This is a genomic window from Acidocella facilis ATCC 35904, from assembly GCF_000687875.1.
GTDB lineage: Bacteria > Pseudomonadota > Alphaproteobacteria > Acetobacterales > Acetobacteraceae > Acidocella > Acidocella facilis.
The window spans coordinates 1-56,667 of record NZ_JHYG01000001.1; the positions used below are offsets into that span (position 1 = coordinate 1).

The 56,667-nt window shown below is 62.0% G+C and carries 53 protein-coding genes and 5 pseudogenes (1 of these 58 only partly in view); 40 read left to right on the forward strand and 18 right to left on the reverse strand.

Going from position 1 to position 56,667, the window contains the following annotated elements; translation table 11 throughout:
* A pseudogene (locus T331_RS19320) lies at window positions 1-132 on the forward strand (IS5-like element IS711 family transposase); the annotation flags it as partial.
* A 129-nt stretch (window positions 133-261) separates the two neighbouring features.
* On the opposite strand, the gene glmS reads toward T331_RS19320, so the two are convergent.
* Complete coding sequence (gene glmS, locus T331_RS0100010) at window positions 262-2,079, reverse strand: glutamine--fructose-6-phosphate transaminase (isomerizing) (RefSeq protein WP_026438559.1); 1,818 nt, start codon at window positions 2,077-2,079, stop codon at window positions 262-264.
* 97 nt (window positions 2,080-2,176) lie between these two features.
* Here glmS and T331_RS0100015 point away from each other — a divergent pair, with 97 nt between their 5' ends.
* From T331_RS0100015 to T331_RS0100055, 9 genes are all read left to right on the forward strand, one after another.
* Window positions 2,177-2,803 carry an HAD family hydrolase gene (locus T331_RS0100015; protein WP_026438560.1) on the forward strand — a complete coding sequence of 209 codons (627 nt, stop codon included), beginning with the start codon at window positions 2,177-2,179 and terminating at the stop codon, window positions 2,801-2,803.
* Between the two features lie 111 nt (window positions 2,804-2,914).
* Window positions 2,915-3,367: an RrF2 family transcriptional regulator gene (locus T331_RS0100020; protein WP_026438561.1), complete on the forward strand. Its 453-nt coding sequence runs from the start codon at window positions 2,915-2,917 to the stop codon at window positions 3,365-3,367.
* Window positions 3,368-3,369: 2 nt separating this feature from the next.
* Window positions 3,370-4,815, forward strand: a complete 1,446-nt coding sequence (gene sufB, locus T331_RS0100025; RefSeq protein WP_051621927.1) for a Fe-S cluster assembly protein SufB — start codon at window positions 3,370-3,372, stop codon at window positions 4,813-4,815.
* Window positions 4,815-5,558 carry a Fe-S cluster assembly ATPase SufC gene (gene sufC / locus T331_RS0100030; RefSeq protein WP_008492756.1) on the forward strand — a complete coding sequence of 248 codons (744 nt, stop codon included), beginning with the start codon at window positions 4,815-4,817 and terminating at the stop codon, window positions 5,556-5,558. The genes sufB and sufC overlap by 1 nt, the downstream gene beginning before the upstream one ends.
* Window positions 5,559-5,560: 2 nt before the next feature.
* Entirely contained in the window at window positions 5,561-6,661 is a 1,101-nt protein-coding gene (gene sufD, locus T331_RS16765) for a Fe-S cluster assembly protein SufD (protein WP_051621929.1), read from the forward strand.
* Entirely contained in the window at window positions 6,658-7,896 is a 1,239-nt protein-coding gene (locus tag T331_RS0100040; protein ID WP_026438563.1) for a cysteine desulfurase, read from the forward strand. The genes sufD and T331_RS0100040 overlap by 4 nt, the downstream gene beginning before the upstream one ends.
* Complete coding sequence (locus tag T331_RS16770; RefSeq protein WP_035178653.1) at window positions 7,893-8,318, forward strand: iron-sulfur cluster assembly scaffold protein; 426 nt, start codon at window positions 7,893-7,895, stop codon at window positions 8,316-8,318. The genes T331_RS0100040 and T331_RS16770 overlap by 4 nt, the downstream gene beginning before the upstream one ends.
* The gene (locus T331_RS0100050; protein WP_026438564.1) at window positions 8,311-8,688 is read left to right on the forward strand and encodes an SUF system Fe-S cluster assembly protein; all 378 of its coding nucleotides are present in this window, start codon (window positions 8,311-8,313) and stop codon (window positions 8,686-8,688) included. Before T331_RS16770 ends, T331_RS0100050 begins: the two co-directional genes overlap by 8 nt.
* A 9-nt stretch (window positions 8,689-8,697) precedes the next feature.
* Window positions 8,698-9,066: a HesB/IscA family protein gene (locus tag T331_RS0100055; RefSeq protein ID WP_026438565.1), complete on the forward strand. Its 369-nt coding sequence runs from the start codon at window positions 8,698-8,700 to the stop codon at window positions 9,064-9,066.
* Between the two features lie 49 nt (window positions 9,067-9,115).
* On the opposite strand, the gene xth is transcribed toward T331_RS0100055, so the two are convergent.
* Both xth and erpA read right to left on the reverse strand, forming a co-directional pair.
* Window positions 9,116-9,892 (reverse strand): exodeoxyribonuclease III, encoded by a 777-nt coding sequence (xth, locus tag T331_RS0100060; protein WP_280512638.1) that lies wholly within the window; start codon window positions 9,890-9,892, stop codon window positions 9,116-9,118.
* A 9-nt stretch (window positions 9,893-9,901) separates the two neighbouring features.
* Entirely contained in the window at window positions 9,902-10,243 is a 342-nt protein-coding gene (erpA, locus tag T331_RS0100065) for an iron-sulfur cluster insertion protein ErpA (protein WP_026438567.1), read from the reverse strand.
* A gap of 61 nt (window positions 10,244-10,304) precedes the next feature.
* On the opposite strand from erpA, the gene T331_RS0100070 reads away from it, so the two are divergent.
* The 18 genes from T331_RS0100070 (at window position 10,305) to T331_RS16790 (ending at window position 31,808) form a co-directional block, all read left to right on the forward strand.
* Window positions 10,305-11,447: a deoxyguanosinetriphosphate triphosphohydrolase gene (locus T331_RS0100070; RefSeq protein WP_026438568.1), complete on the forward strand. Its 1,143-nt coding sequence runs from the start codon at window positions 10,305-10,307 to the stop codon at window positions 11,445-11,447.
* A gap of 8 nt (window positions 11,448-11,455) precedes the next feature.
* On the forward strand, window positions 11,456-13,189 hold the full coding sequence (argS, locus tag T331_RS0100075; protein ID WP_035178656.1) for an arginine--tRNA ligase: 1,734 nt from the start codon (window positions 11,456-11,458) through the stop codon (window positions 13,187-13,189).
* Window positions 13,190-13,193: 4 nt separating this feature from the next.
* Window positions 13,194-13,967, forward strand: coding sequence for an SPOR domain-containing protein (locus T331_RS0100080; protein WP_008492768.1), 774 nt, complete (start codon window positions 13,194-13,196; stop codon window positions 13,965-13,967).
* Complete coding sequence (gene nagZ, locus T331_RS16775) at window positions 13,964-14,815, forward strand: beta-N-acetylhexosaminidase (RefSeq protein WP_051621931.1); 852 nt, start codon at window positions 13,964-13,966, stop codon at window positions 14,813-14,815. Before T331_RS0100080 ends, nagZ begins: the two co-directional genes overlap by 4 nt.
* Window positions 14,816-15,520 (forward strand): site-2 protease family protein, encoded by a 705-nt coding sequence (locus T331_RS0100090; RefSeq protein WP_026438570.1) that lies wholly within the window; start codon window positions 14,816-14,818, stop codon window positions 15,518-15,520.
* Window positions 15,501-16,259, forward strand: coding sequence for a segregation and condensation protein A (locus T331_RS0100095; protein ID WP_008492771.1), 759 nt, complete (start codon window positions 15,501-15,503; stop codon window positions 16,257-16,259). Before T331_RS0100090 ends, T331_RS0100095 begins: the two co-directional genes overlap by 20 nt.
* On the forward strand, window positions 16,252-16,872 hold the full coding sequence (scpB, locus tag T331_RS16780; RefSeq protein WP_035178659.1) for an SMC-Scp complex subunit ScpB: 621 nt from the start codon (window positions 16,252-16,254) through the stop codon (window positions 16,870-16,872). The genes T331_RS0100095 and scpB overlap by 8 nt, the downstream gene beginning before the upstream one ends.
* Window positions 16,869-17,540, forward strand: a complete 672-nt coding sequence (locus T331_RS0100105; protein WP_008492773.1) for a gamma-glutamylcyclotransferase — start codon at window positions 16,869-16,871, stop codon at window positions 17,538-17,540. The genes scpB and T331_RS0100105 overlap by 4 nt, the downstream gene beginning before the upstream one ends.
* A gap of 23 nt (window positions 17,541-17,563) precedes the next feature.
* The gene (gene tatB / locus T331_RS0100110) at window positions 17,564-18,007 is read left to right on the forward strand and encodes a Sec-independent protein translocase protein TatB (RefSeq protein ID WP_008492774.1); all 444 of its coding nucleotides are present in this window, start codon (window positions 17,564-17,566) and stop codon (window positions 18,005-18,007) included.
* Window positions 18,008-18,826 carry a twin-arginine translocase subunit TatC gene (tatC, locus tag T331_RS0100115; RefSeq protein ID WP_008492776.1) on the forward strand — a complete coding sequence of 273 codons (819 nt, stop codon included), beginning with the start codon at window positions 18,008-18,010 and terminating at the stop codon, window positions 18,824-18,826. It abuts the gene before it with no gap.
* Complete coding sequence (gene serS, locus T331_RS0100120; RefSeq protein ID WP_026438571.1) at window positions 18,819-20,087, forward strand: serine--tRNA ligase; 1,269 nt, start codon at window positions 18,819-18,821, stop codon at window positions 20,085-20,087. Before tatC ends, serS begins: the two co-directional genes overlap by 8 nt.
* Window positions 20,088-20,158: 71 nt before the next feature.
* Window positions 20,159-20,983, forward strand: a complete 825-nt coding sequence (dapD, locus tag T331_RS0100125) for a 2,3,4,5-tetrahydropyridine-2,6-dicarboxylate N-succinyltransferase (protein WP_026438572.1) — start codon at window positions 20,159-20,161, stop codon at window positions 20,981-20,983.
* Window positions 20,980-22,077, forward strand: coding sequence for a succinyl-diaminopimelate desuccinylase (gene dapE, locus T331_RS0100130; RefSeq protein WP_026438573.1), 1,098 nt, complete (start codon window positions 20,980-20,982; stop codon window positions 22,075-22,077). Before dapD ends, dapE begins: the two co-directional genes overlap by 4 nt.
* Window positions 22,074-22,640, forward strand: coding sequence for a hypothetical protein (locus T331_RS16785; protein ID WP_008492780.1), 567 nt, complete (start codon window positions 22,074-22,076; stop codon window positions 22,638-22,640). The genes dapE and T331_RS16785 overlap by 4 nt, the downstream gene beginning before the upstream one ends.
* 102 nt (window positions 22,641-22,742) lie before the next feature.
* Window positions 22,743-23,999 (forward strand): efflux RND transporter periplasmic adaptor subunit, encoded by a 1,257-nt coding sequence (locus T331_RS0100140; RefSeq protein ID WP_244876859.1) that lies wholly within the window; start codon window positions 22,743-22,745, stop codon window positions 23,997-23,999.
* Window positions 23,996-27,079, forward strand: a complete 3,084-nt coding sequence (locus tag T331_RS0100145) for an efflux RND transporter permease subunit (RefSeq protein WP_026438575.1) — start codon at window positions 23,996-23,998, stop codon at window positions 27,077-27,079. The genes T331_RS0100140 and T331_RS0100145 overlap by 4 nt, the downstream gene beginning before the upstream one ends.
* The gene (locus T331_RS0100150) at window positions 27,076-30,369 is read left to right on the forward strand and encodes an efflux RND transporter permease subunit (RefSeq protein ID WP_026438576.1); all 3,294 of its coding nucleotides are present in this window, start codon (window positions 27,076-27,078) and stop codon (window positions 30,367-30,369) included. Before T331_RS0100145 ends, T331_RS0100150 begins: the two co-directional genes overlap by 4 nt.
* On the forward strand, window positions 30,366-31,808 hold the full coding sequence (locus T331_RS16790) for an efflux transporter outer membrane subunit (protein ID WP_035178663.1): 1,443 nt from the start codon (window positions 30,366-30,368) through the stop codon (window positions 31,806-31,808). Before T331_RS0100150 ends, T331_RS16790 begins: the two co-directional genes overlap by 4 nt.
* Before the next feature lie 166 nt (window positions 31,809-31,974).
* On the opposite strand, the gene T331_RS0100160 is transcribed toward T331_RS16790, so the two are convergent.
* From T331_RS0100160 to T331_RS19325, 6 genes are all read right to left on the reverse strand, one after another.
* Complete coding sequence (locus T331_RS0100160; RefSeq protein WP_026438577.1) at window positions 31,975-32,373, reverse strand: type II toxin-antitoxin system VapC family toxin; 399 nt, start codon at window positions 32,371-32,373, stop codon at window positions 31,975-31,977.
* Window positions 32,370-32,681, reverse strand: coding sequence for an AbrB/MazE/SpoVT family DNA-binding domain-containing protein (locus tag T331_RS0100165; RefSeq protein ID WP_244876878.1), 312 nt, complete (start codon window positions 32,679-32,681; stop codon window positions 32,370-32,372). Before T331_RS0100165 ends, T331_RS0100160 begins: the two co-directional genes overlap by 4 nt.
* A 290-nt stretch (window positions 32,682-32,971) precedes the next feature.
* Entirely contained in the window at window positions 32,972-33,763 is a 792-nt protein-coding gene (locus T331_RS0100170; protein ID WP_026438579.1) for a hypothetical protein, read from the reverse strand.
* Window positions 33,763-35,106: a restriction endonuclease subunit S gene (locus T331_RS16795; protein WP_211248650.1), complete on the reverse strand. Its 1,344-nt coding sequence runs from the start codon at window positions 35,104-35,106 to the stop codon at window positions 33,763-33,765. The genes T331_RS0100170 and T331_RS16795 overlap by 1 nt, the downstream gene beginning before the upstream one ends.
* Window positions 35,107-35,153: 47 nt before the next feature.
* Complete coding sequence (locus T331_RS0100180; protein ID WP_035178670.1) at window positions 35,154-37,181, reverse strand: N-6 DNA methylase; 2,028 nt, start codon at window positions 37,179-37,181, stop codon at window positions 35,154-35,156.
* A 144-nt stretch (window positions 37,182-37,325) separates the two neighbouring features.
* A complete protein-coding gene (locus T331_RS19325) occupies window positions 37,326-37,913 on the reverse strand; it encodes a recombinase family protein (protein ID WP_081822092.1) in 588 nt (195 codons plus the stop codon).
* 169 nt (window positions 37,914-38,082) lie between these two features.
* On the opposite strand from T331_RS19325, the gene T331_RS0100195 reads away from it, so the two are divergent.
* On the forward strand, window positions 38,083-38,322 hold the full coding sequence (locus T331_RS0100195) for a hypothetical protein (protein ID WP_026438584.1): 240 nt from the start codon (window positions 38,083-38,085) through the stop codon (window positions 38,320-38,322).
* Between the two features lie 36 nt (window positions 38,323-38,358).
* Window positions 38,359-38,598, forward strand: a complete 240-nt coding sequence (locus T331_RS0100200; RefSeq protein WP_035178673.1) for a hypothetical protein — start codon at window positions 38,359-38,361, stop codon at window positions 38,596-38,598.
* Window positions 38,599-38,922: 324 nt separating this feature from the next.
* Here the strand turns inward: T331_RS0100200 and traI are convergent, their stop codons facing one another.
* Window positions 38,923-40,965, reverse strand: coding sequence for a TraI/MobA(P) family conjugative relaxase (gene traI, locus T331_RS16800; RefSeq protein ID WP_051621933.1), 2,043 nt, complete (start codon window positions 40,963-40,965; stop codon window positions 38,923-38,925).
* Complete coding sequence (locus T331_RS0100210) at window positions 40,962-41,324, reverse strand: plasmid mobilization protein (protein WP_026438586.1); 363 nt, start codon at window positions 41,322-41,324, stop codon at window positions 40,962-40,964. The genes traI and T331_RS0100210 overlap by 4 nt, the downstream gene beginning before the upstream one ends.
* 415 nt (window positions 41,325-41,739) lie before the next feature.
* On the opposite strand from T331_RS0100210, the gene T331_RS19330 reads away from it, so the two are divergent.
* From T331_RS19330 to istA, 6 genes and pseudogenes are all read left to right on the forward strand, one after another.
* Window positions 41,740-41,955: a TraC family protein gene (locus T331_RS19330; protein ID WP_081822064.1), complete on the forward strand. Its 216-nt coding sequence runs from the start codon at window positions 41,740-41,742 to the stop codon at window positions 41,953-41,955.
* Between the two features lie 43 nt (window positions 41,956-41,998).
* A complete protein-coding gene (locus tag T331_RS19725) occupies window positions 41,999-42,181 on the forward strand; it encodes a hypothetical protein (RefSeq protein ID WP_155992538.1) in 183 nt (60 codons plus the stop codon).
* Complete coding sequence (gene trbJ, locus T331_RS16805; RefSeq protein ID WP_081822065.1) at window positions 42,178-42,936, forward strand: P-type conjugative transfer protein TrbJ; 759 nt, start codon at window positions 42,178-42,180, stop codon at window positions 42,934-42,936. The genes T331_RS19725 and trbJ overlap by 4 nt, the downstream gene beginning before the upstream one ends.
* Window positions 42,937-43,132: 196 nt before the next feature.
* Window positions 43,133-44,743 (forward strand): P-type conjugative transfer protein TrbL, encoded by a 1,611-nt coding sequence (gene trbL, locus T331_RS16810; RefSeq protein ID WP_051621938.1) that lies wholly within the window; start codon window positions 43,133-43,135, stop codon window positions 44,741-44,743.
* Complete coding sequence (locus T331_RS0100225) at window positions 44,740-44,994, forward strand: hypothetical protein (protein WP_026438587.1); 255 nt, start codon at window positions 44,740-44,742, stop codon at window positions 44,992-44,994. Before trbL ends, T331_RS0100225 begins: the two co-directional genes overlap by 4 nt.
* A gap of 180 nt (window positions 44,995-45,174) precedes the next feature.
* Window positions 45,175-46,257: pseudogene (istA, locus tag T331_RS16815) on the forward strand (IS21 family transposase); the annotation flags it as partial.
* A 9-nt stretch (window positions 46,258-46,266) separates the two neighbouring features.
* On the opposite strand, the pseudogene T331_RS19335 reads toward istA, so the two are convergent.
* Window positions 46,267-46,719 (reverse strand): annotated as a pseudogene (locus tag T331_RS19335) (ISAzo13 family transposase); the annotation flags it as partial.
* On the opposite strand from T331_RS19335, the gene T331_RS0100240 reads away from it, so the two are divergent.
* Complete coding sequence (locus T331_RS0100240; protein WP_026438589.1) at window positions 46,720-47,943, forward strand: IS256 family transposase; 1,224 nt, start codon at window positions 46,720-46,722, stop codon at window positions 47,941-47,943.
* Window positions 47,944-47,970: 27 nt separating this feature from the next.
* On the opposite strand, the pseudogene T331_RS16820 reads toward T331_RS0100240, so the two are convergent.
* Window positions 47,971-48,822 (reverse strand): annotated as a pseudogene (locus T331_RS16820) (ISAzo13 family transposase); the annotation flags it as partial.
* A 56-nt stretch (window positions 48,823-48,878) separates the two neighbouring features.
* On the opposite strand from T331_RS16820, the pseudogene T331_RS0100250 reads away from it, so the two are divergent.
* Both T331_RS0100250 and istB read left to right on the forward strand, forming a co-directional pair.
* Window positions 48,879-49,334 (forward strand): annotated as a pseudogene (locus T331_RS0100250) (IS21 family transposase); the annotation flags it as partial.
* Window positions 49,331-50,191: an IS21-like element helper ATPase IstB gene (gene istB / locus T331_RS0100255; RefSeq protein ID WP_026438591.1), complete on the forward strand. Its 861-nt coding sequence runs from the start codon at window positions 49,331-49,333 to the stop codon at window positions 50,189-50,191. The pseudogene T331_RS0100250 and the gene istB, both read left to right, overlap by 4 nt.
* A 458-nt stretch (window positions 50,192-50,649) precedes the next feature.
* On the opposite strand, the gene repC is transcribed toward istB, so the two are convergent.
* The 3 genes from repC to T331_RS0100275 are packed head-to-tail and all read right to left on the reverse strand — an operon-like array spanning window position 50,650 to window position 52,621.
* Window positions 50,650-51,540 carry a replication protein C, IncQ-type gene (repC, locus tag T331_RS0100265; RefSeq protein ID WP_035178675.1) on the reverse strand — a complete coding sequence of 297 codons (891 nt, stop codon included), beginning with the start codon at window positions 51,538-51,540 and terminating at the stop codon, window positions 50,650-50,652.
* Entirely contained in the window at window positions 51,527-52,393 is an 867-nt protein-coding gene (locus T331_RS0100270) for a helicase RepA family protein (protein ID WP_008492798.1), read from the reverse strand. The genes repC and T331_RS0100270 overlap by 14 nt, the downstream gene beginning before the upstream one ends.
* 3 nt (window positions 52,394-52,396) lie before the next feature.
* Window positions 52,397-52,621: a helix-turn-helix transcriptional regulator gene (locus T331_RS0100275; RefSeq protein ID WP_008492799.1), complete on the reverse strand. Its 225-nt coding sequence runs from the start codon at window positions 52,619-52,621 to the stop codon at window positions 52,397-52,399.
* A 92-nt stretch (window positions 52,622-52,713) separates the two neighbouring features.
* On the opposite strand from T331_RS0100275, the gene T331_RS20360 reads away from it, so the two are divergent.
* On the forward strand, window positions 52,714-53,718 hold the full coding sequence (locus tag T331_RS20360; RefSeq protein WP_244876860.1) for a LuxR family transcriptional regulator: 1,005 nt from the start codon (window positions 52,714-52,716) through the stop codon (window positions 53,716-53,718).
* Between the two features lie 5 nt (window positions 53,719-53,723).
* Here T331_RS20360 and T331_RS0100285 read toward each other — a convergent pair whose 3' ends face one another.
* Both T331_RS0100285 and guaA read right to left on the reverse strand, forming a co-directional pair.
* On the reverse strand, window positions 53,724-54,929 hold the full coding sequence (locus T331_RS0100285; protein ID WP_026438593.1) for a tyrosine-type recombinase/integrase: 1,206 nt from the start codon (window positions 54,927-54,929) through the stop codon (window positions 53,724-53,726).
* Between the two features lie 307 nt (window positions 54,930-55,236).
* Window positions 55,237-56,667, reverse strand: the 3' portion of a protein-coding gene (guaA, locus tag T331_RS0100290; RefSeq protein ID WP_026438594.1) for a glutamine-hydrolyzing GMP synthase. It continues 120 nt past the right edge of the window; 1,431 of the gene's 1,551 nt are visible here — the last part of the coding sequence; the start codon falls outside the window, past its right edge — the gene reads right to left on this strand; its stop codon occupies window positions 55,237-55,239.

Consider the following 56,667-nt stretch of genomic DNA (forward strand, 5'->3'; position numbering starts at 1 on the left):
GAGCGCCATCAGGTCGAGTGCTTCTTCAATAAACTCAAACGCTTCCGCAGAATCGCCCTCAGATGCGAAAAAACCATCAAAGCCTTCATGGGCTTCGTACATCTCGCTTGCGCCATGATTTGGCTACGATGAATGCAGACACGACCTAGAGCATCAAGCTTTTAGCTTGATGCTCTAAGTTTTGTTTTAGCGAGCAATTTCATGTGTTTGTCTTGACGCTGGCGCGTCAACCTCAACACATATTGCTCTAAATCCCGTCCGTCACTCCACCGTGACGGATTTCGCCAGGTTGCGCGGCTGGTCCACATCGGTGCCTTTCAGCACCGCGACATGATAGGCCAGCATCTGTACCGGAATCGCGTGCAGGATCGGCGCCGCGAACGGGTCGATGGGCGGGAGCAAAATCGTCTCCGCCGCGATTGGCGCCAGCTTGGAGGCGCCGTCGGCATCGGAGAACACCACGATCTGCCCGCCGCGCGCCGCTGCCTCCTGCAAATTCGAGGCGGTCTTCTCGAAGAGCGGCCCGGAGGGGCAGATGGCGATCACCGGCACGGATTTATCGATCAGCGCGATCGGCCCGTGCTTCATCTCGCCGGCGGCATAGCCCTCGGCATGGATATAGGAGATTTCCTTGAGCTTCAGCGCGCCTTCCAGGGCGATGGGGAAGCACCCGCCGCGGCCGAGATAGAGCACATCCCGCGCCTCGGCGATGCGCGCCGCCAGCTTCTGGATCGGCGCCTCATTGGCGAGGATTTCGGCGGCTTTCGCCGGCACTTCCAGCAAGGCGGCGGCCAGCCGGGCAATCTCGGCCTCGCCCCGCGTGCCCTTGGCCCGGGCCAGGGCCAGGGCGAACACCGCCAGCGTCGTCATCTGCGCGGTGAAAGCCTTGGTGCTGGCCACCCCGATCTCCGGCCCGGCGATGGTCTCTAAAATCGCGTCGCTCTCGCGCGCCATGGTGCTCTCGGGCACGTTCAGCACCGAGAGGATCTTTTGCCCCTCGGCCTTCATATAGCGCAACGCCGCCAGCGTATCGGCGGTCTCGCCGCTCTGGCTGACCAGCAGCCCCAGCCCGCCCGGCTCCATCGGCGGGGCGCGGTAGCGGAATTCGCTGGCCACATCCGCCTCCACCGGCACCCGGGCGAGGTTTTCCAGCCAGAATTTGGCGGTGAGCCCGGCATAGAAGGCAGAGCCGCAGGCGCTCATAGTGATGCGCTTGATGCCGGCGAGGTCGAAGGGCAAAGGCGGCAGGCGCGGGGCCTCGCCCTCCAGCATGCGGTGCAGCACATCGCCGATCACCACCGGATGCTCATGCAGCTCCTTTTCCATGAAGTGCCGGAAATTACCCTTGCCGATGGCCGCCCCGGTCAGCGCCGTCAGCTTCTTCTGGCGCAGCACGACATGGTTATGCTCGTCATGGAAGGTGGCGCCCTTGGCGGTCACCACCACCCAGTCGCCATCCTCCAGATAAGCGATCTCGCGGGTCAGCGGCGCCAGGGCCAGAGCGTCGGAGCCGAGATACATCTCCTCCGCCCCGAACCCCACCGCCAGCGGCGCGCCGCGCTGCGCGCCGATCACCAGATCCTGATGCCCGGCGAAAATCAGCGCCAGCGCATAGGCGCCCTCCAGCCGGGCGAAGGTCTGGGAGGCGGCCTCGATCGGGGAAAGCCCGGTCTGCAGCAGGTAATCCACCAGCTGCGCCACCACTTCGGTATCGGTCTCGGTGACGAAGCTCTGGCCCTTGCCCTCCAGCTCCGTGCGCAGCGCGGCATGGTTTTCGATGATGCCGTTATGCACCACGGCCACCCGGGCGGTGGCGTGCGGGTGCGCGTTGCCGACGGTGGGCGCACCATGGGTGGCCCAGCGCGTATGGCCGATGCCGGTGGTGCCCGCCAGCGGTTCCGCCTCCAGCACCCCGGCCAGGTTCTTCAGCTTGCCCTCGGCCCGGCGCCGGTCGATATGACCATTCACCAGCGTGGCGATGCCGGCGGAATCATAACCGCGATATTCCAGGCGCTGCAGCCCGCCCAGCAGCAGGGGGGCGGCTTCGGCATGACCCACAACACCAACGATTCCGCACATGCGCCTGTAACCTCTCTGTGATCTCGCATCTGCGGTAGCCCTGGCGGGCGGTTTATGTCAAAGGACAGGAGAATCAAATAATACGACGGAGTATTTCATGCGCGCGGTGATCTTCGATCTGGATGGCACCTTGATCGACGCGGCGCCGGACATCGCCGCCAAGCTGAACGTCGTCATCACCGAGGCCGGCCACCCGGCTCTGAGCCTGGAGACGGTGCATGGCATGATCGGTGACGGCGCCAAGGTGCTGGTCGAGCGCGCTTTTGCCTTTTATGGGCAACAGGCGCAGCCCGCCCAGCAGGAGCGCTTCATGGCGCTTTATGGCGTCGATCCGGTGAAGCATACCGTGATCTATGACGGCATCATCCCGGCCCTGGAGGCGCTGCAGGCGCAGGGCCGGCCGCTTGGCGTGTGCACCAACAAGCCGATGCATGCCACCCGCGAGGTTTTGGCCGCGCTCGACCTCAACCGCTTCTTCGGCGCCGTGCTGGGCGGGGATTCCACCCCCTACCGCAAGCCGGACCCGCGCCATCTCGCCGCCGTGCTCTCAGCCCTTGAAGTCACCGATGCGATCATGGTCGGCGACCACGCCAACGACATGAAAGCCGCTGCCGGGCTGGGCCTGCCGGCGATCTTCTGCCCCTGGGGTTATGGCGAGGGCCAGGGCGATGCCCGGGCCGAACACCCCTCCGACCTGCCGGGGATCATCGACCGGCTGGGCTGAACTGCGCGGCTTTACATGCAGCGCAACATTGCGTAACCGGCGCTTGACGCTGCGCCCGACTTGCCCCAATTGGGAAACAGGACTGGAATTGTCCTGTTTGACGGGGTTGCCATGCTGAAACTCTCACGCCTGACCGATTATGCGGTGGCCGCGCTGGTGCGCTTGGGCACGGCCGAGGGCGTGGAGACGTCTCCCGGCATCGCCGCCGGCACCGGCATACCGGAGCCCACCATCGCCAAGGTTTTGAAGGTTTTGGCGGGGCAGGGGCTGGTGATTTCCACCCGCGGCGCGCGTGGCGGCTACCGGCTTGGCCGGCCGCTGACGGAGATTTCGGTCTCCGAGGTGATTTTCGCCATCGACGGCCCCATCGCCCTCACCTCCTGCGTGGAGGGGGCCAGCGGCCAGTGCGACAGCCAGTCGCTCTGCCCGGTGGCTGGGCGCTGGGATCCGGTGAATGACGCCATTCGTGGCGCCCTGTCTCACATCTCCCTGGCCGACATGGCCGCGGCCTCCGTGCCGCGTGCCTTGCGTGTGCCAGGACCCGCGATCAATGAGGTTGTTTGAGCATGTCCAGCACGACCGATGCCGTCATCCAGGACCTGGCGGCGCAAAAATATAAATACGGGTTCACCACCGAGATCGAGATGGAGGAATTCCCGAAAGGGCTCTCTCCCGATATCGTAAGGATGATTTCCGCCAAGAAAGGCGAGCCCGCCTGGCTGCTGGAATGGCGGCTGAAGGCCTATGAGGCCTGGCTGAAGATGGAAGAGCCGACCTGGGCGCGCATCCATCACGCGCCGATCGCGTATCAGGATCTGTATTACTACGCTGCCCCGGCCAAGGCCGCGCCGAAATCCCTCGATGAGGTCGATCCGGAGCTGCTGCGCACCTATGAGAAGCTGGGCATCCCGCTGAATGAGCGCGCCGCCCTGGCGGGTGTGGCGGTGGATGCGGTGTTCGACAGCGTCTCCGTTGCCACAACCTTCCGTGACACGCTGGCCAAGGCCGGGGTGATCTTCTGCCCGATTTCCGAGGCGGTGCGCGAGCATCCCGAGCTGGTGCGCAAATATCTCGGCTCCGTGGTGCCGGCGGGTGATAATTACTTCGCCGCGCTGAACTCCGCCGTGTTCTCCGATGGCAGCTTCGTCTTCATCCCCAAGGGGGTGAAATGCCCGATGGAGCTTTCCACCTATTTCCGCATTAATGCCCGCAATACCGGGCAGTTTGAGCGTACGCTGATCATCGCCGAGGATGGTGCCTCCGTCTCCTACCTCGAAGGCTGCACCGCGCCGATGCGCGATGAAAACCAGCTGCACGCCGCCGTGGTTGAGCTGGTGGCGATGGATGACGCCAAGATCAAATATTCCACCGTGCAGAACTGGTATCCTGGCGATGCCGACGGCAAGGGCGGGATCTACAACTTCGTGACCAAGCGCGGCGCCTGCCGGGGTAGGAATTCGAAAATCTCCTGGACTCAGGTGGAAACCGGCTCGGCGATCACCTGGAAATATCCATCCTGCATCCTGCAGGGCGAGGGCTCGGTGGGTGAGTTCTATTCGGTTGCCGTCACCAACGGGCATCAGCAGGCCGATACCGGCACCAAGATGATCCATATCGGCAAGAACACCAGCAGCACGATCATCTCCAAGGGCATTTCCGCCGGGAAATCCAACAACACCTATCGCGGCCAGGTGAAAATTCTGCCCGGCGCCTCCGGTGCGCGCAACTTCACCCAGTGCGATAGCTTGCTGATCGGCGATCAGTGCGGCGCGCATACGGTGCCCTATATCGAAAACCGCAATGCCTCGGCCAAGGTGGAGCATGAAGCGACCACCTCCAAAATTGCCGAAGACCAGCTCTTTTATTGCCGCTCGCGCGGACTCTCGGAAGAGGATGCGGTGGGGCTGATCGTCAATGGCTTCTGCAAGGATGTGCTGAAGGAATTGCCGATGGAATTCGCCGTTGAGGCACAAAAACTACTGGCTGTTTCTCTGGAAGGTTCGGTGGGCTGATGCTCGAGATCAAGAATTTGCATGCGCGGATCGGCGATGCGGAAATCCTCAAGGGCGTGACGCTCACCATCCCCGATGGCGAGATCCATGCCATCATGGGCCCGAACGGTGCCGGCAAATCCACGCTCTCCTACGTGCTCTCCGGCCGCGATGGCTATGAGGTGACGGAAGGTGAGGCGATTTATAACGGCCAGAACATCCTGGAGATGGAGCCCGAAGAGCGCGCCGCTGCCGGGCTGTTCCTGGCGTTCCAATATCCGGTGGAGCTGCCGGGTGTGGGCAATGCCAACTTCCTGCGCACCGCGCTGAACGCCATCCGCCGCAGCCGCGGTGAGGAAGAGCTGGATGCGGTGGCCTTCCTGAAGCAGGCCCGCGCCGCGGTGAAGCAGTTGGCGATGAAAGAGGATTTCCTCAAGCGCAACGTCAATGTCGGCTTCTCCGGCGGTGAGAAGAAGCGCAATGAGATGCTGCAGATGGCGCTGTTGAAGCCGGGCCTGGCGATCCTCGATGAGACCGATTCCGGCCTTGATATCGATGCGCTGAAGATTGTCGCTGAAGGTGTCAACGCGCTGCGCAGCGAAAAATTCTCCGCCCTGGTCATCACCCATTATCAGCGCCTGCTCGACCATATCGTGCCGGATGTGGTGCATGTGCTGGCGAACGGGAAGATCGTGCGTTCGGGCAATGCTGATCTGGCGAAAGAGCTGGAAGCCAGCGGCTATGTCGGGCTGGAAGCCGCCTGAGCATGACCGCCCTCCCCACCCGTAAGCTGGAGGCTTGGCGTTTTACCGATCTGCGCCAGATTTCCAGCACTGAATTCGGTGCCCCGCCGGCCATGGCGGCCGCTCCGGACCTGCCGGACCTGCCGTTTCCGCGCTTCGTCTTCCTCAACGGCACGTTGAACGCGGCGCTCTCGACCGCCTTCGCCTACGCGAAACCGTTCGCGCCGGTGCGGGAACAGGGCGCGCAGCCGATGGCGCTGATCAACGCGGCCAACGCCAAGGACGGCATCAATATCGAGGTGCCGGACGGGGTTGATGCCGGCGAGGTGCTGCTGATCTCGCAGGCTTCGGGTGCCACCCCCTTCGCCTTCCACCCGCGCCACCGCGTGACGCTGGGGCAGGGGGCGAAGCTGACGATCATCGAGATCGACAAGGGCGAAGGCGTGTACTGGCAGAATGCGCTGTTCGACATCGATGTCGCGCAAGGGGCGACCTTGCAGCATTTCCGCCTGCAGCAGGAAAGTGTTGAGGCGTTCAACATCACCTCCATCCGCGCGCGCATCGCGCAAGCCGCCGCCTACGAGCATTTCACCTTGACGCTCGGCGCAAAATTGTCGCGCACCGAGATCGAGGCGGATCTGGTTGGCGAGACGGCGCTGGCGCATCTCAACGCGGCCCAGCTGCTGGGCGGCGCCCAGCATGGCGATTTCACCACCATCATCCGCCACAAGGCGCCCAACTGCCCCTCCCGCCAGACGGTGAAATCCGTGCTGGCCGGCAAGGCCCGCGGCGTGTTTCAGGGCAAGATCGAGGTGGACCAGATCGCCCAGAAGACCGATGGCTACCAGATGAGCCAGGCGCTTTTGCTCTCCCCGGATGCGGAGATGGACATCAAGCCCGAGCTGCAGATTTTCGCGGATGACGTGAAATGCTCGCACGGTGCCACCATCGGCGCGCTGGATGAGGAGCAGGTCTTCTATCTGCGTTCGCGCGGTATCCCTGAGGCGGATGCACGGCAGATCCTGATCCGCGCCTTCCTGGAAGAAGCGCTGGAGCCGGTGACGCATGATGCCTCCAAGGCGATCTTCGAGGATGCGCTGGAAAGCTGGTGGGGCAAGCAATGAGCCAGGCCACCCAGCCCTTGGATGTGCACAAGCTGCGTGAGGATTTCCCCATCCTCTCGCAGAAAGTGCATGGCAAGCCTTTCGTGTTTCTGGATTCCGGCGCCTCCGCGCAGAAGCCGAAACAGGTGATCGAGGCGATGCGCTTCGTGATGGAAGCGCAATATGCCAATGTCCATCGCGGCCTGCATTACATGTCCGAGAAAGCCTCGGATGCGTATGAGGCGGTGCGCGACAAGGTGGCGGAGCTGATCAATGCCGGCTCGCGCGACGAGATCGTCTTTACCCGCAACGCCACCGAGAGCGTGAACCTCGTCGCCTACACCTGGGGGCGCAGCGCGCTGAAGCCCGGCGATGCGGTGGCGGTCTCCGAGATGGAGCATCACGCCAATCTCGTTCCCTGGCAGATGCTGCGCGATGCCCACGGCACCGCGCTGCGCATCGTCAAAATCACCGAGTCCGGTGAGCTGGACTGGGACTCGCTGGAGGAGGTCTTCGCGGACGGCAAGGTGAAGCTGCTCTCGCTCACCCATATGTCCAACGTGCTGGGCACCTACACGCCGGTCGAGCGTCTGGCGAAATTCGCGCATGAGCGCGGGGCAAAGCTGATGCTGGACGGGGCGCAGGCGATCGTGCATCGCGCCGTGGATGTCCGCGCCATCGATGCGGATTTCTACGTGTTTTCCGGCCATAAGCTCTACGGCCCCACCGGCATTGGCGTGCTCTACGCTAAGGCGGAGATTCTGGAGCAGATGCCGCCTTTCATGGGTGGCGGCGACATGATCGCCAGCGTCGGCTACCAGAACTCCACCTGGGCGAAGCCGCCGCACCGCTTCGAGGCCGGCACGCCGGCGATCATCGAGACCATCGGGCTTGGGGCCGCCATTGATTATGTTCGCGCTGTCGGGTTCGATGCGATTGCCGAGCATGAGCGTCACCTCACCGAACATGCGCTCGGCGTCCTAAGCCAGATCGAGGGTCTGCGTATCCTGGGCAGCGCGCAGGATCGCGGCGGGGTGATCTCCTTCGTGATGAAGGATGCGCATGCGCATGACATCGCCACGCTGCTGGACCGCCAGGGCATTGCCGTGCGCGCCGGGCATCATTGCGCAGAGCCGCTGATGGGCCGGCTGGGTGTCACCAGCACCGCGCGCGCCAGCTTCGGGCTCTACACGCTGCCCGAGGAGATCGACGCGCTGGCAACAGGGCTTGAGCGGGTGCGCAAGATTTTCGCATGAACGAGGCGCTCTACGACTCCATCGTGCTCGACCGCGCCCGCCACCCGCGCCATGCGGGCCGGCCGGCTGCGTTCGATGCGATGGGGGCGGGAGAGAACCGCATGTGCGGAGACCAGGTCAGCATCTTCCGCGTTGGCTCCACCTACCGGCATGAGGCGGTCGGCTGCGCCATCCTTGCCGCCAGCGCGGAGCTGATGTGCGATGCGGCCACCGGCAAAAATGCCGGCGAGATCGCCATATTGGCAAAGAGTTTCGAGCAACTCGTTAAGACCGGGCAGGCAAGCCCGGAATTGGGAGATCTGAATGCGCTTGCAGGCATTGCGCAATATCCTTCCCGGCTTCGGTGCGCGACCCTCCCCTGGAGCGCCCTCAAAGCCAGCCTCGCCGGAGATCCCGGCGCAGGAGATAGAGACCATGACTGAAGACAAGCACGAACCCGAACAGATGCAGCCGGTGACCAGCTGGACGCCCGACGGCGAAAGCCCGCCGCGCGTTTCCGAGGAAGCGGTGATCGGCGCGATCTGTACCGTGTATGATCCGGAAATCCCGGTGAATATCTACGAGCTGGGGCTGATTTACGCCATCGAGATTGCCGATAATGGCAATGTGAAAATCGAGATGACGCTGACCGCCCCTGGCTGCCCCTCCGCCCAGGAGCTGCCGGAGATGGTGCGCGATGCCATCGCGCAGATCGACGGGGTTGGCGATATCACGGTCGACACCGTCTGGGACCCGGCCTGGGACCAGAGCCGCATGAGCGAGGAAGCCCGGCTCATGCTGAACATGTTTTGAGGTGAAGCCATGGATGTAACCCACACCACCGCGCCGAAAAAACGCGAGCTGCCGCCTTTGATGTCACTGAGCGACGCCGCCGCTTCCCGGCTGCGCAAGCTCTATGATGGCGCCGAGAAGGGCAAGCTTTTGCGCATCTCCGTCGGCACCAAGGGCTGCTCGGGCATGTCCTACGAGATGGACTGGGTGGAAGCACCCGCCGCCACCGATGAGGTGGTGAAGAGCCAGGATCTGACCGTGCTGGTGGACCGCAAGGCCACCTTGTTCCTGATCGGCACCGTGATGGACTATAAGGAAGACAAGCTGACGCGTGGCTTCACCTTTGAGAACCCGAACGAGAAAGGCCGCTGCGGCTGCGGCGAGAGCTTTCACGTTTAAGGAAGAAATGGGGCGTTTTTGAAAAAACGCCCCACACCCCCAAAAGCTTTTATGACTCCAGGATCACTGACACTGGGACATGGTCGCTGGGCTGGGTTTTTCCACGCTCATCCTTGTGAATAATCACATGCTGTAACCGCTCCGCCAGCCTGGGCGAGAGCAAAGCATGGTCGATCCGCAGCCCGATATTCCGGTCCCACGCCCCGCCCTGATAATCCCAAAACGTATAAAGCGTGTCCTTGGGATGCAGGGCCCGCACCGCCTCGGTCAGCCCGGTATGCAGCAGCGCATGGAAGGCGGCCCGGGTTTCCGGGCGGATCAGCGCATCATTCGCCGGCAAGGCGCGGGGCGCGAAATCCGCGTCGGTCGGGCAGACATTATAATCCCCGGCCAGGATGAAATCCTCATCTGCCGCCATCAGCGCCGTTGCATGTTCGCGCAGCGCCGCCATCCAGTGCAGCTTATACTGGTAGCCGGCCTCGCCGCCGGAATTGCCATTGGGCAGATACAGCCCGCCAATGCGCATGCCCGCCGCCTTCACTTCGACAAAGCGTGAATGCGCATCCGCCTCGCCCATGCCGGGCAGGCGGCGATGCGTCACCTCCACCCCCCCCTTATGCAGGATGGCGACACCATTATAGGATTTCTGGCCGACAATCTCCGCCTCATAGCCAAGGGCAGAGAAGGCCATGCCGGGGAACTGGTGCGCCTCGCATTTGATCTCCTGCAGCAGCAGGAAATCCGGCTGTTCGCGTTCCAGGAACGAGGCGACATGCGTTTCGCGCATGCGCACGGAATTCACATTCCAGGTGGTGATTTTCAGCACGGGGAGGGGTCAGTCGACCGAGAAGGAGGTGCCGCAGCCGCAGGAGGCGGTGGCATTCGGGTTCTTCACCAGGAAATGCGCGCCCATCAGGCTGTCCTTGAAATCCAGCTCGGCCCCGGCCAGGAAATCCAGGCTCACCGGGTCCACCAACACTTTCGCGCCGTCGCGCTCCAGCACCAGATCATCCGGCGCGCTGGCGGCGGTGAGGTCGAATTTATATTGCAGGCCGGAGCAGCCGCCGGCCAGAACCTCAACCCGCAGCGCCTGGGCGCTGGGGTCGTCAGCCAGGATTTCCGCCACCCGGGCGGCGGCGGAGGCGGAAATGGCGAAAGGGGCAATCACGTCGCTCATGGCGCTTATATAGCGTGTCGCCCCCTTGGAGGTAAGGCCACGCTGTTCTAAAGCCCTGCCTATGGAGAAAGCCCCCTATGCCGTGCAGGAAGGCGAAAGCCGCGGCCGCGTGCATGACCAGGCACGCTCGGACGAGCGCAGCCCCTTCCAGCGCGACCGCGACCGCGTGGTGCACAGCTCGGCCTTTCGCAAGCTGCAATATAAAACCCAGGTCTTCATCAACCGCGAGGGGGATTTCTACCGCACGCGGCTGACCCACAGCCTGGAAGTGGCGCAGATCGCCCGCGCCATCGCCCGCGCCTTGCGCTTCGATGAAGACCTCACCGAATGCCTGGCTTTGGCGCATGATCTCGGCCATCCGCCCTTCGGCCATGCCGGCGAGACCGGGCTGGACGAGGCGCTGAAGGAGTTCGGCGGCTTCGACCATAATGACCAGAGCTTTCGCGTCGTCACCCAGCTCGAATATCGCTACGCGGCATTCGATGGGCTGAACCTGACCTGGGAGAGCCTGGAGGGGCTGGCCAAACATAATGGCCCGCTGAAAAACCCGCCGCCCACTATTGCGGCCTTCAACGAAGCGCATGATCTCGACCTCGCCCGGCAGACCTCCGGCGAGGCGCAGATCGCCGCCTTCTCCGACGATATCGCCTATAACACCCACGACCTGGATGATGGGCTGCGCGCCGGGCTGTTCGCCTTCGAGGATATTCTGGAGCTGCCGGTGATCGGCGATTTGCTGCGCGATGCCCGCAAGCTCACCGACCAGCCCCAGCGCATCCGCGCCGAGCTGAGCCGCCGGGTGATCAATTGCCTGGTGCATGACACGCTGGCCGAAAGCGGGCGCCGCTTGGCCGCGCTGGCCCCCACTTCCTGCGCGGATATCCGCGCCCATGCGGGGGCGGTGATCGGCTTCTCCGAGGAAATCCGCCAGGCGAATATCGCGCTGAAGCGCTTCCTGATGGCCCGCATGTACCGGCATTGGAAGCTGAACCGGATGAATTATAAATGCAGCCATGTCACCCGCACTTTGGGCAGCCTGCTGCTGAAGCGCCCGGAGCTGCTGCCCGATGATTGGCGCGCCCGCGCCGGCAAGCCCGAAACCCCGCAAGCCGCCGCCGCGGTGCGCGATTATGTGGCCGGCATGACCGACCGCTACGCCCAGGACGAATTTTCCCGTTTGACCGATCCCTCGGTTCCCGCTTGAGAGACAAGATGCAAGACGAAAATCTGTTTGCCGTGCTGCGCGGCAAGGTGCTGGCCGCCCTTGAAACACTGGCCCCGGGCCTCGCCCCGGAAATCCTGGCACGGGTGGAGGTCACCCCCACCAAGGATGCCGCGCATGGCGATATGGCGACCAACGCCGCGATGATCGCCGCCAAGCCGGCCGGCAAGAACCCGCGTGAGCTGGCGGCCGGGCTGGTGGCGGCCCTCTCCGGCCAGCACGGCATCGAAAAGGCTGAGGCGGCGGGGCCGGGCTTCGTCAACCTCACCCTCTCGCCCGCCTTGCTGCTGGCCCAGCTGCCGGTGATCCTCGCCGCCCAGGAGGCCTACGGGCAGGGCGCGGCGCGGCCGGGCAAGATCAATGTGGAATATGTCTCCGCCAACCCCACCGGGCCGCTGCATGTCGGCCATTGCCGGGGGGCGGTGGTGGGCGATGCGCTGGCCAATCTGCTGCGCAAGGCCGGGCATGACGTGGTCAAGGAATATTACGTCAACGATGCCGGGGCCCAGGTGCAGGCTTTGGCCCGCTCCAGCTATGTCCGGTATCTCGAGGCGCTCGGCCGGTCGACTGACGCCTATATCGAGAGCGTGCCCGGCGGCATGCAATATGGCGGCGCCTATCTCATCCCCATCGGCCAGGCGCTGGCGGAAAAATATGGCGGCACCTACGCCGAGGCGCCGGAAGCCGCATGGCTGGATCTGTTCCGGGATTTCGCCATCGAGCACATGATGGGCATGATCCGTGAGGATCTGGCCGCCTTGGGCGTGCATCACGACGTCTTCTCCTCCGAGCGCGCGCTGGTGGAGAATGGCGGGGTGGAGCGCGGGCTGGATGCGCTGCGCGAAAAAGGCCTGATCTATCGCGGCATTCTGGAGCCGCCCAAGGGCAAAACCCCGGAAGACTGGGAGCCGCGCGAGCAGGAACTGTTCCGCTCCACCGAATATGGCGACGACGTGGACCGCCCTGTCTCCAAATCCGATGGCAGCTACACCTATTTCGCCAACGACATCGCCTATCATAACGACAAGATCATCCGCGGCCCGCAGGCCGACCTGATCGACGTGCTGGGCGCCGACCATGGCGGCTATGTGAAGCGCATGCAGGCGGCGGTGAAGGCGCTCTCCGGCGGGCGGCTGGATGTGGTGCTCTGCCAGATCGTCAAGGTGGTGAAGGATGGCGCGCCGGTCAAAATGTCCAAGCGCGCCGGCACCTTCGTCGAGCTGCGGGATCTGATCGACGAGGTCGGGCCGAATGCCGTGCGTTTCCTGATGCTGATGCGCAAATCTGACGCGCAGATGGAGTTCGATCTCAACGCCGCCGTGGCGCAGACCCGCGAAAACCCGGTTTTCTATGTGCAATACGCGCATGCGCGGGCGCGCTCGGTGTTGCGCGCCGCCCCCGCGCCTTCCGCCGAGGCGGATTTCTCCACCCTCACCGCGCCGGAAGAGATGGCGCTGCTGCGCCGGCTGCTCACCTGGCCGCGTCTGGTCGAGCAGGCGGCGGAGGCGCGCGAGCCGCATCGCGTGGCGTTTTTCCTGTATGATCTGGCTTCGGATTTCCATGCGCTTTGGAATGCCGGGCGTGATAACGCCGCCTTGCGCTTCCTGCAGGAGGATAAGCCCGAGGAGACGGCGGCGCGCATCGGGCTTGTGGCGGCGACCGCCATCGTGCTTCGCTCGGCCCTGGCCGTGCTTGGCGTCACGCCGGTTGAGGAAATGAGGTAAGGATTTGCAGGAAGACGACGACGATTTCCTGTATCGGCCGCATCGCGCCAAGGGCCAGCGGCTGGACCCGGCGATCCAGCGCATGGCGATCGCCGCGGGCGGGGTTTCGGTGCTGGTCATCGTCGTCGCCTGGGTCTGGAGCGGCATCCATCCTTACACCTTCGGGCCGCCGCCGGTGGTCGAGCCGCCGGCGACACCCTTGCGCGTGGTCCCGGCCGATCCTGGCGGGCTGGTGGTGCCGGGTGCCAATATTCCCATCATGTCCGGTGAGATGAGCGACAAGGCGCCGCGCCTGGCCGCCCCTGGCCAGGCGCCGGATATCGCGGCGCTGGACCAGGCGGCGGGGCTGAACCAGCCGCCCGCCCAGATGGCGCAGGCCGCCCCGCCGGCCGCACCGGGGACAAGCCCGGATGACGCGCCGGCGCCGGCCAACGCCACCCCGGCCACCACCGATAAGCCGCAGAACATCACCCCCGCCGCCTCGCAGACGCCGCGCCCTGGCTCCACCGCCAGCAGCGCGGCCCAGGCCGAGGGAATGAGCGCGGTGCAGCTCGCCGCCACAGGGGATGAAAGCGGCGCGCTCGCCACCTGGACCAAGCTGCAGAAGCAGTTCCCGGACCTGCTCTCCGGGCGCACGCCGGAGATCATCCCGGCGATCGTCAACGGGCAGAGCGTCTGGCGGCTGCGCATTGGCGGTTTCCCCTCCGGCGCGGCGGCGAAAGCCTTCTGTGACAATCTCACCTCCAAGGGCGCGGCTTGTGCCGTGGCGGCATTTTGAAACCAGCGATTCTGGGGATTTCCGGCCTCTCCCTCACGGGTGAGGAGCGCGCGTTGTTCCGTGACCACGCGCCGCGCGGGGCGATTTTGTTCAAGCGCAACATCGCCGATCCGGCGCAGCTTGCTGATCTGACGGCGGAACTGAAAGCCATCCTGCCAGCGGGCGCGGTGCTGATGGTGGACCAGGAAGGCGGGCGCGTCGCCCGGCTGCGCAGCCCCCATTGGCCCGAGCTGCCCGCCGCCGGCACGCTGAAGACCGAGGCGGAGGCCTACGCCCACGGCCAGGCGCTCGGCGAAATGGTGCGCAAAGCCGGCTTCACCTGCACCGCCGCCCCGGTGCTGGATATCCGCATCCCCGGCGCCTCGGATGTGGTGGGGGACCGGGCGATTACCGGCGATGCCGAGACGGTCGGCCGGCTCGGCGGGGCAATCGCGCGCGGCATCATCGAAGCCGGCATTCTGCCGGTAATGAAGCACCTGCCCGGCCATGGGCGGGCTCTGGTCGATTCGCACGTGGCGCTGCCGGTGGTGCCCGAGCTGACGCGGGATGATCTGATCCCCTTCATCGCCAACAAGGATCTGCCCTGGGCGATGACGGCGCATGTGGTCTATGAGCAATATGACCGCTTCAATCCGGGAACCTTGTCCGAGATCGTGATCCGCGATCTGATTCGCGGCGAGATCGGGTTCCAGGGCGTGCTGGTCTCGGACGATCTGGCCATGGGCGCGCTCTCCAGCGATCCGAACCCGGCCTCGCGGGCGCGCCGGGCGCTGGCGGCGGGGTGCGATATCGCGCTTTATTGCCCGGGCGATTTCGCCGGCAACCGGGCCGTGCTGGAGGCGCTATAGATGATGCATTTTCTTAGCACCCTGATCGGGCTGGGCATCGCCATCATCCTGCATGAGCTGGCGCATGGCGTGGTCGCCTATTGGATGGGCGACAAGACCGCACAACTGGCCGGGCGGCTGACGCTGAATCCGCTCAGACATCTGGACAAGATGGGCTCTTTCATCCTGCCGCTGATTCTGGCGGTGGGCCAGCTCGCCACGCTCGGCCATATCGCCTTTCTCTATGGCTGGGCGAAGCCGGTGCCGGTCAACCCCTTCAATCTGCATCTCGGCACCTATCGCGAGCCGCGCCGGCTGATGGCGATCGTCGCCCTGGCCGGGCCGGTGATGAATTTCATCCTGGCGCTGGGGGGCGGCGTGGCGATGCATGCGGCGGTGGCGGCGCAATCCATCCCCTGGCTGGATTTCCTGGCCTATTTCATCGAAATCAACCTGCTGCTCGGGCTGTTCAACCTGATCCCGCTGCCGCCGATGGATGGCGGGCGGATCGCGGTGGGCATTCTACCGCTACCGCTGGCGATGCGGCTGGCGCGGGCGGAAAATCTCGGCATCGCCGCGGTGCTGCTGGTTTTGTTCGTGCTGCCGGTGACGCTGCAACAATTCGGCGTGCATTTCGACCCGTTCCGTGACGTGATGGGGTTTCTGCTGCCGGCCGCCGAGCGGCTGGTGCTGGGGCTGACGGGAAATGGCTTTGGAGACAACTGAGACCCTGGTTCTGTCGCTGGAGGGGTTCGAGGGGCCGCTGGACCTGCTGCTCGAACTCGCCCGCACCCAGAAGGTGGATCTGGCGAAAATCTCCATCCTGCAGCTGGTCGAGCAATTCCTGGCGGTGATCGAAGGGGCGCGCCGCGTGCGGTTGGAGCTGGCGGCCGACTGGCTGGTGATGGCGGCCTGGCTGACCTGGCTGAAATCGCGCCTGCTGGTGCCGCAGCTGGGCGAGCCAGAGGATGCCGAGCTTGCCGCCGAAATCCTGCAATCCCGGCTGATGCAGCTGCAGGCGATGCGCGTCGCCGCCGCCTGGATGGGGCAACGTCCGCAGCTGAACTGGGACGTGTTCGAGCGCGGCCTGCCGGAAGACCTCACCGAGCTGGACCGCTCGCGCCTGAAGCTGGACATGACCAGCCTGCTCTCGGCTTATCTGGCCGCCCGCCGCCGGGCAGGCGCCAAACAGCGCTACCGGCCCCGACCGATGGTGTATTTTTCGGTGCAGGATGCGTTGCAGCGCGTCGGCCGGATGCTGGGCTCGCTGCCCGATTGGGCGAGCCTGGAGCAGTTTCTCCCCGAGGGGTTGCAGGATGGCATTCCGCGCCGGGCAGCCATCTCCTCAACCCTCATCGCGGGGCTGGAAATGGCCAAGCATGGGCAGCTAGACTTGAAACAGGATGAGCGGTTCGGGCCGATTCTGATGCGACGGAAGAAGGAGAGCGACGGATCTGATGGCTGAAGCCTTTACGCTGCCGATGCGCCTGGCCGAAGCGGCGATTTTCGCCGCCACCCAGCCGGTGACGGCCAGGATGCTGGCCAATCTGCTGCCGGTGGATACGGATGTGGATGCGGTGATGAGCGATCTGGTCACCGCTTATGCCTCGCGCGGGGTGAATATCGTCATGGTCGGCGGCGGCTGGCAGTTGCGCACCGCGCCTGACCTCGCCCCGGCCTTGCGCAAGGTAGTGGAGCTGCCGCGCCGTCTGCCGCGCGTGGCGATGGAGAGCCTGGCCATCATCGCCTATCACCAGCCGGTCACCCGCACCGAGATCGAGGAAATCCGCGGCGCCGCGCTCTCGCAGACCACGCTGGATCTGCTGCTGGAAAACGGGCTGATCACGCCCAAGGGCCGCAAGGAGACCCCCGGCCGGCCGACCCTCTGGGGCACCACGCCAAATTTCCTCGCCCAGTTCGGGCTGAATGATCTGCGCGAGATGCCCAAGCGCGAGGAGCTGCTGATCGATGCGAACGGGCCGGCCCTTGCTGCGCCGCCAGCCGAGGCCGATGCGCAGCCGCAGGAGGCGGGGCAGCCGGATGAGGCGGCGGGGGTGGAAGACGCGAAACCCGAATGAGCCCGCTGCGCATCACCCGTGAGACGCTGATGGACGGCACTTTGCGTGCCCGCCAGCGCGAATATGCCGCCGCCCATCCGGACATGCGCTGGCGCACCGAAGCGGAGATGAAGCAGATTTTCGATGAGATACTGGCCGCGCATCCGGCGGACGAAGATCTCTGGGTGTTCGGCTATGGCTCGCTGATCTGGAATCCGGCCTTCGATTACGAGGCGAAGAGCTGCGCCCTGCTGCGCGGCTGGCATCGGCGTTTCTGCCTGCGCATGTTCATCGGGCGCGGCACGCCGGAGACGCCGGGTGTGATGCTGGCGCTCGACCGCGGCGGGGCCTGCCGGGGGGTGGCGTTCCGAATCGCGGCTGAGAAAATCCGCCAGGAGCTGTGGCTGCTCTGGCAGCGGGAAATGTATGGCGGCGCCTATAATGCCCGCTGGGTGCGGCTTGAGGCCGGGGGCAAGCCGGTGCGGGCGATCACCTTCGTCATCAATCCCGACCATCCACGCTATATCAAGGAGCTTTCGGTGGAGCAGACGGCGGCGCTGATCGCCTCCGGAAGGGGGGATCTCGGCACCTGCCGGGAATATTTCGAAAACACCGTCGAGCATCTGCGCGCGCTGGGGGTGAAGGATGCGGCGCTGGCGCGGATTGCCGCGTCTTTGCCATCCGCGTGAGGGCCTGCTAGCAAGCCTGCGCGATGTTTGGATTGTCATGGGGTGAAATCGGGCTGATCATGGCGGTGGCATTGATTGCCATTGGGCCAAAGGATCTGCCTGTCGCGATCAGGACCGTCACCGGGCTGATCAAGAAGGCGCGCGGCATGGCCTCGGAATTCCAGGGCCATCTGGACGAGATGATGCGCGAGGCGAATCTCTCGGACGTGAAGGGCGAGATCGACAAGCTCCGCCGATTCGATTTCCGCACCGCCGCCGAAACCGCTTTGGACCCGGATGGCAGCCTGCGCGCCACCGCCAAGGAGGTGAATGACAGCGTCGAGACGCAGACCGTCACCGCCTACAAACCGCCGGCCGTGGTCGAGGAGGCACCGCCCGATGCCCCTGCCGTCATCCCGCCCGAGGCCGCGCGCAAGGCGCCCACACCCGCTTTCATTCCGCCTGGCACCAGGCGCTGGGGTTTTTAAATGACAACCGCCGATGAAGACCAGATCGACGACAAGGAAATGCCGCTGCTCGAGCATCTGGCCGAGCTGCGCAAACGGCTGATCTGGTCGGCCGCCGCCTTTCTGATCGCGTTTCTGGTCTGCTATCATTTTTCCGCGAAGATTTACGACTTCCTGGCCGCCCCGCTGGCGCACGCGCTGGTGGCGCAGGGGCAGAAGCCGGAGCTGGTCTATACCGCGCTCTATGAGGCGTTCTTTACCGACGTGAAGGTGGCGGTGTTCGGTGCCGCCTTTATCTCCTTCCCGGTCCTGGCGACGCAGATCTGGCTGTTCGTCGCACCCGGGCTGTACCGGCGCGAAAAGCGGGCCTTGCTGCCCTTTCTCATCGTCACCCCCATCCTGTTCTTCGCCGGCGGCGCGCTGGCCTATTACGTGTTCTTCCCGATCGCCTGGAAATTCTTCCTCTCCTTCCAGCAAAGCGGGCAGGGGGTGGATATCTCGCTGCTGCCCAAGGTCTCGGATTATCTGAACATCGTGATGAAGCTGCTCTTCGCCTTCGGGCTCAGCTTCGAGCTGCCGGTGCTGCTCACGCTGCTGGGCAAGGTTGGCATCGTCACCCATGCGACGCTGAAGCGCTATCGCCGCTACGCCTATGTCGGCTGCTTTATCGTCGCCGCCATCATGGCGCCGCCGGACGTGCCCAGCCAGTGCATCATGGCCGCCTTGCTGCTGTTCCTGTTCGAGATTTCGCTGTTCTTCGTGAAGCTCGTCGAGCCGAAATATGAGGACGAGGCCGAAGAGGCCGCCACCGCTGAGCAAAAAGACCAAGAGAATGCATGATATCAAGCTGATCCGCGAGAATGCCGAGGGGTTTGACGCGGGCCTCGCGCGCCGGGGCATCGCGCCGCTGTCGCGCGAAATCCTGGAGCTGGACGAGCAGCGCCGCGCCGCCCTGGCCCGCCAGCAGGAGCTGCAGGCCGAGCGCAATGCGGTCTCCAAGAAGATCGGCGAGGCCAAGCGTGCCAAGGCGGATAGTACCGAATTGGAAGCGCAGGGCATGCGCATCCGCGAGGAAATCGCCAAGCTGGACGCCGAAGGGCCGCGCCTGGATGCGTTGCTGCGCGACACGCTGGGCAAGATCCCGAATCTGCTGGACGCGGCGGTGCCCGAGGGCAAGGACGAGGCTGATAACAAGGTCGAAAAAACCTGGGGCGCGCCGCGCAATTTCGCCTTCACGCCGAAGGAGCATCACGAGCTCGGCGAAGCGCTGGGGATGATGGATTTCGCCGGGGCGGCGAAGCTGGCCGGGGCGCGCTTTACCGTGCTGAAGGATAAGCTCGCCCGGCTGGAACGCGCTTTGGGTCAGTTCATGCTGGATATGCACACCAGCGAGCATGGCTATGCCGAGACGGTGGTGCCGCTTTTGGTGAACGATGCCACCATGTACGGCACCGGCCAGTTGCCGAAATTCGCCGAGGATCTGTTCGCCACCACCGATGGGCGCTGGCTGATCCCAACCGCCGAGGTGCCGCTGACCAACCTGGTCGCCGGCGACATTACTCCGGCGGCGCAGCTGCCGCTGCGGATGACCGCGCTGTCTTATTGTTTCCGCTCCGAGGCCGGCTCCGCCGGGCGGGATGTGCGGGGCATGCTGCGCCAGCATCAGTTCACCAAGGTCGAGCTGGTGAGCATCACCACGCCTGAGCAAAGTACGGAGGAGCACGAGCGCATGACCCGCGCCGCCGAGGCGGTGCTGGAGCGCCTCGAGCTGCCTTATCGGCGGATGCTGCTCTGCGCCGGGGATACCGGCTTCTCTGCCGCCAAGACCTATGACCTCGAAGTCTGGGTGCCGGGGCAAGGGAAATACCGGGAAATCTCCTCCTGCTCCAACACGCTGGCCTTCCAGGCGCGGCGGATGAATGCGCGCTTCCGGGTGGGCGATGGCAGGCCGGACTTCGTGCACACGCTGAACGGCTCAGGCACCGCTGTCGGGCGGGCACTGATCGCGGTGATGGAGAATTATCAGAATGAGGATGGCTCGATCACCGTGCCATCCGTGCTGCGGCCTTATATGGGCGGGCTGGAGAGCATCGCCGCCTGAGGCGGGCTGGCCGATTGATGGGGCCGGCGGGCAGCCGCCTGGTCCGTTCTGTATTTTTAGGGAATGAAGTTATGAGCACCGCGCTGAAAACCGCCATCGAAGCCGCCTGGGACGACCGGGCCAGCATCTCGCCCGCCACCACAGGCGAGGTGCGCGATGCGATTGAGGCGGCGCTGGAGCTGCTGGATTCCGGCAAGGCCCGGGTGGCGCAGCCGGGCGAGGGTGGCTGGGTGGTCAATCAGTGGCTGAAGCAGGCGGTGCTGCTCTCCTTCCGCCTGTACCCGAACTATGTGCAGGGCAATGTCGGCGATGCGCCGGTGTTCGACAAGGTGGCGATCAAATTCGCCGGCTGGGATGAGGCGCGCTTTGCCGCCGCCGGCATGCGCGCGGTGCCCGGCGCCGTGGTTCGCCGCTCCGCCTTCATCGCCCCCGGCGTGGTGCTGATGCCGAGCTTCACCAATGTCGGCGCCTATGTCGGTGAGAATACGATGATCGACACCTGGTCGACCGTCGGTTCCTGCGCGCAGATCGGCAAGAACTGCCATATCTCCGGCGGTGTCGGGATTGGCGGGGTGCTGGAGCCGCTGCAGGCGAATCCGGTGATCATTGAGGATAATTGCTTCATCGGCGCGCGCTCTGAAGTGGCGGAAGGGGTGATCGTGGGTGAGGGCGCGGTGCTCTCGATGGGCGTGTTCCTGGGCGCCTCCACCAAGATCGTCGATCGCGAGACCGGCGAGATCATGTATGGCAAGGTGCCGCCTTACTCCGTCGTGGTGCCGGGCAGCCTGCCGGGCAAGACGCCCACCTCGCCCAGCCTGGCGGCGGCGATCATCGTCAAGCGCGTGGATGCGCAGACCCGCTCCAAGACCTCGATCAACGAGCTGCTGCGCGCGTGATCTCCGCGCCCGCCCTGCTGCGCGATCTGCTGCGCTGCGCCTCTGTCACCCCGGCCGATGCCGGAGCGCAGGGCGTGCTGATCGTAGCGCTACGAAAGCTGGGTTTCGAGGTGACGACTCTGCGTTTCGGCGAGATCGAGAATTTCTTCGCCGAGCGCAAAGGCCCTGGAAAGCATCTTTGCTTCGCCGGCCATACGGATGTGGTGCCGCCCGGCGAAGGCTGGTCCCACGGCCCGTTTGACGGCGAGGAGCAGGGCGGCGTGCTCTATGGGCGCGGGGCGGTGGACATGAAAGGCGGCATCGCCGCGTTCGTGGCGGCGGCCTCGCGGGTGCCGGGGCATGTCTCGCTGCTGATCACCGGGGATGAGGAAGGCGAGGCGGTGGATGGCACCGTGCGGGTGCTGGACTGGATGCAGGCGAACGGGAAAATCCCGGATTTCTGCGTGGTCGGCGAGCCGACCAGCAAAGCCAGGCTCGGCGATGTGGTGAAGGTGGGGCGGCGCGGCAGTTTGAATGCGGTGATCACCATGCAGGGCCGCCAGGGCCATGCCGCCTATCCGCACCTGGCCGATAATGCCGTGCATAAGCTGATCCCGGTGCTGGCGGAGCTGGCATCGCACCAGCTCGATGCGGGATCGGAATTTTTCGAAGCCTCGACGCTGCAGATCACCACGGTTGATGTCGGCAATCCCGCCACCAACGTGATCCCCGGCGCGGCGGTGGCGAAGCTGAATATCCGCTTCAATGATCTGCATTCCGGCGCCTCGCTCACCGCCTGGCTGAAGGATGTGCTGGCCCGCCACGCGCCGGGGACGATGTTGCAGGTGAAGATTTCCGGCGAATCCTTTCTCACCCAGCCGGGTGAGGCGATTGCCGCGCTGGTGGGGGCGATCGAGCGCGTCACGGGGGTAACGCCGGACCGCAATACCGGCGGCGGCACCTCGGATGCGCGTTTCATCGCGCGGTTTTGCCCGGTGGCGGAGTTCGGGCTGGTCGGCACCACCATGCATAAGGTGGATGAGGCGGTGCCGGTGGCCGAGCTGAACCAGCTGGCGGATATATATGCGGCGCTGATCGAAGGGTTTTGCGGATGATCATGCGCGGTCTGCTGCTGCTGGCGCGCGGCAATGCCAAAGGCATCGAGGAATTCGGCACCGGCGAGGACGCATTTGCCGCTTCGCTGGCGCCGTTGATCGCGTTTCCGCTGGTCGGCGCGCTGCTCAGCCTGGTCGCGGGCGATTGGAAAAGCGCGCTGCTGGGGCTGCTCTCGCGGCTCTGCACCGTGCTGGCGCTGCCGGTGATCACTTACGAATTCGCCCGGCTTTTCGGGCGCCGGGAGCTGTGGCTGCGCACCGCCACGGCGCTGAACTGGTGCTTCTGGCTGGTGCTGCCGGCGATCCTGGTCGCGGCCTTCATCGGCTCGATCCTGGTCCAGTTCGGGCTGAAGATGGATCAGGTGGAGATGGCGGTGCTGGGGCTGATCGGGCTCTATCTGCTGTGGAATCGCTGGTTCGTGTTCCGCAACGGGCTGCAGCTGAATATCTGGCGGGCCTTGCTGGTATTGCTCGCCAGTATTGCCGTCACCGGCGCCTTCGCCGCCCTGCCTTGGGCCACTGGCCTGCCGCTCGCCTCCACCGAGATCACTTCGCTGCCCTGATCGGGTTACGATTTGTCATCCTGCCGTTAATGTTCGCGCGGGGACAAAGCAGAGCGGAGCCCTTATAGCAACGCACAGGATCTGGAGCAGGAGTGGGCTTTGGTGGCGGTACGCGAAGGGCAGCGCAAGCGCGGCAAGGGGCGGTATGTCATCGCCCTGGTGGTCATTCTCCTGGTGGCCTTCATCTGGTGGCGCCATAGCGGGCAGCGCCAGCACGGCTATGGCCCGGTGCCGCAATCGGTGGTCACCGCCAAGGCCGTCAGCGGGCCGATGCCGGTGATTTTGGATGAGCTGGGCACCGTCACCCCCACCGCCACGGTGACGCTGCTGCCGCAGATTTCAGGTTATATCACCCAGATCGCCTTCACCGAGGGGCAGATGGTCCAGAAAGGCCAGTTCCTGGTGCAGATCGACCCGCGGCCGTATCAGATCCAGCTTGAGCAATATCAGGCGGCGCTGGCCAAGGACCAGGCCAGCCTGGACCAGGCGCGCTCCGATTATGCGCGCTATCTGAAGCTGGAAGCGCAGAACAGCATTTCCGCGCAGACCGTCTCGGACCAGAAATTCACCGTGGCCCAGGATGCGGCGGCTGTGAAATCCGACCAGGCGAATATCGACACCGCCAAGCTCGATCTGGCCTATTGCCATATCACCTCGCCGGTGACCGGGCGGATCGGCCTGCGGCTGGTCGATCTGGGCAATTACGTCACCTCCGGCAGTTCCACCGGGCTGGCGGTGGTGACCACCATAAGCCCGACCACGGTGGAGTTTTCCGTCGCCCAGCAGGATCTGACGCAGATTCTGGAACAGCTCGAACAAGGCCGGACCCTGCAGGCCAGCGCCTATGAGAGCGACGATGTGACCAAGCTGGAGGATGGCACGCTCTCGGCTGTCGATAACCAGGTGAACACCTCCACCGGCATGGTGAAATTGCGCGCCGATTTCGCCAATACGGATAATAAGCTCTTCCCCAACCAGTTCGTGAATGTGCATCTGCTGGTGAAGACGCTGCAGAACGCGACCCTGGTGCCCAGCCCCGCGGTGCAGGAGGGCGCGCCTGGCGCCTATGTGTATGTGGTGCAGCCCGATAATACGGTGAAGATGGTGCCGGTGACCACCGGCCCGACCGATGGCTTCAACACCGTCATCACCAAGGGGGTGAGCCCGGGCGATGAGGTGGTGGTGGATGGCGTCGACCGGCTGACCGATGGCAGCAAGATCACCCCCTCGGGCAGAGAAACGGTGACCACCAACGGGGCGCCGGAGGCCATCGCGCCCAGCGCGGCCAGCCAGGCGCCATCCGGCAAACCTGGCGGCTGGCATCATAAGAAACAGAACGGCCAGGCCGCCGGCCAGTGAACCCCTCCCGGCTTTTCATCCTCCGGCCGGTCGCGACATCGCTGCTGATGATCGCCTTCGTGCTGGTCGGGCTGGTGGCGTTCCAGTATCTGCCGGTCGCGGCCCTGCCGGATGTGAATTACCCCACCATCGAGGTGGAGACCTTCTATCCCGGCGCATCGCCGGATGTGGTGAGCACATCGATCACCGCGCCGCTGGAGCGCCAGCTGGGCCAGATGCAGGGGCTCAACCAGATGTCGAGCCAGAGCTCGGCCGGGGCCTCGGTGATCACGCTGCAATTCGATCTGTCGCTGAGCTTGGATGTGGCCGAGCAGGAGGTGCAGGCGGCGATCAACGCGGCGGGAAATTTGTTGCCGAGCGATCTGCCGGCGCCGCCGATCTATAACAAGGTCAACCCGGCCGACGCGCCGATCATGACGCTGGCGATCACCTCGAAGACGATGAACCTCATCGATGTGCAGCGTCTGGTGAATTCACGCCTGGCCTCGAAAATTTCCGAGATTTCGGGGGTCGGTCTGGTCAGCCTCGGGGGCGGCAATGAGCCGGCGATCCGCGTCGAGGTGAACCCGCAGGCGCTCGCCGCCTATGGCATTTCCATCGACAATGTCCGCACGGATATCGCCAATCTCAACGTCAATTCGCCGAAGGGCAGTTTCTCCGGCCCGGTGCAGAATTACACGATCAACGATAACGACCAGATCACCGACCCCGCGCAATATAACAAGCTGGTCATCGCCTATAAGAACGGCACGCCGGTTTTCCTGAAGGATGTCGCCAAGGTGGTCTCCGCGCCGGAAAATGCGGAGCTGGGCGCCTGGGTGAACAGGACGCCGGCGATCATCCTGAATGTGCAGCGCCAGCCGAACGCCAACGTGATCAAGACGGTGGATGCGATCAAGCGGTCCTTGCCGACACTCACCCAAGGGCTGCCGCCGGCGATGAATATTCAGGTGGTGAGCGACGGCACCATTTCCATCCGCGCCTCCGTGCGCGATGCCGAGTTCGAACTGCTGCTCTCGATCTTCCTTGTCGTCGCCGTGATCTATCTGTTCCTGGGCAGTCTGCGGGCGACGGTGATCCCCAGCATCTCCGTGCCGGTCTCGCTGATCGGCACGCTGGCGGTGATGTATCTCTGCGGCTACTCGATCGATAATCTCTCGCTGATGGCGCTGATCGTCGCGACCGGCTTCGTGGTGGATGACAGCATCGTGATGATCGAGAATATCGCCCGCTATCTGGAGATGGGCGAGAGCCCGATGCAGGCGGCGCTGAAGGGGGCGGGGCAGATGGGCTTTACCATCATCTCGCTGAGCGTCTCGCTGATCGCGGTGCTGATCCCGCTTCTGTTCATGGGCGATGTCACCGGGCGGCTGTTTTCCGAATTCGCGGTGACGCTGGCGGTGACCATCGTGATTTCGGCGGTGGTGTCGCTGACTTTGGTGCCGATGCTGTGCTCGCGGATTCTGCATGAGCATGCGCAGGAAAAACCCGGGCGGATCGCGCTCTGGGCGGAGCGGCAGTTCGCGCGCATCGTCGCCGCCTATGGGCGCGGGCTGAGCTGGGTGCTGGCGCATGCGCGCCTCACGTTGGCGCTGTTCATCGCCACGCTGGCGCTGACCGGCTTGATGTATGTGTTCATTCCGAAAAGCTTCTTTCCGGTGCAGGATACCGGGCAGATCCAGGGCATCAGCCAGGGGGCGCAGAGCACCTCTTACGCGGCGATGGCGCAGCACCAGCAGCAGCTGGCGGATGCCTTGCTGAAAGACCCGGATGTGGTCAGCCTGACCAGCTATATCGGCGTGGATGGCACCAACACCACGCTGAACCAGGGCCGCTTCCTGATCAATCTGAAACCCAAGAGCGAACGCAGCCTCTCCGCCAGCGCGCTGATCCCGCGCCTCAACCGCGCGGTGGCGGGTGTGCCGGGGATTTCGCTATACCTGCAGCCGGTGCAGAGCCTGACTTTGGATACCAGCGTCTCGCCGACACAGTATCAGTTCGTGCTCGAGGACCCGAATAGCGGGGATTTCACCAGCTACGTGCCGAAGCTGTTGGCGGCGCTGCAAAGCCTGCCGCAGATCACCGGTGTCGCCAGCGGGCTGCAGGCTTCGGGCAACTCGGTTTATATCGACATTAACCGCGCCAATGCGGCGCGCTACGGCATCACCCCGGCGACGGTGGATAGCGCGCTCTATGATGCCTTCGGCCAGCGCATCATCTCCACCATTTTCACCCAGAGCAACCAGTTCCGCGTCATCATGGGCGTGCCGGCGGATAAGATGACCTCCATCGCGTCGCTGGGGAATATCTATCTGCCCTCCTCCTCTTCGACCGGCGGGGTGGTGCCGCTTTCGGCCATCGCCAGCTTCAGCGTGCGCAAAGTGCCGCTGGTGGTGGAGCATCTGGGACAGTTCCCGGCCACCACCATTTCCTTCAATGTCGCGCAAGGGGCGACGCTGGGGGAGGCGGTGAATGCGATCAAGCGGGCGGAGACGCAGGTGAAGCTGCCGACCGCGATGCAGACCTCCTTTCAGGGAGCGGCGGCGCAGTTCCAAAGCTCGCTCTCGAATGAGGTCTATCTGCTGATCGCGGCGATCATCGCGGTCTATATCGTGCTGGGCGTGCTCTATGAGAGCTTCGTGCATCCAGTCACCATTCTCTCGACGCTGCCATCGGCCGGGATCGGCGCGCTGCTGTTCCTGTGGCTGGCCGGCGACGGGCTGGGGGTGATCGGGATTATCGGCATCGTGCTGCTGATCGGCATTGTGAAAAAGAACGCGATCATGATGATCGATTTCGCTTTGCAGGCGCAGCGCCATGAGGGCAAAGCACCGCGCGAGGCGATTTATGAGGCGGCCTTGCTGCGCTTCCGGCCGATTTTGATGACGACGCTGGCCGCCTTGCTGGCCGGGCTGCCGTTGATCTTTGGCGGCGGCATGGGCTCTGAGCTGCGCGCACCTTTGGGGCTGGCGATCGTCGGCGGTCTGCTGGTCAGCCAGGTGCTCACTTTGTTCACCACGCCGGTGATCTATCTTGCCTTTGAGGCTTTGGCGGTGCGGCTGCGCGGGCAGCGCGCATGAATATCCCGGCGATCTTCATTCGCCGGCCGGTGGCCAGCATCTTGCTGACCATCGGCATCGCGCTCTCCGGCATGCTGGCCTTCACCCGCATGCCGGTGGCGCCGTTGCCGAAGATCGCCTTTCCGACCATCCAGGTCATGGCGCAGATGGCCGGCGCCAGCCCGGACACCATGGCCTCGACCGTGGCCGCACCGCTGGAGCGCCATCTCGGCGCGATTGCGGATGTGACGGAGATGACCAGCCAATCCGGCATTGGCAGCACGCGCATCACGCTGCAATTCGGGCTGGACCGCAACATCAACGGGGCGGCGCGCGATACCGAGGCGGCGATCCAGGCGGCGCGGGCGGATCTGCCGACCAGCCTGCGCGCCAACCCGACCTATCATGAGTTCAACCCGGCCGATATTCCGATCATGGTGCTCGCACTCACCTCGGACACGATGACGGCGGCGCAGCTCTATGATTCCGCCGATACCGTGCTGGAGCAGCAATTCTCCCAGGTTTCCGGCGTGGGCGAGGTGGAGCTGGGCGGCTCGGCGCTGCCGGCGGTGCGGGTGGAGCTGCAGCCGGGGAAGCTGGCGCAATATGGCATCGGGCTGGAGGATGTGCGCGCCGCCCTCGCCGGTGCCAACGCGAATGCGCCGAAAGGCTATTTCGATGTCGGCCCCAACCGCTATCAGCTCTACACCAACGACCAGGCGACGACGGCGGCGCAATATCGCGGTCTGGTGATCGCCTATCGCAATGGCCAGGCGGTGAAGCTCTCCGATGTCGCGGATGTGCAGAACTCGGTCGAGAACACCCAGAATGCCGGCTATTATAACGGCAAGCATGCGGTGCTGGTGATTGTCCATGCCACGCCGGATGCGAACATCATCAACACCGTCGATGACATCAAGAAGCTGCTGCCGAGCTTGCGGGCGGCCTTGCCGCCTTCGGTGCATATCGGCGTGGCGATGGATCGCAGCCAGTCCATCCGCGCCGCCGTGGACGATACCGAGCGGACCTTGTTCATCGCCGTGCTGCTGGTGGTGGGGGTGGTGTTCCTGTTCCTGCGCTCGCCGCGCGCCACGCTGATCCCCGGGCTGGCGGTGCCGGTCTCGATCATCGGCACCTTCGGTCCGATGTATCTGCTGGGTTTTTCCATCGATAATCTCTCGCTGATGGCGCTGACCATCGCCACCGGCTTCGTGGTGGATGACGCGGTGGTGGTGGTGGAAAACACCATGCGGCATCTGGAAGACGGGATGAGCCCGCTGGATGCGGCGCTGAAAGGCGGCGCCGAGGTCGGTTTCACCGTGCTCTCGATGAGCCTCTCCTTGATCGCGGTGTTCGTGCCGATCCTGCTGATGCCGGGGCTGCTTGGGATGTTGTTCAGGGAGTTCGCGGTGACGCTGTCGCTGGCGATCATCATCTCGCTGATCGTCTCGCTGACCATCACCCCGATGCTCTGCGCGCTGCTGCTGAAGCCGCCTTCACATGAACCAGGGCGCAAGCGGCGGGTGCTGGATGCGATCGAGCGCGGCTTCACCGCCGCGCGCGATGGCTATGAGCGCTCGCTGCGCTGGGCGCTGCGCCATGCGCGGCTGGTCGGGTTCGGCTTCCTGGTCACCATCATCCTCAACCTGGTGTTGTTCGTGGTGGTGCCGAAAGGCTTCTTCCCCGAGCAGGATACCGGGATGATCATCGGCAATATTCAGGCCGATCAATCCACCAGCTTCGCGGCGATGTCGGCGAAGCTCAAGACGGCCCAGGCGATCATCCAGAAGGACCCGGCGGTGGCCTCGGCGGCGGGGTTTACCGGCGGGCGCTCGACCAATACGGCGATGATGTTCATCACGCTGAAGCCGCTCAGCGAACGTCATCTCTCGGCCACCGCCATCGTCGCCCGGCTGCGCCCGCAGCTGGCGAAAATTCCCGGCGCGCAGACCTTCCTGGTGCCGGCACAGGATTTGCGCGTTGGCGGGCGGCAGAGCAACGCCGAATATCAATACACATTGACCAGCGATGATGCCGCGACGCTGCAGAGCTGGGTGCCGAAGATCGTCGCCGCGCTGAAGCAGGACAAGGCGCTGCTGGATGTGAATTCGGATATGCAGACTGGCGGGCTGGAGACCGACATCAAGATCGATCGCGCCCAGGCCTCGCGGCTGGGGCTGACGCCGCAGCAGATCGACGCGACCCTTTATGACGCGTTCGGCCAGCGGACGGTCTCCACCATCTATAACGAGCTGAACCAGTATGAGGTGGTGATGGAATTCGCCCCGCAATACCAGCAGACGCCGAATGATCTGAAGCGCATCTATGTGAGCACCTCGGGCGGCAGCGCCAGCGGCGCCAGCGCCACCCAGCTCGCCGCCGGGGCGGTGAGTGCCAGCACCACCAGCACCAGCGCGAGCAGCCGCACCAGCAGCGTGGCGCTGGACAGCGCCACCAATGCCGCGATCAATTCGATTTCCGGCAGCAAGAGCGCCTCCTCCGGCACCGCGGTGAGCACCAACAAGGAAACCATGGTGCCGCTTTCGGCCTTCGCCACGGTGACGCCGGGAACCACGCCGATTTCAGTCAATCATCAGGGCGGGCAACTGGCGGCGACGATCTCCTTCTCGCTGCCCGGCGGCACGGCGCTGGGCAGCGCGGCGGCGGAGATACAGAAGACGATGAGCAATCTCGATGTGCCGCTGAGCATCAAGGGCAGTTTCGCTGGCACGGCGGCGGCGTTCAAATCCTCGCAATCCTCCGAGCCGCTGATCATTCTGGCGGCGCTGGCGGCGGTCTATATCGTGCTGGGCATTCTCTATGAGAGCACGATCCATCCGCTGACCATTCTCTCCACCATTCCCTCGGCCGGCATCGGGGCGACCTTGTTCCTGCTGATGTTGAACACGCCGCTGACCATCATCGCGCTGATCGGCGTGATTTTGCTGATCGGCATTGTGAAGAAGAACGCGATTTTGATGATCGATTTCGCCCTGGCGCTGCAGCGTGGCGAGGGGATTGCGCCGGAGGAGGCGATTTTCCGCGCCGCCGTGCTGCGCTTCCGGCCGATCATGATGACCACTTTCGCCGCCGTGCTGGGGGCGTTGCCGCTGGCCATCGGCATCGGCCAGGGGGCGAGTTTGCGCCAGCCGCTGGGGTTGACCATCATTGGCGGGCTGCTGGTGAGCCAGGCGCTGACACTTTACACCACACCGGTTCTGTATCTCTGGCTGGAACGGCTGGGCACGACATTGCGCGGCGGGCGGGATAAGGCCGCGCCGCGTTCAGGTAGCATTGTGGAGGCGCCATGAGGCGGATTGCGTTCATCGGCCTGTTTGCCCTCTCGGGCTGCATGGTTGGGCCGAATTACCAGAAGCCGAAGCTGGCGGTGCCCGCCGGCTACAAGACCGCGCCGGGCTGGGTGCAGGCGCAGCCGGCGGATGGCGCGCCAAAGGGCCAATGGTGGCGGAATTTCCAGGACCCGACGCTGGATCAGCTCGAAGCCCAGGTGGCGGTGAACAACGCCGCGCTGGCGGCGGATTTCTACGCCTACCAGCAGGCGGTGGCGCTGGCGCAGGAAGCGCGCGGCAGCCTGTTCCCGACGCTAGCACTCACCGGCAGCGCCACGCGCAGCGGGCAGGGGGGCAGCTCCGGCGGTGCCGGGCTTTCCAGCGGGCCGAAAACCTCCGGCACCTTCGAGGGCCAGGCGAGCTGGACGCCGGATATCTGGGGCAAAATCCGCCGCCAGGTGCAGAGCAATGTCGCCGCCGCGCAGGTGAGCGCGGCCGACCTCGCCAATGCCACGCTGAGCGCCCAGGCCAGCCTGGCGCAGGATTACGTGTATCTGCGCACGGCGGATGCGAATATCGCGCTGCTGAACCAGACCATCGCCGCCTACCAGGATAGTCTGCGGATCACCCAGAACAAATATAATGCCGGTACCGTCTCGCAAGCCGACGTGTTGACGGCGCAAACGGAGTTAGAAGGCGCGCAATCCAGCCTGATCTCCGAGCAGGCGACGCGGGCGCAATATGAGCACGCCATCGCGCTGCTGACCGGGCATGCGCCGGCGGATCTCTCCATCCCGGACGGGAAGCAGATCGCCAGCGTGCCGGTGGCGCCTCCGCAGGTGCCGAGCACGCTGCTGCAGCGCCGGCCCGACATCGCCGCCGCCGAGCGCGCCATGGCCGAGCAGAATGCCAATATCGGCGTCGCGGTGGGGGCGTATTATCCGGATCTCAGCCTCTCGGCGCTGGGCGGGTTTTCGGCGACGCCGATCGGCGCGCTGTTCAGCGCCTCCAACGCGCTGTGGTCGCTGGGCGCCTCGGCGACCGGTGATTTGTTTGAAGGCGGCGCGCGCGCGCAGGCGGTGGCGGCGGCGAAGGCGGGCTATCTGGAGAGTGTCGAGACCTACCGTCAGACGGTGCTGAGCGCCTTCCAGGCGGTGGAGACGGATCTCTCCAATCTGCAGATCTATACGGCGCAGGCGCAGGTGCAGGCGCGGGCGGTGGCGGATGCGCAGCGTGCCGCGCAGATCGCGCTGAATGAGTATCGCGCCGGAACGGTGGATTATACCACGGTGGTCACGGCGCAGGTGACGCTGCTTTCCGACCAGCAGACGGCCCTGTCGATCCAACAGAGCCGGCTGCTGGCCAGCATCGCGCTATATGCGGATCTGGGCGGCGGGTTCGAGGCCAAGGACCTGCCGAGCGCGGCGACGATTCAGAGCGGGCTGCCATTTGCGCCGTGAATAAAAACGGGCCGGGAATGATATCCCGGCCCGTTTTGTTCAGGGCTGAATCATTCCCACTCGATTATTAATGGACAAGAATTATCCTTCCAAATCAATGTAATTATAAAGGCATCCCCTGATAATGCCATGAAAAATACCACGTTGGGCCAAAGCAGCCCTTCTTTTAGGTCAGTAGCTGGGCGACCTCGCCCTGATTGGATAGCAGCGTGACCGCCTTCTTGTCGAAGGACACGAAAGTTTCGCCGCCCAGCCACTTGCCCTCATGCGCCATGATGCCATCGGCGAAGTCGCCACCCGCTTCCAGCAGCGCAAGCCCGGCCTCCACGGCGGGGCGATTCATGACCACGTTTCCCGCGTCCAAGAGCGCCCGGATGGCTACTGCCACATCCTCTTTCGGCAACTTGGCTCCCTGCCTCAGCAGCCACACCAACTCGCACAGCGACGGCAGCGACACGGCGATCAGCGTGGCGTCCTGGAGCAACTTGCGCGCGGTGCGGCATTGTGCGGCGTCGTCTTGCAGGATGGCGCGGGCCAGCACATTGGTGTCGGCGGTGATCTTCATTCGTCGCCCAGCTCACCCGCCCAACCAGCGGCGATGATGTCGTTCATCTCCTCGATGCTGAGCGGCTTTTTTAGCTTCACCTTGCCGTCCAGCGCATGGATGAAGCCGTCAATTGTGCCGCTTGGCCGTGCCGCGCGCACCTTCAACTCGCCGCCCGGCAGCTTTTCAAACTCAACCCTCTCCCCCGGCTTGATGCCGAGGTGCTGTAGCAAGTCCCGCTTCAACGTGACCTGCCCCTTCACCGTGACTGCTAGCGATGCCATCAAAGCCTCCTTAGCCCTGTCTTCTAATGTAAGGTGTTTTTTCATTACCGTCAAGGTGAGGCATCTCAGCAAGCCGGTAAACGTTCGGATACCTATTCGAGATTCGCCCTAGATCGGCCGCATTCCGGTGCAAGTTGGATAGCCTGAGCAACCCCAAAACTGCCTTGCTGTACGGGAGCCGCGTCGGGCGATCCTTCGCATCATGGGCTCCCAAATCGTGGACAACTGACAGCATTTGTTCGTAGTAGTCTCTTTACCGCATAGCGTCCCGTGTACGGATTTTGGCGGCCGTGATTAGCGCGATACTCTATTGTTTTATTTTCGCGGCTGCTGCGTTACCGTACGCAGCCGAGAAGCATCATCACGATCCGATATGCTGGTTCGTAGCAGGACAACACCTTAGGGTCGGGGTCTACCTCGCCATGCAGCAGTGCGTTGCGCATGGCATAGATCGTTTCGATCAATCCCGACAATAGTTCTTCAGGCGAACACTGAAACTCCATCGCCCCGACCTGTAGGCGATCTGCACCGCCGCGCAGGAGATTGCGCATCGGGCGCGGGTTGCAGCCGTCATAGACCTGTCGCAGCGTGGTTTGCTGGGCGTCCGATAGGTTCGCAGTAAAGTTGGCATGACCATAGACCGCGTTCGGCTCATACTGCGCTTGCACGTGCTCGAATTTTACGTTCCCGCTACGAATCGACGTTACGGTGATGTGGATATTGCCACCTGCAATCTTCTTGGCTTTGTATTCATGCCCGTTGCGCTCGAGTCGTTCGCGGTTGAATTGCTTGGGTGCGATGCAAACACTTCGAAGCGAGATTTGCTCGTTCACGCCCTTCCGCGTCACCTCGAAATGGATGTCGTCCAGACGGATTTGCAGGTCCGAGATCGCCAGTTTCAGCGCCTGTGCTTCTGCGGTGTCGTTGTCGTTGCGCAGCAGGGCGAGGATACCCCGGCGAACCGAGTTTGGCTGGCCCTTGACCCAATCCAGCATCGCCCGTTCCTGCGTCTGCGCTGAGGCATGACGGAACCACGCATTAAACGCAGCCCAGGCTTTGACGAAGGGGCCGATATAGTCGATTTCGGCGCGGTTCATCCAGTCCGCAGCGTGGGGAGGCAGGGCCATCAGATCGCCCCCTCTGCCTGGTCAAGGTAGGCCATGGCGGCGGGTTCGCCGTCTTCAATCGCAATCTCGACTGCGCGTTTCGCCGCATCCAACAGATCATTGGCGCGGCGTTCTTCATCGAACGCGGACAAGATCGCCGCCCTGACCGACTGCTGCACTGCATCCGGCGCATCCCAAATCATGATCCGGGCAATGTCGCTCGGATAGAGCTCGACCTGGCCCGATGACCCCTTGATATGCCGTTCGATCTGCCACTGCCCCAAGGGGCTGTTGAGGAAAACTGCCAGATAGACAGGATCAACGTGATCCGTTCGAAGCACTGTGACATGGTTATCAGGCAAGGCCCGCTGGCCGTGGAGGTACGGGGCCGTTCGGCCAATCGTTCCTTCACCGGTTCCGTTCACGAGCACGTCGCCCGTTTCGATCACAATGCCAGCGCCAGGTTCGGCGGCAGTTCGATTATCCACAAGGATCACGCGATTGGTTCGAACGTGCTTCGAGTTGATGACCGGCAGCCCTTCATCGGCATATTTTGGCTGTCGGCCCCGCGTATTAGCTGAGAGTAACGAACCCAGCCCACAGGCAGAGCCTGTTGCCAGAAGCCGCGCTTCAACCTCTGCGAATAGCGGACGGAAGAATTGAGCATCAATCCGCTCTGCGGTTAAGGCGCTGCTGGCGCTAGCCGTGAACGAAAGTGGCTGCGGAGGTGTCCAGCCTCGCAATCCAAGATGGTTAAGAAGCTCGCCTTCGGCTCTTTCTTGCGATGACTGGCTCGCTTTATATTCAATAGCTTGCCGATCATAAATCCTCGAGATGCGTGACTGCAAACTCGTCGACAATTTCGGCACAAGAATGCGATCAACATCGTTCGGATACAGATGAAGCTGCCCAGTCGCGCCCGTGATATATCGCTCGATCTGTGCTTGACCATAACTAGAGGCCAAGAACGCTGACAGACACGCTGGTGAAAAACCTTTAATCCTGACGACCGTTACCTCGGAAACTGTGGCGAAATCGCCGTCGCTTCGAAACAGTTGGACTTTTCCGATCGACCCTTGCCCAATCGACGAAATCAGAATGTCATTTTTCTTAACAAAGAACGCCTCTGCCCGATCCGAGCTGCGCAACAAAAGGTCGGGCTGGAAACTGTTTGAAATATCGCCAGAGCGGATGACCGGAAAGTCACCTTCCTCGGAGTAGCCAATATTCCTCCCTTTGAGAGGACGTACTGTTAAATCAGAAACATGGAGGTGGGGTAATTCCTCTATTCGACGAATTGCCTCTAATGCCGCGCGATTTTGGAATTGCGCGTCAAGCCGGAGCTTCGGATTATCTTTTGGCAATTCACTCGATGAGATTATCGAGATTTCAAGCCCCTTCGACAGATCGCTTAGGCGACCTTGATCGAAGGGGCGACCCGAAAAAAACTTAGACTCTCCTTGAAGGCAAACTCCTCGAAGGCTTCCGCGACCCCATCCTGAGTCAGGCCATCGTGATTGAACAGGTCGTGCGCCACGACGAAATGGCCGTGCGTGTCACGCAAGAAAGAGCCGTCCGCGTTTTTGCGATAGACTTTGCGGCCCGAGTTATCAACGCTTTCCACCTGCTGCGTCGCAAAGAAGATTTCGTAATCCTTCACCTTCGGGCAAAGCGGCCCCGCGCTGGCGTCATCATTCCATTTCTGGACGAAAAGAACGCTGGTTTTTGTATTCGTGTGCGGCTTGAAGCTATTGGGGTGGAGGCCGACGACAGCTAGGACGCGACAACGATCCATGACGAATTTGCGAACTCGCTGGTCGGTCAAGTTGTTGAATCGTCCCTGCGGCAAGACAACGGCCATCCGGCCGCCAGGTTTGAGGAAGTCCAAATTGCGTTCGATGAAAAGCAGGTCTCGGGCTACTGCCTTTTCCAGCTTTCCAGTTTTTTCGTTGTGGGCGACATCATAAGGTGACAGCATGTCCGACTGCTTGATATCCCCCGCGAAGGGCGGGTTGGCCATGAGCACGTCAAAGCGGAAGCTGCGATAATCGGAATGGCGCGGGTTTTCGCGTAGTTTACGCAGCCGACTCCAGCCGCCGCCATAGGTATCTCGCCAGTCTTCTTGTTTAACTGTCTCGTCCCACTTCGTCCAGTCGAGCGTGTTCAGGTGCAGGACGTTGGTTTCTCCGTCACCCGCGATCAGGTTTAGGCAACGCGAGACGCGGACGCTCTTTTCATCGAAGTCGATGGCGAATACATTGTCGCGCACATAGTCGATGCAACGGGGCGGCTTGGACTCCATTGTGAAGAGATGGCTTTCCTCGCGGCCCATAGCCCGCATGATCTGTCGCCAGACGTGAAACATGCTATGTACGGTGAACCCTGCCGAGCCGCAAGCGGTGTCGATTACCGTCTCGCCCTCTTTCGGGTTCATCATCCTTACACACATGTCGATCACCCAGCGGGGGGTGAAGTACTGGCCCTTCTCGCCCTTCGACGATTTGGAGACCAAGTATTCAAATGCGTCGTCGATCACGTCGAGGTTAGAGTTGAAAAGCTTCCATTCTTCCAACGATCCAACGCAGACTTGAAGATGGTCTGCCGATAGGCGGATGCGTTCATCGTCAAGGAAGACGCCCGGCCATTTCCGCTTGGCCTCGTCGAACAGGTTCTGGATTGCCACCTTCAGTTGCGCTGCCGTGTTCTGGTTGCGGAATCGTAGGGCGTTGCCCAGTCGATGCGAGTTCATCTCGTCATAGAGCTTGGTGAAGATCAGTTTGAAGACTTCTTCGAAGACATCAACCCCGGCATTGGCCAGCACCTCGTCTTCCATGTCCTCGATCAAATCGCGCAGGGAGCGGGCAAATTTACCCTCCTTTACCCGCTCTTCTTCAAGGGCGATCAGGGTGTCGATGGTCCACGGCTGATCAACAACCTGTTCGATGGTCTGATCTGCGCGGGGCAGTTCATGGATCGGCATGAAGTAGTTGGGGTTCTTGCGGTGCCAGACCTCGGCCAGAATGCCGTCGCTCCACACCGCGAGGGGTGCGCCGGTCGCGTGGGCATAGGAACGGAGCTGTTCCTTGCCGTCCTTATACTTAGCCTGCTTCACCTCGACGATGATGTAGGGGACAGTCGGGCGGTCGGCGTCGAACACGACGATGTCGGCGCGCTTGGAACTGTCGCGCCCGAAGGTAATCGGGTATTCGATGGCGATACGCGGCCGGGCATAACCGAGCTTATCGATCAGCCGCGCCAGCCAAAGCTGACGGGTACGCTCCTCGGGCTTGAGTTGCACTTCCTTGTCTCGGACGAGGCAAGTCACGTAAGGCACCTGCTTACCCCGGCTCTCGCGTAGGACCACGCGGGCATCGAGCGCTCGCACCTCTTCTTCTGAGAAGAGCGCGAATTCGCTGAATTCTGCTGCAATTTTTTTCATTCTATACTCGCAATATTAGTTTAGGCCGTCAACCTCGTCCTGCCCCTTTAACCACCGGTCCATAATCTGAAGCGGCGACAATTATTGAAGCGAGACCAAGTTCTGGATTTCAAAGGGACACCACTTTGTCCGCGCAGGCTCTCGTCAATGTGGTGACAACGGCTTGTCCTTTGGCTTAATAATACCCACGTGCTTGTAAAGCGTAGTGCGAGAAACACCGTAGCGCCGTGCCACGTCGGCTACCTGAATATCCGGATCACACAGCAGTGCCTTGATTTCTCGCACCTGCTTCTCCCCCAGTTTGGGTTTGCGCCCGCCAGAGCGCCCTCTGGCGCGGGCTGCAGCCAATCCAGCATGCGTCCGCTCTCGAATGAGGCTGCGCTCGAACTCAGCCAGGGCAGCGAAGACATGGAAGACAAGCTTGCCGGCTGCACTATCTGTCTCAATCTTTTCACTCAAGCTTTCGAAGCTGATGCCAGATCGCTCAAGATCAGCCACGATCTGCACTAGATCGGGCAGGCTTCGGCCAAGGCGATCCAAACGCCAAACCACCAGCGTGTCGCCGCTGCGTAGGGCTTTACGGCATTGCTCAAGTTCAGGACGCGCTGCGCTTTTGCCACTAGCCGCCTCTTCATAAATGACGCTACATCCCGCATGAGCGAGTGCATCGCGCTGGAGATCCAGCTGCTGGTCCTCCGTAGAGACCCGCGCATATCCAATACGCTGATTCATAAACATAACCGTGACATTGAAAACTTGACGAGAATGTTAACGTAGGAAATGCCGTTCCGCTAGCCCCGAACGCCCGTTTTCGCAGTGTCCAGAAAATGACCGTTTTATGGACACTGGACCAAGTGGCTCAGCGCCGGTACCGTGCTCTAGGAGAAGGGAGTAGCAGCAAATGAAGACTTTGCAGGCGTACGGTTTGCATGACCCCAACGAGGCGCTTTGGCGCGATCTCTTGCACGCGGTCCAGCATGACGATGGAGCCGCCGCCAAGGAACACCTACAAGCCGGATTCCCGATCTACTACGCCAAGGATGACACCCCGCCGGGCTTGCTGATCAAAGAGCATCCGAACGGAAGGCGCGAACTGGTGCGGTTTGACAGGGCCGGAGATGAAGTCATCCGGGTGCTATGAGCGGCCCCCAGTTTTTGGGAAGGAGGAAGGCACCAAATGAAAACCGTGCAGCCGAACAGCATGCATGACCCCGACGAAGCGTTGTGGCGTGACCTCCTGCACGCGGTCCAGCATGACGATGGGGCCGCCGCTAAGGAACACCTACAGGCCGGATTCCCGATCTACTACGCCAAGGATGACACCCCGCCGGGCTTGCTCATCAAAGAGCATCCGAACGGGCGGCGCGAACTGGTGCGCTTTGACGAAGCCGGGGATGAAGTCATCCGGGTGCTATGAACGGTCCTCGAGTCTGGGTGTTTGCCGGGTCGAACGGCACGGGAATTGTATTGTGCAATCCAAAAGCATGTTCGTGGTTTCACACACGGCCATATAAGGGGCAAAATCTGCCCTATGCGCCGTATCGATGATACGCATCATCTTGATTTCATTAGGGAAATCTCCCGGCTTTGATGCCCGTGTGTGAAACCACGAATCTGCGTGTTTGATACCCCGAACCACCGTGTGTGAAACCACGAAGGACATGATAGGCACGTCAAGCGGCGTGGCGCTGCCATACGGGCTACCGCCCTAGCCGCAGCCCGCTGTTCTTCGCGCTTCGTGCTAGATTTCCAAATCCCGGCCACGCCTCCCAATTACCCTTTTCCGTTCCGTTTGTTGTTGTTCGTCATGTTCACTAACGTGATCGACCAACTGCCTAACGCCTGTGGCTTCAGGCATCGGTTTCTCAGCGGCCTGTGCCTTCTCATGCACCATAGCTTGTCGAGCGATTTCTAGGGACGGATCGCTAAACCTGACTTTGACGCCGTGCATACCGGCCAACCGGGCAACGTCTTTCCGGAACTGGTCGGAACCCTGCACGTCGAGCGGCTGGCCCTTGAACCGCTCGGCGGCCAGCGACAAGGCTACAAGCGCGGCCCCGGTGGTGGCCCTCTCGGCTTTGACGTGGGTTGTGCGGTCCAGCACAAGCCCCCCGTCCGCCGTCCGGTAAGCCATCGTGCCGTCGCGCCGAGCGTGTGGCCTCAAGCTCTCCATGATGCGCGTCTTAGCCTTCTCGGCCCGCTTGGCGGTCAGGAGGTCGCCGCGCATCCGCTCGGCGCGTTCCTCGCTGGCACGCAACACGTCGAGCGCGTCGGCTTCGCCGCGCTCGGCCCGCTGCATCAGCCATTGATTCCAATTCGGCAGGGGGGTTGCCTTGTAGAGATTGGCGGTCTCGGTCTCGGCCGTTGCCTTCGCGGCATTGCGCGCCGCTGCAACCTGCATCCGCGTCGTCGCATTGATGGCGGCACGCACCTGCCCGCGTGGCCCTACCTTCTGGATCATGCGTTGCGTGGCGGACCATCGCTCGATGCGCTCCATCTCTGCCGCGCGCGCGGCGCGGATCGCCGCCATACCTGCCTTGCGGTTGGCAATCGCGGCCTGCTGCTGCCGCTGATACTCCGTGAACAGCGCGGCGCTCGATGGGTGCGTCTGTCGAGGGCGAGGGGCATAGCCCCGAGAACCTGGCTCCCGCTGCTGCCGTTGGTTCTGGTCGCGCTCGAACGGCCCCAGCCGGTCGGTAAGTGCCTTCAAGGAAAGGTCGCGCCCGCACTCGCTGGCCTTGCACCACAAGCCTAAACCGGGGTCGCCGATGACAAGGCCCGCCCCACGCGTCTTGATCTGTAGGCCATGCTCGGCGAGGGCCGCGTGAAGCTCCTTCCATGTCGCAGCCCGGCGCATCGCCGGGGCCACGTCCCGGGCGATGTAGCCAGTCAAGCTCTCTATGCCTGCTTGTGCCTCCATGTCGGCGGCTGCGCCGCCTATTCCTGCTCCATCGCGGCCAGTGCCATTTCCCGCCCGGCGCATGCCGTCAGCGTGTTGGGTTCCGCCGTGGTCCACACGATGACCTGCATTACCCGGCAGTAGCATAGAATAGCTCTTGGGGCCGTGTGCCACACCTTTGCTGGTCAACTTTCTCAAATCGCCGTAGGTCGCGGCCTCCGGTCCTTCGGCAAGCGCGCGAGCGTAGGACTCTCGTAGGAAGGCTCTAAATCGGCTATCATGCTGTCGCTCGGGGTTAAGGCGGATTCGGTTTCGTCGGTCATAGGCTCGTTCTCCTGTTAAGCCGTGGTCGTCATGCTCAAGGCCGAATTTCTTTTCGAGCCATTCGCACGCCTCCATAAGCCGTTGCTTGTCGTAAAACGGCTCGATGTTTTGCAGTCCGGCGGGGTGAACTTTGTTGACGGCGACATGAACGTGCAGGTTATCGGTGTCGATATGCACCGCGCTGATGCGTTGATGATCCGCATAACCAAGGACTTCGCAAAGCTCGTCCTCGATTTGGTGCAAAACCTCCAAAGGCGGGTTTTCACCCTGCCTAAAGGAATAAACCAAGTGATAGGTCTTATCGGCCTTGGATTTGGTGTTTTGCGTCTGCGTGGCCTGTATCAACGTCGTGGCATCGCCGGGGTCGTCGGTGCCGCAATTTGTCACGCGATACCCCGCAACCTTTTCGCCCTGCATGGTGGTGCTTCTGGCCGCCAGAATGTAATCGGCGGTGCGTGCCCAGCTTTGCGGGTCAATATCGCCCTCTGCCGCCACCATGTAGCGGACAAGCCGGGCCATGCTGGAAGTCGCCGCCTGCCGCGCAATCCGCTTGGCGATCATTTCACGGCCCGCCGCATGATGCCCGATAGCTCGGCCTGCAAGGCGCGAAACTCGGTCATTATCCGGTCTACCTCGAACCGCCGGGCACCTTGTCCCGGCTTCTCGGCCAGCCAGAGTTTCAGCAAGCCCGCCACCCGGCCAAGGTCGCCATTCACCCGCACAAGGTCGCCGACTGCCTGTAGGTCATAGACGGACTTGATGCGGTGATTCAGTCCCGCCGCCCGCATGTAGGCGGACAGGGACAGGCCCGCCCGGTCGGCGCGCTCGGCGATTTTGGCCCGTTCCTCCGGCGTCACCCATACCTCTATCCGCGCCCCTCGTGGGCGACCTCCGCGCTTCTCTTTGGTGTCCTCGGCCATGCGCTTGCGCGTCCTCCTTTCGTGTCTGTCGCGGCAGCGACCGTGAGCCTCGCAGAGCAGAATTCCGTCGAGCCGCAGGCGAGTAAGGGGCGGTGTTGGGCCGGTGCGTGCGTCAGCGCGTACCGGTACAACACACATCCTGCCATCCTACTTTTACGCAATTGTAGGCAACTATAGGCAACTAAAAACCTACGGGCAGCAAAAATATTTTTTCGGATAAATAGTTGCCTTAAGTTGCTTTGAATTGCCTTAAATTGCATTGAGTTGCGCTAAGTTGCCTAGACTTGCCTTAAATTGCGCTATTTTCAGGATATGTCGTCGGGCTCTGATTATTTCGGAATTCTAGGCTCCTTGAAACCACCCCGTATTGGTCGATAATTCTTGCTATCGATGACACCAAAACGAGGAATACTTGATGGCTCGAAAGACCCTCAACGCTCGGCGGATCGAAGCACAAAGAGAACTTGAAGAAGCTCAGGCAAGACTCACCAAACTTCAGAATGAGGCTGCCACCCGGATTGGCCGGATCGCCGTAAAAACAGGGTTAGCCGATCTTGGCCTATCCGATGACGAAATCAAATTGGAATTTGAAAAGATCATCTCAGGGACAAAACAAGGAGAACGATCATGAGTGTACGGCGCAATTATCAGTTTTGCGAGATAGTCTTTCTCACATGCAGCGTGAATTGAGCAAAGGCCATGTTGACCTTGCCCAGCTTATTGCCGCCTCTATCGAGAATGAAATTGAAGATTGGTATTTAGACAGTCTTCGTATCCATCACAATGATCGCCACAAATACAGATTGCCTAATGCACATTGCCCTTCTTTTTGGTCGCAACAGGAGGCAGCGAAATGACCTATCTCGCGGGTAAGTCCGTGCGCCGTTTAGTGTTGGTTTTGGCTGCTAGCGCCGCTTCTACGTTTGCGCCACGTCCAGCGTCTGCCTTCATCGTTTACTGCACAAACTGCTCAACCGTCTTTTCGCAGGTCATGCAGTATGCCCAGCAAGTCGAAACGGCGGCCAACACGGCGCAGCAACTTGAGACGCAGATTCAGCAATATCAGAACATGCTTTTGCAGGGGCTTTCTCTGCCGACAAGCGCGTTTCAGCAGCTAACCAGCAACATTGCCCAAATCCAAAGCCTCTACAACAAAAGCACAGGGCTGGCCGGAAATTTGGCGAACTTCGATAGCAATTTTCAGTCGAAATTTCCGGGATATAGCACCTACCTAAATAAGATCGGCACTAATCCCAGCTACGTGCAGAGCTTCTATAACCAGTGGACACAAAACGGTCTGGACTCCAACAAAACCGCGATGGCGGTTGCCGGTGACAATGTAAACCAGATTCCGGCAGAGGACCAAAAGCTTGCCGGTCTGGTCAATCAATCACAGTCCGCGCAAGGCCGATTGCAAGCCATTCAGGCCGGAAACCAGATTGCCGCTCAACAGGTCCAGCAAATGCAAAAGCTGCGCGAGATGATGAACGCGCAGATTCAGAACGAAAGCATGTACTACGCCCAAAATATACAACGCCAAGCGGTAGATAACGCTTTCACGCAAACCTACCAAAGCGGTGTCGTCGCAAATGACACCCCTCAGTCGTTCTAGGGAGGCCACTATGGTCACGATCTCGAAGTATGTAATGGGGCTTCTCTGCCTTGTATTTTTTGCGGCGGGAGTAGCTGCCACATCTTTCGTGGAACACAATCGTTCACGTCAGCCATGCACGTCATCCGCCGTCAAGCAATTCCAAAAAGGGGTTGTTGCACACGATAAGCCTCAGAGCTTTTGAGGATATTCCGCTATGGATACCCGAAAGATATTTGCACCAAAGTACGTTTTTCCAGTCCTTGCCGTAGTATGTACGCTGCTGGCTGCTCCCGATGCTTTTGCGCAAACTGTAACCCATTCCGGCGCTCAATTTGACGGCTTGCTGAAATTGATTCAGCAGAATTCGGCCCTTTGGAATGGCCGCCTTCTTGGTTATGCTGAAAAGCTGTTTTGGTCGCTGGCCGCGATACAGCTTGTCATGACGTTCATGCCCTTAGCGATCCGGCAAGCTGATATTGGTGAAATCGTTCACGAACTCATCAAGTACTCGCTTGTGATCGGTTTCTTTTATGAAATTCTCACACGATCAACCTATTGGGCCAGCGCGGTTGTTCAGTCATTTCGAGACGCGGGCGGCATCGCAATTGGTCAATCGTCCGCCTTGCAGCCCAGCGACGTGTTCATGTTAGCTGTTAAATTTGCCAATACCATAGGCAACGTAAACACGCTGAATCCGCTGGTCGGCGTTTCAATTGGTCTGGCAAGCATATGCGTCCTTCTTTGCTTTGCTTTCATTGCAGCATTTATGGCTGTGACCCTCATAGAGTCCTACATCGTCGTCAACGCATCGGTTCTTCTTCTGGGTTTTGGTGGGAGTCAGTGGACCCGCGAATATGCTATGGCAATGCCCCGCTATGCGGTGGCAGTTGGAGCAAAGCTCTTTGTGCTGACGCTGCTTGTTGGATTGATCTCCCAATCCGCGACCGCTTGGGAAAGAGCCTATACGCACACTGATAACGCTTCGATGTGGACGATGGTGGGTTTAGCCTTCACGTGCGCCTACCTCACCAAGACTATTCCCGATCTTATTCAGGGGCTGATTTCCGGGATCTCCGTTGGTGGCGGCGGGACAATTGGCGGTATGGCTGCGGGCGCGGCTGCCGGAGCGGCCATTGCCACGGGTGGCGTCGATGGCATCGCCGCCGGGGTTGCCAACGTCGCTGGCGGGGCCGCTGGCTCGGCGGGTGGAGCTGCTGCGGGCGGCGGTCTCGCGGGCCTGATTGATTCCGCCGTTATGGGTGGCACCAAAGCCGCCGGGGCGATGGGTGGCAGCTCCGGCGGCCCGAGTGCGGCCAGCACGATTGCGCCGCGCGTGGGTGGGGCGGCCAGCGCCGCCAAGCCGATGAACGGCACGGCCAGCACCGGGGCATCGTCGTCGGTTGGCAGGGCCTCGACCGGGGGCGCGCAAGCCAACGCGGCGGCTCCGGCGCAAAGCGCCCCCTCTGGCACGCCCTCCGGCGCGTCTGACGCCGCAGCAGGGGAAGGGGCGACCAGCAGCCCCAGCGGGCCGGAAAGGGCCTCCACGGCACCAGGCGGGGCCGGTGGTGGTGCACCTGCCAGCGGCTCCGATCTACAGCCAGGTCAAACGGCTTCATTGACGCCGGGCCGTGCCACACACATGGGCTTGGCGGGGGCTGTACGGACGGCAGGCGTTCTTGCCTCAATCTCCGTGCCGGGCATGGAAGGCGCGCATGGCATATCTCTTGGCACCCCGCCTACGGTGCCCTCGGATGACCCGGAGGACGACCCTACTAAAGGGCCGGACATTGAAAACGTGATCCAACCAGCCAAGGACAAGCCATGATTAATCTTCTCCAATACCTGCAAACCATGTTTGTTTTTACCCTTCTTTGCGCGGCCTTCGTGTTCGGGGCCTACTGGTTGTGTCAGCGGCTGCGCGCGCGGGGGCATGGCTCGAAACTGGACGCCCTTGCCGGGTGGCATAGCCGTATGTCCTACAAAGGGGCGCTTCATTCTTTGGAGGCGTTGCGGGCATTCCATGGCTTGCCGCTCTACGGCTCACGGCAACAGCGTGCCGCGCGACAAACAGGATGAGAGTGCAGCGTCAATCAGGATGAGAATCGGCAGTTGCTGTGTCGTCGAAGGGCGGAGGGCGTAGCCCGAAGCCCGTAGACGACACAGCAACTGCCGGCGGCCTTCCGGCGAGGGGGGCGGTGATGGTCGGGGCCGATCGGATATTCATGAGCATTTCCAGGATTGAGGGAGATGCCGTGGGTGCCCGGTTGCCATGTCAACGATCATCAGATGAGGTTATTTATGAAGCTTCGACAGACCAATAGCGTTCCGACTGCGGCCGCGAAGGCGGGGTTCAGCACGGCGACAGGCTATCGGATTGCCAGGGATCCGGCGCTGCCCTCGCAGCGTGGCGCGGCGCGCGAGCGCCGGCGGCCGGACCCGCTGGCGGATATTTTCGACAGTGAGATCGTACCGCTTCTCAAGGCAGCGCCAGGATTGCGGGTGGTGGCGGTGTTCGAGGAGATGCGCCGCCGGTATCCTGATCTCGATCTGGGGGTCAGGCGAACCATGGAACGGCGTATCCGCTCTTGGCGGGCGGTGCATGGACCCGAGCAGGAGGTGATCTTCCGCCAGTCTCACGAACCGGGCCGGCTTGGCCTCTCCGACTTCACCGATATGGGCGATCTCGGCATCCGGATCGCCGGGCAGCCGCTCGAGCATCGCCTCTATCACTTCCGGCTGATCTGGTCGGGCTTCGAACATGCCCATGTGATCCTGGGCGGGGAGAGTTATGTCGCCCTCGCCGAGGGGCTGCAGAACGCGCTGTGGGCGCTGGGCGGCGCGCCGGCGGAACACCGCAGCGACAGCCTGTCGGCCGCGTTTCGTAACCTCGATGCACAAGCACGGGTGGATCTGACCACACGCTATGATGCGCTTTGCCAGCATTACGGCATGACGCCGACCCGCAATAACCGTGGCGTCGCCCACGAGAACGGGGGAATCGAGAGTGCCCACGGCCATCTGAAGGCGGCGGTGGCTGATGCGTTGTTGCTGCGTGGGGCATACGATTTTGATGATTTGCTCGCCTACCGCCGCTTCATCGACGAGATCGTGTCGGCCAAAAACCGGCGCAATGCGGCCCGCATCGAGGCCGAGCGCGCGGCTTTGCAGTTGCTGCCCGACCGGCGGACCAGCGATTACGAGGAGATCGTCGTCACCGTCACCTCGACCAGCAGCTTCACGCTGAAGAAGGTGTTCTACTCCGTGCCCTCGCGGCTGATCGGGCATCGCCTGCGCGTGCGCCTCTATGACGACAGGCTCGACTTGTTCATCGGGGGCACTAAGGGATTGTCAGGAATTAACTGAGCGATCTATTGTGTTGCGTTGTCGTATTGTATAGTTCCATTCGCCGTGGAAATCGTCACGCATGATATTGATGGTGGACATCTCTTCTTCGCTGACGACGATGCCTTTCGGGTAGGCTTTTGTGTCGAGTTCGCACTGTACTTTAAGTCCAGTTTCTGTTGTCGTGGCACTGATGAGATCGACGATGACGCGATAGCTGACGAGCGGTTTGGCACGCCAGTTCATGCTGATGAACGAAAACAGCCGGTGTTCGATTTTGTTCCATTTGCTTGTGCCTGGTGGCAGGTGATGGACTCGGATGTCGATGCCAAGTTCGTCAGCCAGCCTTTGAAGTTCGCGTTTCCACAGACGCACGCGCGAGCCGTTGCTGCCGCCGCCATCGGGCAGTGTCCTGAATTTCGTGTGTGAGTGGCATAGTGGGTAGAAAGGAAGACCCATATGGCACGACGGAGAGCGCCGGCGATCCCGGACGATTTGTTGGACCAGCTGCTGGCTGGGGGTGACGCGGCGGCAGCGCTGAATTCCGGGGATCTGGTGAACGCGCTGAAGAAGGCTCTGGCGGAGCGGGCCCTGAGCGCGGAGATGGATTACCATCTGAGTGACGAAACGGAGGCGGAGAACAGCCGCAACGGCTATGGCCGCAAGTCGGTGTCGACCGGCACGGGGAAGATCGAGATTGCGATCCCGCGAGACCGTGCGGGCAGCTTTGATCCGCAGCTGATCGCCAAATACCAGCGCCGGTTTCCAGGCTTCGATGACAAGATCATCTCGATGTATGCGCGGGGGATGAGCACCCGTGAGGTCGCGGAACATTTGCGCGAGATCTACGGCATGGATGCCTCGGCGGAGCTGATCAGCACGATCACCGATGCGGTGCTGGACGAGGTGACAGCCTGGCAGCAGCGTCCGCTGGACCCGGTCTATCCGCTGGTATTCTTCGATGCCATCCGGGTGAAGATCCGCGACGAGGGCGTGGTCCGCAACAAGGCGATCCATATCGCGCTGGGGGTTATGGCCGACGGGACGAAGGTCGTACTCGGGATGTGGATCGAGCAGAACGAAGGCGCCAAATTCTGGCTGCGCGTGATGAACGAGCTGAAGAACCGCGGCGTCGAGGACATCCTGCTGGCGGTGGTCGATGGCCTCAAGGGGTTCCCGGAGGCGATCACGGCCGTCTTTCCCGAGACGATCGTGCAGACCTGCATCGTCCATCTGCTCCGGAATTCGATGGATTTCGTGTCCTACAAGGACCGCAAGGCGGTCGCGACTGCCCTCAAGGACATCTACCGGGCCGTTGATGCCAGGGCCGCCGAGGCCGCTCTCGCCGATTTCGAGGCCGGTCCATGGGGCCAGAAATACCCTGCCATCGGCCAGAGCTGGCGCCGGGTATGGCAGGCAATCATCCCGTTCTTTTCCTTCCCCGGCGAGGTCCGTCGGATCATTTATACAACGAACGCCATAGAGGCTTTGAATTCCAAGCTGCGCCGGGCGATCCGCGCGCGCGGCCATTTCCCCAGCGATGAGGCCGCGGCCAAGCTGCTCTATCTGATCCTGAACCGATCCGAAAAAGAGTGGGTGATGCCGCCTCGAGAATGGGCTATGGCAAAGGCTCAGTTCGCCGTCATCTTCGGCGATCGCTTCGTAAGGGCCCTGGCGGCCTGATGTTCAACCGCCGCCCATACACAGAATTCCTGACACTGCCCCGCCATCGGCGGTGATCGTTAAGGAGCGCGCTTCTGGATAGCGCTTTGTACCGGTCGTGTGCCACCAACTGCGGATTGTCTGCACGGCAAACTCCGCCGTATCATGGTCGATGCCGACGCTGACCCAGCCGAAATTGGCGGCCAGATCATAGACCCCATATGGCACCGCCCGGCCAAGCTCCTTGATCAAGAAATCATGCACACGCACTTCTTCGGGTTCACCTTGCGGGCGCCATTCCCGGCCGGCATTCTTGAAGTCGCCGACAAGCTCTTTCTTCTTCGTATCCACCGAGATCACCGGTTGCTGTGCGGCCAGGGCACGGCTCACGCTGGCGTTGATGTAGGTGAACTGGGCATCACGATCCGGATGGCTGTCACCCTCGCGGGTCTTGCTGTTCGCCTGCAAGCTGAATTTCTGGCTTTTGAGCAATTCGCCCACGACAGTGTGGCTGATCTGGTGCCCCATGGCGCGCAATTCGGTGGCCAGGCGGCGCAGTCCTTTGCAAGTCCAGCGCAGCGGCGACATCGGATCGCCGCGCTCACTCGGACTGACCAGTGCCAGAAGATCCTTCAGCAGCGCCGGGTTCGTCGTGGTCAGGGCTTTGCGTCCGCCGCCAGGACGCCGATTGCGATCGGCGGGCACCTCCAATGCGCCAACCAGTTCTTCCAGTCCGCGGCCGATCGTGCTGGGCGCGATACCGGTCGCGCGAGCAACCGCCGCGATACCGCCGTAACCCGCAGATCGCGCCTCAGCAGCGGCAAACGAGCGACGACCTCGCTCATCAAGATGCGGCGCAACAGCAATAAAACGGTCACGGATAGCACTGGTATCGATCATCCGGTCATACTACAAAACCACCTTGTCACCAGGGACCCCCCCCCAGCCTATCCGACTACAAAACCCGATTCAGCTATTTCCTGACAAGCCCTAACCTCATGACGCTGCCGCGTGGCCGCTCGAAGGGGAACGGCGTGCACGGGCATGTGGTCGATTACCGCCATGTGATCCATAGCCTGCGGCGCAAGCCGATGGCGCTGCTGAAGCTGGTCTATCGCGATCAGCTCTTCCCCCGCACAGCCTATGCCCGCACCTTCCACCGGCTGATCGAGGCGTTGCCGGAACGTGCCGCCTGCCAGATGATGGTTGAATTGCTCAGCCTGGCTCATGAACGGGCTTGCGAGGCCGAACTCGCCACGCTGCTCAGCGCAGACATCGCGGCCAACCGGTTACCCGACATGGCCAGTTTGAGAGAACGCTTCGCGCCAGATCCGGCGACGCTGCCGGAGGTCGTCGTCGAGCTCACGTCTTTAAGCTCCTATGACGCCCTGCTGGCGGGAGGTGTGGCATGACCAAACCAACCCCAACCAAACAAAATCAGGCCATTGACGCTCAGCGCCTCTGCCTCATCCTCAACGAGCTGCGCCTGCCGGCCATCAAGCTGATATGGTCAGACTTCACTGAGCGCGCCGACAAGGAGGGCTGGCCCGCCGCAAGGTTGCTGGCCGCCCTGGCAGAGCATGAGATCGCCGAGCGCGACCGGCGCCGCATCGAACGGCACTTGAGCGAAGCCCGCCTGCCGCCCGGCAAGACCCTCGAAAGCTTCACCTTCGACGCCGTGCCAATGATCTCGCGCGCCCAGGTCACCGCGATGTGTTCGGGCGACGGCTGGCTGGAGCAAGGTGCTAATCTCATCCTGTTCGGCCCGCCAGGCGGCGGCAAGTCGCATCTGGCAGCGGCCATCGGCCTGGCCCTCATCGAAAATGGCTGGCGTGTGCTCTTCGCCCGGACATCCGACCTCGTGCAGCGGCTGCAGGTGGCACGGCGCGAATTAACCCTCGAATCCGCCATCGCCAAGCTCGACAAATATCACCTGCTCATCCTCGACGACCTCGCCTATGTGGCAAAGGATCAGGCCGAAACATCGGTCCTGTTCGAGTTGATCAGCGCCCGTTACGAGCGTCGTTCCACCCTCATCACCGCCAATCAGCCCTTCGGCGAATGGAACCGGGTCTTCCCGGATCCCGCCATGACCCTCGCGGCAGTGGACCGCCTGGTCCACCACGCCACCATCTTCGAAATGAACGTCGAAAGCTACCGCAGGCGCGCCGCAATCCAGCGACAATCACGCCCCGGAAGGCCGCCAACATACGCGACAATCAAATCCACCGACGAGTTGTCGCTCCACGACAATCAACCCGCAGAATAACCATTGCCAGCGACAATCAGAACAGGCACAAACAACCCGCCGCGACAATCTACTCTCATCTTGATTGACGCCCGCCTCTCATCCAGATCGTCGCGCTATAAACAGCGTGAAACCATCGACATGCTGATTGTGAGGGTTCAGCGGCATGGCGACTCCGAACGGTAACACTTCCTAGAAAACCACGAGAAGCCCGCTCAGCGGGCTTTTCTTTTGGCCGGACATCCTAAGAGGAGAAGGCCCCAAGGTCACCCCTGAGCCTCTCAATGACATTAGGTGGCTATGTTGTCCAACCCTTCCCATTTTGGTGCCTTTCAAACTGAGGCCGAAGGCCGATCCGCGAGCGATGGGCTGCGCCTTCAAGGCGCGGCGCTTCGCGCGCATTATGGATTTTCTATGGAAAATCATGGATCGGTTTTCCAAATAGGCCGCAAAGCCAAGCTCTGCCTAGCTTTTTTGGATTAGGCCGGGGAAAGATACCGTGGGGGTTGGGGAAAGATACCGTGGGCATCGGGGAGAGTTACCGTGGGGGGAGGCCGCCTAATTTCCCATTTCCCCTTGGCGTACTCATCCACTTTCCATCCCACGGCGACAAGCTCGGCCAGCGCCCTGCGGGCCGTCTGACGACGCTTCTTCATGGCCTCGGCGCTGGCATCATCCGGCCAGACGTAACTACAAAGCGTGTCCAGTTCCACACGCCGTGCTTTGCCGGGGTCGATCCAACCGCATAGGCGTTGATGAATTAGGCGGGCTGGGTCGGTCTGCAACGCCCGGACTTCGTTCATATTGATGCGGACATGCTGCCTACCACCCATGACGGCTTGGGCAATCAATGGGTTCAGAGCCACGTACAGTTTGCCGTCCTGCTCGTCGCTCGCATACTGAGATAGCAAATGAAAACCCTGACGCTTTTTGCCGTGCTGGACGATGATAGAAACCTTCCAGAGGCGTTCGATGCAATCGCGCACAGGCTTGGTGTCGTCGATGTTGGCATAGCCAATTTCACGGCTCAACGCCCGATAGCTGCCTTTAACAACCATAGCATTCTGTTGGACAGCTTCCCACTTTGGCTCAAGGAGTAGCCGAAGCTGTTGCCCGTCGCCGGTCCGAGGCTCAGGGGATAAAACAAGGCCCGATGGGCCAGCCATTGCCACCAGACCTTGCAAAATACGCAAATCGTCCGCACCAAGTGGCTCTGGTCCGCTGAACTCAATGCGCTTACCATCGCCGTAGTCATACACCACATCCAGCTTTCCGCGCTTGCGCTCACCCCGCTTAAGACTGCGGAACAATCCGGGCGCTAGACAATGACCGGGGTCATGGCGTGCGTGGGTCAGTTCATGCGCACCCACGCCACGCCTTCCTGTTGCTCTCTTGTTCGGCCTCCACAAGTTCAACGGGCAACAGCACACCGCCGGCTTGCCGCGAGTACCAGCGATCAAGCGGCGTAGCGTCATAGTTCTGCTTGGACACCCCGAACCGCACAAAATGGCCGCGGCGTTCATTGCCTATAGGCCGTCGGTCATAGGAACGGTCGCTCCGCTCTTCGGCCTCTTTCTCGGTCATCTTTGCAACGAAACCGCACCAGCGGGCATTGTCGATCAGCGCGGAGGCGCCCCGCGCTGCCTGCTGCTGGTCGGTTTGGCCCTCGCGGGCGCTACCCTTACTGACGTGGTGCAGGTAAAGGACGGACGCCCCAGTGCTGGCAGCGACGTACTCCAGCGTGGCGACAAGCCGCGCCATGTCGCCGTTGCTGTTCTCGTCCAAGCTGTGAATCCGGCTCAAGGTATCCAGCACGATCAGCCGGGCGTCGGCGCAGAACGCAATGATCCGGGCTAGGTGCTGGTCGTTCATCACGTCCAAGCGCTTGCCCATGATAGGCTCAAGGGTCAGGTTTTCCGCGACAGCCTCACGTGCCTGCTGATTCAGGTGCTGGCCAATAGCGTGAACCCGGCAAACAAGCGCAGGCGGCGGGTCTTCTCCGGCCAGATATACTACGCGGCCAGAATGCGCAGGGGTGAGCCCCACAAGATCGCCACCGGCAACGCTGCACGCGATCGACATCGAGGCTTCCAATGCCCAAAAGCTCTTGCCCGTGGCTCCGGGAGCTACAAGCGCCCCGACTGTTCCTGCGAGAAAGCCGGGCCATATGAAGTCCAGTACAGGCGGGTCGCTCTCGAACGCCTCCCGTAAGTCAATCGCCATGGTTCACGCCCTTGAGCCGGGGCAAAAGGCTTGAATGTTCGACGCCTTGCGGGCTTCAATCCAGTCCTCAACCTCGGCCAAATCCCACGCTACATTTCGGCTGGTGAGCACAATCCGGCGAGGAAATTCCCCTCGTTGTTCCATGTTAAAAATCGTGCGCTCAGCCAACGGGATCATCGCATGAAGCTGGCGGCGATTGATGAGAGTTCTGTTCGTCGGTACGTGCATACTTTGGCCTCCTTCAGCATTTGCGAACTTATGCTTGATGGTGCCCTTCGATGCCGATTGCATCGACCGATTGATTGGCTAAAATGGTTGACATGAAGAATTTTCCCGTCATCCGAATCTGGGAGGGGTGTGATCCAACTGTCGCGGAAGCCATCAGGCAGTTTCAGGATCGCTGGCGACCGTACTCCGGAGCCTCGCGGGGCAAACGCATCGACCGTCTGATACAGGAACTCATTGATCCTGCTGTTGCCAGATACGCAGCATCGCTTCCGCAACAGTATTTGAGCTACATGCCCGGCGCTGGCGGCGTCGTGACCCTCAGTGACATCGTTCGCTTAGTAGGACTTAATTCGATGGCTCGCCTGCAACGCCAGTTGCTGCGAGCGTTCGTCTCGACACAGGCCGAAGAAACCGCCAGAGATCAACGATTTGTTGCGACACTCGAAACATTGCTGGACTTGATTCGTGCTTGTGCCCGCAAGCCGCCCTTGAAGGCCAAAGTACGCGACACCCGCTTGAACGGCAGGCGCGCTCAAGAATTCTGCCGCCTTTGTGGTGCACCCGCTGAACTGACTGCTTTTGCAGTTGGGAACGACAACACCAAGCGAGATGATCCGGGCGATGTGCTGCGCCTAAGCAGTGTGTACTGCACTGACCATCGCCCCCAATTGCCGAACGGCGACTGGAATCCTGCTTATCGAAAGGCAAAGCGGTCACTCGCGCAATTCGACATGGAGTTAGCTAGACTCACCAAACAATCGGGGAACTGGAAAAAAGTCGAAGCGCAGTCGGGCGATCCACTAGTTGATAGCTACATCTACCACTTTATCCGCAAACATCATCTCCGACCCGGAGATGAGGCAGAGCTTCGCGACCATGCGCGAAGGATGGCAGACGGAAAGCTGTCGGATCGCAAAAAGCAAATGGTCATGCTGGAACGATATGGCGTTAGCCAATCGGACGCCGCACGAAGGCTGGGCGTCGAGCGCCAAGCCGTATCCAAGGCTCTGGCCGCGCTCCCATCCGAATTCCGACAACTGCCCAACCTCCTAGGTTTCCCTGCCTATTTTTTGGTGTCAACCAAAGAGGCCAATTAGATCGATCACGCCCCTGTCCGTGGCCGCTTTGTCCACTCGTCGATCATGTCCGCCCAGTCTTGAAGCATTGCGGTGCGTTGCTCGCGGTACTCGGCCTTGTTGTAGACAGCCCTTACGCCCCGCTGCTCATGTGCAAGGCACTTCTCGATCCAGTCGGTGTTGTAGCCTGCTTCGTGCAGCAATGTGCTGGCCGTTCGGCGCAGGTCATGAGGCCCGAATTTAGCGAGGGGTTTCCCCTCTTTCTGAGCTAGCCGGTACGTCAGTGTCAGCACTTGATTGAGCGTTGCGCTGCTCATCGGTAGGTCCGAGTCGTACCGAGACGGCAGCACATACTCCGAACCGCCCGCGAAGGTTTTCAGGGCAATGAAAATATCCAGCGCCTGCCTCGACAGGAACACCAGATGCGGGTTGCGGCGCTTCATTCGTTCCTTTGGAATGGTCCAAAGGGCATCGCTGAAGTTGATCTCTCCCCACGTCGCATTGGTCAATTCGCTCTTGCGGACCATTGTGAGCAGCAACAACTTGGCCGCTGCCCGGATAGATGGTGTTGTGCCGATGCGTTCCATGTACTGGTACATCAGCCCGATTTCGTCGGGCGTCAGCGCCCGGTCGCGCGGCTCGAATTTGGCAATGGTTGTCGGGCGCACCAGTTCCGCCGGGTTCTCGACCTTCTGGCCGCGCTCGATGGCCCATCGATAGACCTGTAGTACCACCTCGCGAGCGTGCACGGCCGTTGCGGGGGCACCCCGCTCCACAATGGCATCGGTCAGCGCACGTAAGTCCTCGTGAGTAATTTCGACCAGCTTTTGGTTGCCGAATTTCGGCTTCAGCTCGCGCTCGAACACTAAGCGGCGCATGTCGCGGGTTGAGTCGGCCATCTGGTAGCCGCGCAGCCATTTTTCCGCCCAAGCGCCGAACGTCTCCGCATCCTTGATGCGGACCTTGTCCCGCGCCTTTTCCTTCGCTGGCGACTTCCCGGCGGCGATCATCTTCTTGGCTTCGTTTAGCCGTTCGCGGGCTTCCGCGAGGGTGATTCCGCCAACGCCGTAGCGGCCAAAGGTGACGGTCTCTTGCCTGCCGTGGATCGCGTAGTTGTAGCGGAATGAGATCGACCCGGCAGGCGTGACGGCCACATAGAGGCCGTCACGGTCATTCACCTTGTAGAGCTTATCCTGCGGCTTGAGATTGCGCAGCTTGGTATCGGTCAGCACGGCTTGCCTCCTTATTTGCCCCCAAATACCATGATTTCACTACCCGCTATTTGATCAAAAAAACTCAACAAAATCATAAATTTAAGCGATTTCGATACCATGAGCGCCCGTCTAGGCCCTCATGGTATTAATGTCATTCCATGGCATTCAAAGCCATTGATACCATCGATTATGCCATAAAAAAACAGTGCTTGACGCTGCCAACGGGTGCCAGACGATGCGAGGTATAGATACGAAAAAACCCCTTTTTACAGGGGCTTATCGTTAACTTTGTGCCGGTTGGTGCCAGCCTATGCCTGACGCGGGATCATTCCCACTCAATCGTCCCCGGCGGCTTTGAGGTGATGTCGTAGGTGACGCGGTTAATGCCGCGGACTTCGTTGACGATGCGTCCGGCGACGCGGGAGAGGAAGTTGATGTCGAACGGGTAGACATCGGCGGTCATGCCGTCCGTACTGGTGACGGCGCGCAGGGCGCAGACCTGGTCGTAGGTGCGGCCATCGCCCATCACGCCCACGGATTTCACCGGCAGCAGCACCGCGAAAGCCTGCCAGATCGCGTCATAGAGCCCGGCGGCGCGGATTTCTTCCAGATAGATCGCATCCGCCTTCTGCAAAATGGCGACCGATTCGCGGCTGACCGCGCCGAGCACGCGGATGGCCAGGCCCGGGCCGGGGAAGGGGTGGCGGCCGACGATGGTCTCGGGCAGGCCGAGCTCACGGCCGAGCGCGCGGACTTCGTCCTTGAACAGCTCACGCAGCGGTTCCACCAGCTTCAGCTTCATATAGTCAGGCAGGCCGCCGACATTATGGTGAGATTTGATGGTGACGGAGGGGCCGCCAAGGGCGGAGACGCTCTCGATCACATCCGGATATAGCGTGCCCTGGGCCAGGAATTCCGCGCCGCCGATCTTGGTGGCTTCCTCATCGAACACGTCGATGAAGAGCTTGCCGATGATCTTGCGCTTGCGCTCGGGGTCGGTGACACCGGCCAGCTCGCCCAGGAACAGATCCGAGGCATCGCGGTGGATCAGCTTGATGTTGAACTGGTCCCGGAAGACCTTCACAACCTCATCCGCTTCACCGGCGCGCAGCAGCCCGTGATCGACGAAAATGCAGGTGAGCTGGTCGCCGATCGCCTCATGGATCAGCGCGGCGGCCACCGAGCTGTCGACGCCGCCGGAGAGGCCGCAGATCACCCGGCCTTTGCCGACCTGGGCGCGGATCTTCTCGATCTCGGCTTCGCGGAAGCGCGCCATCGTCCAGTCGCCGGAGAGGCCGCAGACCTTGTGGGTGAAGTTCTTGATCAGCTGGGCGCCGTGCGGGGTGTGCACCACTTCCGGGTGGAACATCATGCCGTAATATCTGCGCTCGTCATTGGCGATCAGCGCATAGGGCGCGCCTTCGGAGACGGCGACGGTCTTGAAGCCGGGCGGCGGGGCGGAGATATGGTCGCCATGGCTCATCCAGACCTGCTCGCGCGCGCCGACGGCCCAGGTGCCCTCAAACAGCTCGCAATCGGCGACAACATCGATATGGGCGCGGCCGAATTCGCGGATCTCGGCCCCCTTGGCCTCGCCGCCCAGCTGCACGCACATGGTCATCTGGCCATAGCAGATGCCCAGCACCGGCAGCTTGCTCTCGAACACCCAGTCCGGCGCGCGGGGGCTGCCCTCGTCGGCCACGCTGGCCGGGCCGCCGGAGAGGATGATGCCGGCGGCGCCGAAATCGCGCATACG

What these genes read in the sequence shown, in the direction of transcription:
- sufD (WP_051621929.1), top strand. Translation starts at nt 5,561, where the DNA reads ATGACCGCCCTCCCCACCCGTAAGCTGGAGGCTTGGCGTTTTACCGAT.
- T331_RS0100180 (WP_035178670.1), bottom strand. Translation starts at nt 37,181, where the DNA reads ATGAAAAAAATTGCAGCAGAATTCAGCGAATTCGCGCTCTTCTCAGAA.
- trbJ (WP_081822065.1), top strand. Translation starts at nt 42,178, where the DNA reads ATGACCTATCTCGCGGGTAAGTCCGTGCGCCGTTTAGTGTTGGTTTTG.
- T331_RS0100195 (WP_026438584.1), top strand. Translation starts at nt 38,083, where the DNA reads ATGAAGACTTTGCAGGCGTACGGTTTGCATGACCCCAACGAGGCGCTT.
- T331_RS0100105 (WP_008492773.1), top strand. Translation starts at nt 16,869, where the DNA reads ATGAGCCCGCTGCGCATCACCCGTGAGACGCTGATGGACGGCACTTTG.
- T331_RS0100240 (WP_026438589.1), top strand. Translation starts at nt 46,720, where the DNA reads ATGGCACGACGGAGAGCGCCGGCGATCCCGGACGATTTGTTGGACCAG.
- sufB (WP_051621927.1), top strand. Translation starts at nt 3,370, where the DNA reads ATGTCCAGCACGACCGATGCCGTCATCCAGGACCTGGCGGCGCAAAAA.
- argS (WP_035178656.1), top strand. Translation starts at nt 11,456, where the DNA reads ATGCAAGACGAAAATCTGTTTGCCGTGCTGCGCGGCAAGGTGCTGGCC.
- erpA (WP_026438567.1), bottom strand. Translation starts at nt 10,243, where the DNA reads ATGAGCGACGTGATTGCCCCTTTCGCCATTTCCGCCTCCGCCGCCGCC.
- T331_RS0100165 (WP_244876878.1), bottom strand. Translation starts at nt 32,681, where the DNA reads ATGAAAAAACACCTTACATTAGAAGACAGGGCTAAGGAGGCTTTGATG.
- T331_RS0100275 (WP_008492799.1), bottom strand. Translation starts at nt 52,621, where the DNA reads ATGCACGTACCGACGAACAGAACTCTCATCAATCGCCGCCAGCTTCAT.
- istB (WP_026438591.1), top strand. Translation starts at nt 49,331, where the DNA reads ATGACCAAACCAACCCCAACCAAACAAAATCAGGCCATTGACGCTCAG.
- serS (WP_026438571.1), top strand. Translation starts at nt 18,819, where the DNA reads ATGCATGATATCAAGCTGATCCGCGAGAATGCCGAGGGGTTTGACGCG.
- T331_RS19330 (WP_081822064.1), top strand. Translation starts at nt 41,740, where the DNA reads ATGGCTCGAAAGACCCTCAACGCTCGGCGGATCGAAGCACAAAGAGAA.
- T331_RS19325 (WP_081822092.1), bottom strand. Translation starts at nt 37,913, where the DNA reads ATGAATCAGCGTATTGGATATGCGCGGGTCTCTACGGAGGACCAGCAG.
- T331_RS0100020 (WP_026438561.1), top strand. Translation starts at nt 2,915, where the DNA reads ATGCTGAAACTCTCACGCCTGACCGATTATGCGGTGGCCGCGCTGGTG.
- T331_RS0100050 (WP_026438564.1), top strand. Translation starts at nt 8,311, where the DNA reads ATGACTGAAGACAAGCACGAACCCGAACAGATGCAGCCGGTGACCAGC.
- dapD (WP_026438572.1), top strand. Translation starts at nt 20,159, where the DNA reads ATGAGCACCGCGCTGAAAACCGCCATCGAAGCCGCCTGGGACGACCGG.
- scpB (WP_035178659.1), top strand. Translation starts at nt 16,252, where the DNA reads ATGGCTGAAGCCTTTACGCTGCCGATGCGCCTGGCCGAAGCGGCGATT.
- T331_RS0100150 (WP_026438576.1), top strand. Translation starts at nt 27,076, where the DNA reads ATGAATATCCCGGCGATCTTCATTCGCCGGCCGGTGGCCAGCATCTTG.
- T331_RS0100210 (WP_026438586.1), bottom strand. Translation starts at nt 41,324, where the DNA reads ATGGCCGAGGACACCAAAGAGAAGCGCGGAGGTCGCCCACGAGGGGCG.
- T331_RS0100160 (WP_026438577.1), bottom strand. Translation starts at nt 32,373, where the DNA reads ATGAAGATCACCGCCGACACCAATGTGCTGGCCCGCGCCATCCTGCAA.
- T331_RS0100040 (WP_026438563.1), top strand. Translation starts at nt 6,658, where the DNA reads ATGAGCCAGGCCACCCAGCCCTTGGATGTGCACAAGCTGCGTGAGGAT.
- T331_RS16790 (WP_035178663.1), top strand. Translation starts at nt 30,366, where the DNA reads ATGAGGCGGATTGCGTTCATCGGCCTGTTTGCCCTCTCGGGCTGCATG.
- traI (WP_051621933.1), bottom strand. Translation starts at nt 40,965, where the DNA reads ATGATCGCCAAGCGGATTGCGCGGCAGGCGGCGACTTCCAGCATGGCC.
- T331_RS0100090 (WP_026438570.1), top strand. Translation starts at nt 14,816, where the DNA reads ATGATGCATTTTCTTAGCACCCTGATCGGGCTGGGCATCGCCATCATC.
- T331_RS0100225 (WP_026438587.1), top strand. Translation starts at nt 44,740, where the DNA reads ATGATTAATCTTCTCCAATACCTGCAAACCATGTTTGTTTTTACCCTT.
- T331_RS0100270 (WP_008492798.1), bottom strand. Translation starts at nt 52,393, where the DNA reads ATGGCGATTGACTTACGGGAGGCGTTCGAGAGCGACCCGCCTGTACTG.
- T331_RS0100095 (WP_008492771.1), top strand. Translation starts at nt 15,501, where the DNA reads ATGGCTTTGGAGACAACTGAGACCCTGGTTCTGTCGCTGGAGGGGTTC.
- sufC (WP_008492756.1), top strand. Translation starts at nt 4,815, where the DNA reads ATGCTCGAGATCAAGAATTTGCATGCGCGGATCGGCGATGCGGAAATC.
- tatC (WP_008492776.1), top strand. Translation starts at nt 18,008, where the DNA reads ATGACAACCGCCGATGAAGACCAGATCGACGACAAGGAAATGCCGCTG.
- tatB (WP_008492774.1), top strand. Translation starts at nt 17,564, where the DNA reads ATGTTTGGATTGTCATGGGGTGAAATCGGGCTGATCATGGCGGTGGCA.
- T331_RS19725 (WP_155992538.1), top strand. Translation starts at nt 41,999, where the DNA reads ATGCAGCGTGAATTGAGCAAAGGCCATGTTGACCTTGCCCAGCTTATT.
- T331_RS0100015 (WP_026438560.1), top strand. Translation starts at nt 2,177, where the DNA reads ATGCGCGCGGTGATCTTCGATCTGGATGGCACCTTGATCGACGCGGCG.
- T331_RS0100200 (WP_035178673.1), top strand. Translation starts at nt 38,359, where the DNA reads ATGAAAACCGTGCAGCCGAACAGCATGCATGACCCCGACGAAGCGTTG.
- trbL (WP_051621938.1), top strand. Translation starts at nt 43,133, where the DNA reads ATGGATACCCGAAAGATATTTGCACCAAAGTACGTTTTTCCAGTCCTT.
- T331_RS0100055 (WP_026438565.1), top strand. Translation starts at nt 8,698, where the DNA reads ATGGATGTAACCCACACCACCGCGCCGAAAAAACGCGAGCTGCCGCCT.
- T331_RS16785 (WP_008492780.1), top strand. Translation starts at nt 22,074, where the DNA reads ATGATCATGCGCGGTCTGCTGCTGCTGGCGCGCGGCAATGCCAAAGGC.
- T331_RS0100070 (WP_026438568.1), top strand. Translation starts at nt 10,305, where the DNA reads ATGGAGAAAGCCCCCTATGCCGTGCAGGAAGGCGAAAGCCGCGGCCGC.
- T331_RS0100170 (WP_026438579.1), bottom strand. Translation starts at nt 33,763, where the DNA reads ATGGCCCTGCCTCCCCACGCTGCGGACTGGATGAACCGCGCCGAAATC.
- glmS (WP_026438559.1), bottom strand. Translation starts at nt 2,079, where the DNA reads ATGTGCGGAATCGTTGGTGTTGTGGGTCATGCCGAAGCCGCCCCCCTG.
- T331_RS16770 (WP_035178653.1), top strand. Translation starts at nt 7,893, where the DNA reads ATGAACGAGGCGCTCTACGACTCCATCGTGCTCGACCGCGCCCGCCAC.
- T331_RS20360 (WP_244876860.1), top strand. Translation starts at nt 52,714, where the DNA reads ATGAAGAATTTTCCCGTCATCCGAATCTGGGAGGGGTGTGATCCAACT.